Raw genomic sequence first — 54,965 nt, 5'->3', positions numbered from 1 at the left:
CGACGACTTCCGCGTGGCCCGCCTGCACGCCGAATACGCCGCGCGGGTGCCCGGCGTGCGCGTGCTCGAACCCGTCGGCACGGCTGCCGCCGCTCGACAGGCGATCGCGCAGTACCGCCCGGGCCTCGTGCTGCTCGACGCCTATCTGCCCGACGAAAGCGGGATCGACCTCCTGCGCGACATCGACGCGGATGTCTTCCTCTTGAGCGCCGCCTCGGACGCCGACACCGTGCGCACGGCCCTGCGCCGAGGGGCGCTCTGCTACCTGATCAAACCGTTCGCGGCCGAGGCGCTGACCGACCGCATCGCGGCGTTCCAGCGATTCACCAACGTCGTGCCCGCCGACCCCGCACGAACCCTCGACCAGGAAGCCATCGAACGGGGCCTGCGCATCGTGCACTCGGGGGACAGCCCCGGTGGGTCGCGCTCGCGGTCGGCGACCGAGCAGGCCGTGCTCGACGCCGTCGAACGCGCCGATGGCGAGCTCTCGGCCGTCGACGTCGCCGAGCGCGTGGGTGTGTCGCGCGCGACCGCGCAGCGCTACCTCTCGGGACTCGCGGCCGACGGGTCGATCCGCGTGCAACTCAACTACGGCAGCACGGGGCGCCCCGAGCACCGATACCTGCCGCGCAGCTAGCTCCGATCCGGGCGTGGCGGGTTTCCGCAAGGCGCGCAGACCCGCACGTTCCCGGGGCGCAATCCGCACGCCTGCGCCGAATCGTTGCCGCGCACCTGAGCGCGCCTCAAGACTGGGGCATCGGCCGTTCACCTCCCGGCCACCCGAATCAGGAGCCTCCCATGAGTCCACGTTTTGCGATGCCGCACGCCCTCAGGGCCCGGCCTTTCGCCGCAGTACTGGCGGCCGCCCTCGCGCTCGGGGTCATGCCCCTCGCCGCTCAGGCCGCTCAAGCCGCGCCGACGACAGGCGCTGCCGCCTCCGTCCGCGCCGCCATCACCGACCCGCAAACGGTGGTGAGCCTCACGTTCGACGACACCAATGCCGACCAGATGGCGGCCGTGCCCATCCTCGACGCCGCGGGCATCAAGGCCACCTTCTACGCCATCACCGGCTACATCGGCGCCCCCGGATATATGACTCTTCCTCAGCTGCAGGGCCTCGGCGCGAGCGGCCACGAGATCGGCGGCCACTCGGTCACCCACCCCGACTTCACCACCATCACGGCGGCCGAGGCCACCCGCGAGGCGTGCAATAGCCGAGCGACCCTCGCCGATTGGGGCTTCGCCAACGTGCGCAGCTTCGCCTACCCCTTCGCGGCCGTCGACGCCGCCGCCGAGAAGGCCGTCTCCGATTGCGGCTACAACTCCGCCCGCGGCCTCGGCGACATCGAGTCCCGCTTCGGCTGCGCCGGCTGCGGCTTCTCCGAGGCGCTGCCGCCCGCCGACCCCTTCTACACTCGCGCCCTCGACCAGTTCGACGCATCCTGGACCCTCACCGACCTGCAGAACGCCGTGCTCAACGCCGAGAACAACGGCGGCGGATGGGTGCAGCTCACGTTCCATCACGTGTGCGACAACGCGTGCGACTCGCTCGCGATCTCGCCCGCCCTGCTGCAGCAGTTCACGGATTGGCTGACCCCCCGAGCGGCCACCGAGAACACCGTCGTCAAGACCGTGGGCGACGCCATCGGCGGCGCCGTCAAACCGGTCGTCAGTCAGCCGCTCCCGCCCGCACCGGGCGCCGGGGTCAACGGCATCGTCAATCCGAGCCTCGAGGATGTCGCGACATCCGGTATCCCGTCCTGCTGGTCGACGGCCGGCTTCGGCACCAACACCCGCACCTTCAGCACCGTCACCCCCGGGCGCACCGGAGTGGTCGCCGAGAAGCTCGTGGTGACGGGCCACACCGACGGCGACGGCCAACTACTGTCCACCTTCGATCAGGGCGCCTGCGCCCCCACCGTGACGGCCGGGCACACCTACTCGTTACGGGCCTGGTATCAGTCGACCGTGCCGACGCAGGTCAACGTCTACCTGCGCAACACGGCCGGCCTCTGGTCGTACTACACGTCGAGCGCATACTTCGCGGCCGCATCCACCTGGACACAGGCCGAATGGACGACGCCCGCCCTGCCCGCCGGGACCACGGGCTTGAGCTTCGGCCTCAACGTGTTCCAGAACGGTGAGATCATGACCGACGACTACGCCCTCTACGACACCGTGGGTGCGCCCGCCGTGCCCGGAACGCTCGTCGCCGGCACCCCCACCATCACGGGCACGGCCAAGGTCGGCGAAACGCTGACGGCCAGCCCGGGCACGTGGACCCCGGCATCCACCACGTTCACCTATCAGTGGCTGCGCGGGGCGACCGATATCGCCGGCGCGACGGCCGCGACCTACACGGCGACGGCCGCCGACCGGGGCGCACAGCTCTCGGTGCGGGTGACAGGTTCGGCGCCCGCTTGGACGCCGCCGACGGCGACCGCAACCTCGGCCGCGACGACGGCCGTGCTCGCCGGAAACGTGACGACGAATCGTCTCGCCGGGGCCGACCGTTTCGGCACCGCGATCGCCGTGGCGCAGACATTCGCCCCCGGTGTCGCCCGCCTCTACATCGCCAACGGCTATGGGTTCCCGGATGCCCTGAGCGCCGCCCCGGCCGCCGCCCACTTCTCGTCGCCGTTGCTCCTGACGGCGCCCGAAGCGCTCCCGGCCGCCGTGAAAGCCGAGATCAAGCGGCTGAAACCCACGAAAATCGTCATCGCGGGTGGCGTCAACGCCGTCAGCAACAGCGTGCTCGCCGAGCTGAAGACGCTCGCGCCGACCGTTCGACTCTCGGGCGACGACCGCTTCGGCACCTCTCGGGCCATCGCCTCCGACGCCTTCGGCGCCAACGCGCCGACGGCCTACGTGGCCACGGGTTACGACTTCCCGGACGCCCTCACGGCATCGGCAGCCGCGGCGAAAGCCCAGGCGCCCGTCGTGCTCGTCCCCGGAACGAACGCGACCCTCGACGCGGCGACGCTCGCCTCGCTGAAGACGCTCAAGACGACCGCGGTGAAGATCGCGGGCGGCCCCAACGCCGTCAGCGTCGGCATCGAGAACGGCCTGAAGGCGGGCTTCGGGTCCACAGCGGTGAAGCGCCTCTCGGGTGCTGACCGTTACGCCACCGCCGAGGCCATCAACCTCGACGCGTTCGGCTCGAGCGCCACCGTCTACCTCGCCTCGGGGGTCGGGTTCCCCGACGCCCTCGTAGGTGCGGCACTAGCGGGCACGAAGGGCTCACCGGTCTACCTGACCGGCCCCGGATGCGTGGTGCCCAGCGTGTTGCAGGCCATCGACCGGCTCGGCACCACCGTGGTGACCCTCCTCGGTGGCCCGAACGTGCTCTCGGCCGACGTCGCCGCGCTGAAGGCCTGCGGCTGACCCGTCCGCCGCTCCAACCTCCGGCCGGCGCCACCCGAAGGTGCCCGGCCGGACCCTCGAAGAAGCGCCCCTCCCCTCGACTGTGCGGGGGAGGGGCGCTTCGCCGTGCGTGGAGCGTCGAGCGTGACCGCTGCGCGCGGCCCGCGCTTCGCCGTGCTCGGGCGAATGCCTACCAGCGCGGGTGGATGCTCGCGCGGAAGTGGCGGTCGTAGATGTCGTGCACGACGCGGTCGAAGTCGGCGCCGAGCGCGGGCACGGATGCGGCCTGCGCGTTGGAGGTCGCCTGCGATACGTTGCGCGCGCCCGGGATGACGGTGCTCACGCCCGGCTGCTCGACGATCCACTTGAGCGCCGCCTGCGGAACCGACACGCCCTCGGGAACCGCGCGCGCGAACTCCTGCGCGGCAGCCACGCCCTCTTCGAAGTCGACGCCGCTGAAGGTCTCGCCCTGGTCGAAGGCCTCGCCGTGCCGGTTGAACGTGCGGTGATCGGACTCTGCGAACGTGGTCTCGGCCGTGTACTTGCCCGAGAGCAGTCCGCTCGCGAGCGGCACCCGCACGATGATGCCGACGCCCGCCTCGGCGGCCGCGGGGAGCACGGCGTCGAGCGGCTTCAGGCGGAAGGCGTTGAAGATGATCTGCACGGTGGCGATGCCGGGACGCTCGATGGCCGCGAGGGCCTGGTCGGCCTCTTCGACGCTCACACCGTAGGCCGCGATCGACTGGTCCTCGACGAGCGCGTCGAGCGCGTCGTAGACGGCGTTGTTGTGGAACACGGCCGTCGGCGGGCAGTGCAGCTGCACGAGGTCGAGCGTGTCGACGCCGAGGTTCTTGCGCGAGCGGTCGACCCAGGAGCGGAAGTTGGCGGCCGTGTAATTCTCGGGCGTCTGGTCGACGCGGCGGCCCATCTTGGTGGCGACCGTGAGGTCGAGGTCGGGGTTCGCGGCGCGGAACCGGCCGATCAGGCTTTCGCTGCGGCCGTCGCCATAGACGTCGGCCGTGTCGAAGAAGGTGACACCGTTTTCGACCGAGGCGTCGAGCACGGCCAGGGCGTCGTCTTCCGAGACGTCACCCCAGTCCGCGCCGAGCTGCCAGGTGCCGAGACCGATGACCGAGACGTTGCGGCCCGTGCGGCCGAGGATGCGTGATTCCATGCCTCGACCCTAGCCGCGACATCCGACGCCCCCGAGGGGTTGATAAAAGTTCGAGAGAAGCTATTCGGCCGGGATGGCGAGCTCGGCGTCGAGCTTGTCGAACGACAGGCGCCAGCCCTGCTCGGTCTGGTGGCGGCCCTCGAGGTCGAAGGGAGTCTCGTGCAGCGTGAGGCGGCCGTGCCCGTCGCGCTCCTCGAAGCGGATGTCGAGCTGCACGTCGCTGAGTTCTGCGCCGCCGCCCGTCTGCGCGTCGAGCCTGACGGCCAGGTGCGTGGGGGCGTCGAAGGCCGTGATGACGCCGTCGATGGGCAGCAGTTCGTGCGTCTCGGGGTCTTGCATGGCGAGCTTCCAGACGCCGCCCTCGCGCGCGTCGATCTCGACGGTCTCGCGCGGCGTCGTGAAGGTCTCGGGGCCGAACCAGGTCGCGAGCAGGTCGGATTCGGTGAAGTACGCGAACACGCGTTCGACGGGCGCCGCGAACGTGCGACTCAGGTAGACATCGGTCTCGGGCAGGCCTTCGGGACGGTAGTGGTGCAGCTCGTCGTTCACGGGGATCCTTTCGAGCGGAGGCGATATCCGCGGTGCCGGTCGGTCTCAGGGCAGTGTATTCGGGGCCGTGGGTGGCGTGCGACGGGTTGCGTTCGACGAGGGGTGTGCGCAGAGGGGTGTGCGCAGAAGGGCGGCTCGCGACATCCGCGAACCGCCCCTCGTGCTGTGCCGGGCTGTGCCGTGCCGGGCTGTGCCGTGCCGTGCCTTTAGTGGGCGAGCACGCCCGAGAGTTCGTTCGAGGCCTCGGGCAGGGTGGCCGAGGTGAGGATTTCTCCCGACTCGATGTCGACGGCGTGGATCTTCTTCGACTCGGGCTCGGTCACGTAGGCCACGTGGTCGCGCACGAAGATCGTGGGCCGGGGCTGCTGCCAGTCGAGGGGTTCGCTCCACTCGGCGATGACGGGGATGCTGTTCTCCACCGTTCCCGCCTCGGGGTCGATCACGTGGATGGCTCCGTCGGTGCCGAGCACGAGGCCCTCACCGTGCGGTCCGCGCGCGAGCGAGCGGAACGAGTAGCTCGTGCCCAGGTCGACGAGCTTCAGCTCCTGGGTGCGGGTGTCGATGAGCGAGATGCGCTCGGGGCGCTCGAGTTCGGCATCCTTGTCGGTCTTGTAGTCGCCGAGGGTGATGGGCGACTCGTCGCTGCCGGCCTGGTTGCCGATGCGGCCGTAGGCGTCGGGGCTCGGGACCTTGGTGATCTCGCCGTCCTGGTAGATGAGCACGCCGGACTCGCAGCCGATGACGACGGCTTCGTCCTCGGCCGTCGCTTCGCCGTGCACGCCCAGGCAGTCCTCGTTGCGCGCGATCTCCGTGCGGTTCTCGTCGAGCACGATGATGCCGGGGCGGGATTCCTCGGTGCCGAGGGTGACGACGAGTTCGCCGTTCGCGAGCTCGACCGCGACGCCGTGGTGGGCATCCGCTGTCTTGTAGGTTTCTTCGGGTTCGAGGGCTGTGGCGCCGTCGTCGCTCGCGTGCTCGATGTCGTGCGTGTCGAAGATCTCGACCTCGCCCGTGCCGTCGGTGAAGAGCACGGTGCGGCCGTCGTGGCGCACCACGTGGCCGGGCTTCTCGCCGCCGAACGTCTGGTCGGTCAGCTCGCCCGCCTGGGCATCCAGCAGCGTGAAGCCCGAGCTCGTCGAGACGAAGAGGTGGCGGTCGTCGCCGGCGGGGTTCAGGCGGTTGAAGCCGTCGAGGGGGATGTCTCTCGTGACCTCGAGCGTCTCGGGGTCGAGCAGGTAGATGCCGCCGTCGTACGTGACGGCGATGGCGCCCGAGCCTCGGGAGTGGGAATCGGAGTGGCTGTCATCGGAGGAGGCGCTGGGCGTCGAGGTGCTCGAGGCTCCCGATGCGCAGCCCGTGAGCGCGAGACCGCCGGCGAGGAGGGCCGCGAGGGCCGTGGTGGTGCGAGTCTTTTTCTGCATGTTTTCACGTTTCTAAACGAGGGTGAGTGCTGTGGGATGGATCAGGGGGAGAGTCCGCGGGCGAGCGTCTCGACATTGGCATCCATCATGTCGATATAGCTCGGGGCACCTCCCTTCGCCGAGGTCAGCGACTCGGAGTAGAGCGAGAGCACGGCCACGTCGAGCCCGGCCTCGTCGGCCAGCACCTGCCCGAGCGTGTCGGGTTGCGACGAGTCGACGAAGATCGCCGGCACACCCGACGAGCGGATGGCCGAGGCCAGCGAGTCGAGATCGGAGGCGCTCGGCGAGGCCAGCGTGGTGCCCAACGGCACGATGGCGCCGATGACCTCGAAGCCGTACCGCTCGGCGAAGTAGCCGAACACGTGGTGGTTGGTGACGAGTGCTCGGTTCTCGGCGGGGATGTCGTCGACGGCGCCTTGGATGCGGGATTCCAGGGCCGCGAGCTCGTCACGGTAGGGGTCGGCGTTGGCCTCGACAGCCGCCGCGTTGATTCCGGGGACGTCCGCGATGAGGCGGGCCGTGATCACGTCGACGGCCGTGCGCATGCGGGCCGGGTCGGTCCAGAAGTGCGGATCGAGCTGGCCGGCGCTGTCGTTGTGCTCAGAGCCGGTTTCGGCGTGCTCATCGTGCTCGGCGTCCTCGTCGGCGGCGGCGTCCTCGCCCGCATGATCGGACTCGAACGTGAGGGGATCGACCTCTTCGCCGACGGCCAGGGTGGCCACGCCATCCGTCGCCGCCGCGTCGACCGTGCGCAGCACGCCCTCCTCGAGACCCAGCCCGTTGTAGACGACGAGGTCGGCGTCTTGCAGGGCGGCGGCCTGTTGAGCCGAGATGCCGAACGAGTGCGGGTCGGCGTTGGCGCCCATGAGCACCGTCACCTCCACCTCGTCGCCCGCGATGTTCTGCACGACGTCGCCCAGGATGTTGGTGGTGACGACGACCGTGCCGGCGTGATCCCCGGCGGGGCTGCAGCCCGTGAGCACACCCGCGGCGGTCAGGGCCGTGGCGACGAGGGCGACGACCTGGGAGCGGCGGCGTCCCCGAGCGGCGAGCACCGGCATCCGGATGCCGCCGGCGGCACGATGGGCGGCGGGAAAGAACGTCGCGCCCGTCATCGCCCGACCTCGACCAGGTGGCTGGGCGTGATCGTCGTGTCGAAGCTGCGCGTGAGGCGCAGACCGTCGGCGTAGTCGATCTCGTGGATCTGGCGGGTGCCGGCGTCGTTGACGTAGGCGCGCGCGGTGTCGATCTGGATGCTGGGGGTGCCGCTCGCCGCATCCGCCCCCGCATCCGCCCCCGTGCTTGCGCCGCCCTCGAGCAGCGGCACGCTCGTCAACAACGAGCCGTCCTCGGTGGAGTAGGAGTTGAGCGTGCCGTCGGCCAGCAGCGCGAGCACGGTGGAGCCGTCGCCCGGCGACGTGACGGCGCTGACGGGGGCCGAGGTCGTGGCGACCGACCAGGCGCGATCGGAGACGTCGAGCGAGAGCACCGTGTTGTCGGCGGCGCGCGCGGCGAGGTAGTTGGCCCCGGGCCGGTACTCGAAGGAGGTGGCGCGCGAACCGGCGGGCAGGGTGTCGGGGTAGGCGATCTTCTCGCTCGCGAAACTGCCTGACGTGTCGGTGACGAGCAGGGCTCCGCCGTCGCAACCGATGACAATCCCCGTGCGGGCCGTGGCGGTGCCGGACGGAGCCGTGCAGGTGTCGGCGAGCGTGCCGAGGTCGGCGGCATCGGGCCCGTGCACCTGGACCGTGCCGGCGGGGGAGTCGGACGCGTCCCCGGCGACCGTGACGAGGTTCTCGCCGAAGGGTACGACCAGGGCGGCGCCGGCCGCGGCCGCGGTGAGGTCGGCGCTCGCCGCGACCGATCCATCGTCGAGCTTGGCCCGGTCCAGGACGCTGTTCGCGGTTGCGCCGGCGCCGCTGATCGCGACGAACGTGCGCGAGGATGCGACGCTCGCTCCCGCGGCCCCGCCGATGACGCCGACCGCGTCGGGCGCCGTGCGGTAGTAGTGCTTGTGGTCGCCGTGGTCGACGGTCCAGGTGCCGCCGTCGAAGACCGACAGGGCGCCCGTCGACGCGGTCGAGGCGTAGGCGTAGCGTCCGTCGGTGCGCAGAGCATCGATCGTGGGCGCTTTTCTGTCGCCGTCACTCAAGGTGCTCGTGTCGCCCGACAGCAGGTCGAGCAGATGCACCTCGCCGGTCGCGGCGTCGGCGAAGATCAACCCGTTCTGCGGTTCGGCCGATTCCTCGGCACCCTCGACGTAGCCGTGAGGCTGGGCGGCGTCGGATGCGGCATCCGTGCCCTTTTTGTCGGTGCTGCTCGGACCGCCGCCTGGTGCGCACCCCACGAGGGCGAGGGCGGCGGCGAGGCCGAACGTCGTCGCGCCGATGGCGGCGCGCTGCTGACGGGATGTCATGTAGAGCTCACTTTCAATGCGGGTGTTGCGGGTGTTGCGGGTGTCGTCGTGTCGGTGTGGTCGCTGTCGCTTTTCATGTCCCGCCGCGCGTGCCCGGTCTCGCGGCGGACGACGGCGCGGACCCCGACCGAGACGAAGAACACGAGCACCGACGTCCCCGCGATGGTCGCCCCCGCAGCGGTCGACGCGTGCCAGGAGACGAGCAGCCCGGCGAACACCGAGAACGCCCCGAGTGCCGCGCCGCCCGCCATGATCGCCGGGATGCTGCGGGCCCAGACGGCCGCGGCGGCGGGTGGTGCAATGAGCAGACCGAACACGAGCAGCGTGCCGACGACGTGGAACGAGGCCACGAGCGCCAGGGTCACGAGGCTCAGCAGCACGGCCTGCGCGAGGCGGGGGCGCAGTCCGAGGGTGCGGGCGACGCGCTCGTCGAACGCCAGCGCCACGAACGCGCGGTTGAACACGACGCTGACGATCCCGGCGACGATGAGGGCGGCCGCGAGCACGGCGAGGTCCTGCGGGCGCACCGCGAGGACATCCCCGAAGAGGAAACCGGTCAGGTCGACGGCATAGGACTGCGATTTCGACACGATGACGACGCCGAGGGACAGCATGCCCACGAAGAGCAGGCCGATGGCGGTGTCGTGCGAGAGCTTCGAGCGGCGCGTGATGGCGGTGACACCCAGCGACATGGCGATGGCGCTCGCGGCCGCGCCGATCAGCACGTTGCCGCCGAGCAGCGAGGCGATCGCGATGCCGGGCAACATGCCGTGTGACATGGCGTCGCCGAGGAAGGCCATGCCGCGCACGACGACCCAGGTGCCGACGATGGCGCACAACGCCGAGGCCAGGATGCCGCCCCACAGCGCGCGCTGCACGAAGGCCACCTCGAAGGGCTCCACGATCCAATCCATGCTCGCTACTATAGGTAATGAGAACCGTTATCGTTAAACCGAGGGAACCCATGGATGCCGCCATCACAGCCGCCAACGTCAGCCTGCGCTACGACCGGCACACCGTCTTCGAGGGCTTCGACGCCCGCATCGCGCACGGACGGATAACCGCGCTGACCGGCCCGAACGGATCGGGCAAATCGTCGCTTCTGGGGCTCGTCGCCGGCGTGATCTCGCCGACCTCCGGAACCGTCCGGCGCAACCTGCCCGGGCGCGTCGCCTTCGTTGCGCAGCGCAGTGCCGTTGCCGACACACTTCCCCTCACGGTGCGCCAAACCGTCGCCATGGGCCGCTGGTCAGATCTCGGGATGCTGCGCCGCCCCACCTCGGCCGACCGCACGATCGTCGACCACACGCTCGACCTGCTCGGCATCCGTCACCTCTCGCGGGCACCCCTCGGCGACGTCTCGGGCGGACAGCGCCAGCGCGCCCTCGTCGCCCAGGGTCTCGCCGCGCGCACGCAACTCCTCCTGCTCGACGAACCCACGACGGGCATCGACGACGCGGGCCGCGACCTCGTCTTCGCGGCCCTCGGCGACGCCCGCGATCGCGGCGTCACGGTCGTGCTCGCCACCCACGACACCGACGCGGCCGCCATGGCCGACGACACGCTCGCGCTCGGCGCTCCCGCAGCCTGAGCCGGATCACCCTTGCCCGGTCGGCGGCGCCGGCTTATGCCGAGCGTTTAGTGGCTGACACAGGTTAGCGGCGGATGGGCGCAGCCCGGCCGTTCGTCGCCCGCAGCAGGTCCGCGGGCGACAGCTCGATGTCGAAGCCGCGGCGACCGCCCGAGACGAAGATCGTGGCGTGGGCGAGGGCGGAATCGTCGAGCACGGTGGGGAGGGGCATTCGCTGGCCGATGGGGCTGATGCCGCCGACGACATAGCCGCTCTTCTTCTCGGCGAGGGCCGGATCGGCCATGGTCGCCTTCTTGCCGCCGAGAGCCGCCGCGACCGCCTTCAGGTCGAGCAGGCCGTCGACGGGCACGATGCCGACGCCGAGCCCGTGGTCGGTCTGCACCATCAAGGTCTTGAAGACGCGAGCCGGTTCGACGCCCAGAGCGCGCGCCGCCTCGGCGCCGAAATCGGTCGCGCCGTCGTCGTGCGCATAGGCGTGCGGCGTGAAGGTGATTTTCGCGCGCGTCAACGCCACCGTCGCCGGCGTGCTGGGCCCGGTGTCCGCGGTCTTCTTGGCCATGCGATCGTCCTTTCCTGAGCAGGAGTGTCGCGGCTAGCGATAGTGGTGTTCGCCGCGCGCGGCCTTCTCGACGACATCGGCGATGCGCGCCGCCCGCACCGACGGCGTCTTGATGTTGCCGATGCGGAAATAGATGCGGAACGTGTCGACCTTGTTGAGCCGCGCGATGAAGCGGGCCGCGTCGGGGTTGGCGTCGAGGGCCGCCTGCAGATCGGCGGGGGCTTCTGCGCCTTTCTGGCGGTAGGCGGCATCCCACCGCCCGTCGGCTTTCGCGCGATCGACCTCGGCGAGACCTGAGGGGCGCATACGACCCTCATCGATGAGGCGTGCCACATGCTCGCGGTTGACCTGCGACCACGGGCTGTTCTTGCGGCGCGGGGTGAACGCTTGCAGGGTGTAATCCTCGTCGAAACGCCCGGCCTGCCCGTCGATCCAGCCATAGCAGAGCGCCACGTCGAGCGCCTCCGACCACGTGAAACCGGGCGCCGCCGAGTTCTTCTTGCGCAGCTTCAGGCGCACGCCGCCGTCGTCGGGTGTGCCCTCGAGATAGGCCTGCCACCCGTCGAGGGTCACATCGAGAATCGGCTTGTCGGCAAAGCTCACCATGCCCCGAGTATAGGAAGGACGGCCGACACCCGGGGCGGAGGTGGCAAACTGATCTGATGGACACCGTCGCGCTCGAAAAAGTCATCGCCGAAACCGAGTTCTCGGGTGTGGTGAAGATCGTGGATGCGAGCGGCACGCTGTTCGAGTCGGCCACGGGCCTGGCGTCGCGGCGCTGGAACGTGCCCATCGCCCTCGATACGCGGTTCGACACGGCATCCATCACCAAGCTGTTCACGGCCGTCGCGGTGCTGCAACTGGTCGAGACGGGCGAGCTCGACCTCGAGGCATCCATTCACGACTATGTCGACCTCGACGACACCACCATTTCGCCCAAGGTCACGCTGCTGCACCTGCTCACTCACACGTCGGGGGTGGCCGACGATGTCGACGAAGAGGCGGGCGAGAGCTACGACGAGCTGTGGAGCCGCGTGCCCGTCTACACCCTCACCGAGACCATCGACCTGCTCGCCACGTTCGCCCAGAAACCGGCCGTCACCGAGCCCGGAGTCGAGCCCTATTACAGCGACAGCGGCTACGTTCTGGCCGGTCTCGCGCTCGAATCGGTCACCGAACGCCGCTATCGGGATGTCGTCACCTCGGCCATCTTCGACGTCGCCGACATGCCGGGCACGGGTTTCTGGGACCGCCGCAGCGACGCCTCCGCCATCGCCGAGGGCTGGAACAAGTCCGACGACGGCACGTGGACCGAGAGCGTTTTCGCGGCCCCGCCCATCGGCAACCCGGCCTCTGGCGCCCAGGCCACGGCCGACGACCTGCTCGCCTTCCTGAGGTCGCTGCGCTCCGGCGGCCTGCTGACGGCCGAGATGACCGAAGAATTCCTCACCCCGCAGGTCGAGTTCGACGAAGACCTCTTCTACGGTTTCGGCCTCGAATTCGACCTCGACGACAACGGCGAGGTGCGCTCCTACTACGCGGATGGCGTGGGCGCCGGCTCGAGCGGCATCGTGCGGCACTACCCGGCGGCCGGTGTCGACGTGGTCGTGCTCTCGAACAGCGAAGACGGCGCGTGGGATGTCGTGCGCGAGATCGACGGCAACTTCTAACGCCGGTTATTGCCGTCGGCAGGCCCCGCTCGAGGTGCCTGCGCGCGCTCCCGTTCTAGGCCGCGGCCGGAACGATGCTCGTGCTGCCGTCGAGACACCAGTCGAGCACGGACGGCCATCTCCCGTAACCGGCGCCCGGCTCGAGGTGTCCGCCGTTCGGGATGACGGTGACCGGGATGTCGAGGGGTTCGCCGAAGGATGCCGTGACGCCCTTCGGTGAATAGGGGTCGTTATCCGAGCCGACGAGGAGCGTGGGCGTCGACGGGGTGGCGAGTGGAAGCGTGGCGAAGGCGGTGAGGGCATCGATCCCGGCCAAGACATCCTGTTCGGGCGGCGCGACGAGCAGCACGCGTTCGACGGAGTCTTCGGTGGGCCGCGCGGCGAGCCAGACGATGCACGCGAGGCTGTGGCACACGACGATCACGCGGCGTCGGCCGTCGTCGGATGCTTCGGCGAGGGCTCGGGCAACCGCGTCGGCCCAGGCATCCACCTGCGGGGCGTCGGCATCGGGCAGCTGCGGATAGACCACACGCTCGCCGCGCTCGCCCAGCTCGGCGGCCAGGTGATGCTGCCAATGCCCGGCGGGCCGGAAGTTGTCATACCCGTGCAAAACGAGAAACGCTCGAGATTCGGATGCGTCGCGAGAGGCCATGCTCGATCCAACCGCATGCGCCGCCCCACCGGCAATTCGATGACCCGCCGTGACGCCCGCCGCTCGGGATCGGCCCGGCACTCACGGGTCGATCCTTCGCGGGAGGCGTCATGCGTTGGGGGTCAGCGATGCTCGCGATTCGAAAACGAGAGGAACGCCGCGATGCTGCACAGTATCGACGCCACGGAGAATGCGATGGAAATGAGGTCCTGACCGAAGCTTGCGCCCACCACTGCAACGACGCCGAGAAGCAGCGCCACGAACGCCGTAAACCCCCCTCGTGCACCTCTGGCTGTGACAATCACCGCGGCCACTGCAACCACGGCGGCAAGGACCCCGCTCATCGAGGAATACAAAAGAAGCCGCCGGGCATCGGTTTGACCCCGGGCCACAGCGATTGGACCGCGTTCAGCGCCCAGGACTGTCCGAGCAGTACGCCACGGTTGTTGTAGTTGCACCCGTCGAGAAAGGCGTAGCCGAAGGCCATCAGTGCGGCAACAAGGCCTGAAACAGAAGCAGCGCCCGCGGCGCCGCCGATGCCGAGTGCTGCGGTGACGAGGCCAACCGTGGCCGTTCCGGCCCCGATGAGTTTCAGAGCCTTGTCGACAGCCCGATTGCTTGCGAAGACGTTCCAGCCCCACCAAAAGCGCGGGTCGGCCACCACGGGAAACGCTGCATCGTCGGTGAACTCAACAACTTGTACGAGAGTCGAGCCATCGATCTCATAGTGTGTCGGAACGCTCGATCCGGACGCGTCTTTTGCCCAGGGTGGAGCGATGAGCACGGACGCGCCTGTCGAATCGCCAACAATGGCTCCGCCATTGTTGGCCAGCGAGAGCGACTGCCCATCAGGAAGATCAAGGGGGTAAGCGTATCGACGGGGCGCTTGACTGCTGCGCAGGACTGTATTGATTTGCAAGCCGCCGTCTGCGCCCATGATGGGCACTGTGGTCGATTCATTCCCATTGTCATAAGACACAATCCCCGCCTTTTCCAGGTGGGCGCCCTCAGCTTCGCTGGCGAACGGGAGACCGATTGACAACTGGTTCTCGCCTACGCCCATCCCCAGTCCGTCAGTGGCTTCCCGCGGGATGGCCATGTGCGTCCCCGCGGGCGAGCCGGTAAGGATCTCGGCATGGTTACCGGATGACGTAGTGGGGGACGCTGAGCTGACGGTGCTTGGCGTTGCTCGAGAGAGCGCGTCGAGAATCTCCGAGCTTTGGTCTGCGTGCGCGGCCGTCGCAGGCGCGATCACCAGAAGTGCGCCCAAAGCGGATGCAAGGGCGGTTCGAGCTGATCCGGTTTTCTTCTTCATGACAGTTCATCCCTTCAATGTTTCAGTGTTTCACAAACGTTAACCTCCTCGAAAGGGCGGTCGTTCGACCCGTCGAACAACAGCCAGCTTTTTTCGGATCTTCGACGGTGAAAAGCGCGTGGGACCCCTAGGATCGACTCAGCGCGGAGGGGGCTTCCGCCGGAAGCGGAGAACCGTGGGGATGTCGAAGCCGACGCATACGGAGATGGCACGGGCTGTCTCTTCTGCGGTCGACCTATCGAGGCGCCTGAGACGCCGACGGCCGCTCAGGACGCTCGCGAGCGGCGCGCTGGCCGTGGTGGTGCTCGTCGTCACGACGGCCTGCTTCCCGCCGTTCCCTGGCATCCGCGCGCACGAGCCTGTCGAACCGACCGCGACCCCGCAACCCAGCGGCCCGGCTCGCCCGGCTGTCGCCGAGAAGACCTTTCAGCCTCCGGCTATCCCTGAGGGCACGGAGCTGGGCATCGCCGATCTGGTCGACCGCGACGGCGCCGCGCTGATGCACGCGTCGATCGTGGCGGGCACGGGAACATCCATGCGCGTCGTGACGAGCGACGGTCGTGCGTTGCCCGGCGGAGATGTCGAGCTCGTCGTGACGCCGTTCGACCTCAGGTTCGGCGAAACGTGCGCCGACTCGTATGTGGGTGCGGCCGTGCGTGACGTCCATCCCGAGGTCTCGAGCACCTACCCCCTCGGCAGCCGCGCGTCGACGTTCACGGTCGACCCGTCGTTCGTCAGAGGCATCGCGTTGACGCGGCCCATGCAGGGATGGACACCGAACGAATGCCAGCGCCCGCTCCTCGCGATCGGAACGATCACGTGGACGCTGCCGCCGCTCCGACCCGATATCGCGGCCATCGACGCGGGCCCGGCCATCGGAGCCGCTGGCGAGACCGGCCTGCGCGACGGCATCCTGTCGACCTACACGGTGCGCGGCGGCGACAACCTGCGGCAGATCGCCGGCCGATTCGGCCTCACGGTGCAAGACCTGTTGTTCCTCAACCCGCTGCGCGAGTCGGCCGCCGGCACCTATACGGCCGAGAAGTGGGAGACGTTCAACCTCGAGAACACGCCGCAGGGTCGCGCCCGCACGTTCCCGCAGGACGGTTTCTGATGAACCGCCCCCGACGGAGCCGTGCAGCGGTCATTCTGGCCGGCGCTGTCGCCCTCTCCGCCCTCCTCTCCGGATGCTCGCTGTCTTGGCTTTCCGAAACTCCCGGAGCGGATGCTTCGATGCCCACCGTCGATGTGCAGCAGGCGTTCCGACACGACCTCGACCTCCGCCCGCTGCATCCGCCCCTCGATGTCAACACTCTGCTCGGCTCGGCCGATGTCGCCGCCGCGGACGGTTCGGTATCAGCGCATATCGACATCGTCTACGGCACCCAGGACACCGTCGCCTTGGACATCACCGCGATCCAGAACACACAGGGCGAGGGTATCTTCCCGCGGCTGGTCGCCGACGCGTCGGTGGAGCCGGGTGCGTGCAACGAGCTCCTGGGCGGCAACTTTGGGCCGGGCGCGCTCGGCGCCGAAGGTGAGGAGGCTGTCGGCGACGAGACGGCCGCGCGCGTGTCGATCATGAGGTGGGACCGCCAGTTCACGGCCGACCCGCGCTGGCTGCAATCAGTCGTCCTCATTCGTCAAGACTTCGACGACCCGGATGGCTGCATAGAGCGCGTGCTCGCGATCGCCCCCGTCACGTGGGCCTATCACTCCAACCGTCCCCCGGCCGTGGTCACCGATCCCACGGGGCCCACCGCCGGAGCGGAAGGAGTCGCGACGAAGGAGGACGGGGTCCCCGTGCGATACACGGTCGAGCGCGATGACACATTCCGCGCCGTGGCCGACCGCTTCGGAATCACCGTGCCGGACCTGCTCGCACTCAACCCGCGCCGCGACGGCGCCCCGTTCATCCTGTCGGGTGAAACTCTCAACCTCGTCGACACCCCCGCCGCACGCGCGGTCTACTACACCCAGCCCCGCCGCTTCTGACCAGAGGAGAATCATGTCGTTCCAGGCTTACCTCGATGCCATCGAGACGAAGACCGGCCTCACGCCGCGCCAGCTCGTCACTATCGCGCTGAGGAGGGGTTATGACGATCCGGCCGTGAAGGCGGGCGAGATCCTCGCCTGGCTGAAGGATGACTACGACCTGGGTCGTGGACACGGCATGGCCCTCGTGCACGTGATCAAGAAGGGTGCCGCTATCGACCCGAAGCATGTCGGGTCGGGCGGCACTCACAGCGACGAGTCCGAGACGCTCTGGCTCGACGGCCAGGCGTCCAAGCCAGCGACCCGGGAGTAGCGTGTGGTCGCCCATCGATCCAGGGTGCACGATCGTGCGCTTTTGGTACAGTGCACGCACGTGCACCACTGGCGGGCGGAGAGAGCATGTTTCAGACACCTCGCGAGGCGGGCATGATCCTGCGTAACATGCGCGAAGATGCGGGGCTATCGCAAGCCGCGCTGGCTGCGCTTGCCGGCGTTTCAAGACGATGGCTGCTGGACTTCGAAAACGGCAAGCCTTCTGTCGATATGTCCAAAGTGATGGACACGTTCGCGGCGCTCGGCGCAGGATTCGACGTTGTCGAGAAGTCTCCCCGCCGACGTCAGAATGAATCATGACATCCGGGCGTCACACATTTATTCGTGGCACTCACTTTGTTGTGGCTGAGACTTTCTGGCTCGGCAGTCCCTTGCCAATCCGAAACCGTAACTTCGGCCGCATCTTTTGGTGACCCGTCATTGGTGCTTTCTGCCGTCCGCCGTGACGAGCGAACTGGCGCGATAGGTCGATCCCAGTTAAGTCTCAGGCGCTAGTTCGATGTGTCGAACAGGCACGTTCTTGGCGCCCCCATACTGGCAGCGAGGCCGCAAGTCGGCGGCTCACGGGGCGAGAGTCCACGAGCGCAGCGCGGGGGAAAGATACAAAGTGCCAGCTACTTCCATGATCAATTCTCCCTCCCTGCCGGGCGATCCAACGTTCTGGGCATCGGCAACGGGTGCGGCTGCCGCCGTGGTCGCTGCCGTCCTCGGCGGGTTCAACGCTCACCGATCCCGAGTGTGGATTGGCCGCGAGCAGTGGTGGGCGCGATTCACCTGGGCGTGTGAGAAGGCCGTCAGCACTGTCGCCCAGGAATCCGAGGTGGGGCTCTCCACGCTCCGAGCTCCGATCACCGTTCCGTGGGCCCTGACCGAGGACGACGAACTGGTGATCGCCGTCTCGACGCTGATCGGCGAGACGTCCTCGCAGCATCCTCGGCTGTCAGACGCACGGCCACTGAAACGAACGACGAACGCGAGGCGACGATAATGACCGTATACAGCGAACTATCCCAAGAATTGGCTAGGGAGATCTTCGAGATCGCATCGGCCCGATTGAGACGGCGGGGACACGCGGTAGAACAAGATCCCTTGACCGGTCGATATTCAGTTGTCTACGCGGCGCCGTCGGCACGCGCTCGACGGCTACAAGCCCGTCTGAATCGGGTCCTCGAACGAGACGCCAGACGTCGTCTTTAAGGGGCGGCGCACGAAAGTTCACCGCGACTTGGTGTCCGTTCAGGCACCTCGCCGCCCGCGACGCCAGACAACCCGCGCCACTCAGAGCGATGCGGCTGGGCTGCGCCGCCGCCGCTAATCGGCGACGCGGGCCGCGATATCGGTGCGGTACTGGCCGCCCTCGAGCGTGATGCGGCCGAGAGCGTCGTAGGCGCGGGTGCGCGCCTCGGTGAACGTGGTACCGAGCGCGACGACGCTCAGGACGCGGCCCCCCGAAGCCAAGAGCGTGTCGTCCGAAGCATCCGGAGCATCCGGAGCATCCGCGGTGCGGGTGGCGGCGTGCGCAATATGCACGTGCTCGAGCGCGGATGCCTCGGCGAGACCCGTGAGCGGGCGGCCCGTGATCGGGGTGTCGGGGTAGTTCTCGCTGGCCAGCACGACCGTCACGGCCGAGGTCTCGGAGAACGCCGGCGCGGGCACGGTGCCGAGCGTTCCGGTGGCGGCGGCGAAGAGCAGCTGCGACAGCGGCGAAGCCAGGCGGGGCAACACGACCTGCGTCTCGGGGTCGCCGAAACGCGCGTTGAACTCGATCACGCGGATGCCGTTATCCGAGGCACCCTCGCGCTTCGAGGTGAGAATGAGCCCCGCATAGAGCAGACCGATGAACGGCGTGCGCTCGGACGCGAGCTGCGCGATCACCGGGCGGGCGATCGTCTCGACGACCTCGCGCGTGAACGCCTCCTCGCTGCCGAACGTGTCGTCAAGCCACGGCAGCGGCGAGTACGCGCCCATGCCACCCGTGTTGGGCCCGGCATCCCCGTCGCCCAGGCGCTTGTAGTCCTGCGCCGGCGACAGCGGAACGACCGTGTGCCCGTCGCTCACCAGGAACAGCGACACCTCCTGGCCGTCGAGGAACTCCTCGACCAAAACGCTGCCGTGCTGCAACCAGTGGGCGGCGTGGGCGATAGCCGCCTCGCGATCCTCCGAGACCAAGACACCCTTGCCAGCGGCCAGACCGTCCGCCTTCACCACATACGGCGCGCCGAACTCGTCGATCGCGGCCGTGGCCTCGGCCAGCGTGCCCGCGCGAACCGCGCGACCCGTCGGCACGTTCGCGGCCTCCATGATGCGCTTCGCGAATGTCTTCGACCCCTCGAGCGCCGCGGCAGCCTTGCCGGGCCCGAAAACGGGGATGCCCTGCTCGCGCAACTCGTCGGCGACACCCGCCACCAGGGGAGCTTCGGGGCCCACGACGACGAGGTCGGCACCCCACGCGATGGCGTGATTGGTGACCGCGACGGGGTCGTTGGCGTCGAGCTCGACCACGGGCACATCCAGCGCGATACCCGCGTTGCCGGGGGCCGCCTGGATGTCGTGGCCGGCCTCTTCGCCGAGCAGGGACAGGACGATGGCGTGCTCACGGGCACCGGAGCCCAGTACGAGGATTTTCACGGGTACTAGCCTATTGGGCATGGCACGCGCGCGTATCCCCGATGATTTTGGTGAGGCATCCGTCTATCGAGCCCTGCAGGCCGAGCCGAAGCCCGCGCGCGACGACACCGCCACGGCCGTGCGCTACACGCTGCAGCTGCTCGCCGAACGCGCCGAAGGCAACACGCTCGAGGTGCGCGTGCCACCGTTCGGTGCCGTGCAGTGCATCGAAGGCCCCCGCCACACGCGCGGAACCCCGCCCAACGTCGTCGAGATGGATGCCGCCACCTGGCTTGCCCTCGCCACGGGCCGAGAAGCGTGGGCGGATGCGGTGGCCGCCGGCCGCGTGCACGCCTCCGGTTCGCGAGCCGACCTCACGGGCGAGTTGCCCATCCTCCGTCGACCGCAGTGAGAATGTCGGCGAACGCAACCCGCTATACGTGAGGCGGGCGATGACGGATGGTTGAAGAGCACCATTCCGACACGTAAGGAGCTCGACATGGACCACCACAACGACGCACACGAAGCGCACCCCGACGAGACCGTCGAATCGCTCAACGAACCCGACCAGTCATCGTCGGGCGTCTCGGACGACAAGGTCGACGAGGCCACCGAAGCCGCCGAGCACGCGGCCGACGAGCAGCCGCTGGCCGCCCAGGAGAGCAGCGACACGCTCGACAAGTAACTCCCCTCAGTAAGGACCGCATGATCGGCTACTACGTCCACCATCACGGGTCCGGGCACCTGAGCCGCGCCAGCGCGCTCGCCCGGGTGCTCGGCGACGAACTCACCGGGCTCTCGTCGCTCGCACGACCCGCCGCGTGGACGGGCGACTGGCTTCAGTTGCCCGCCGACACCGGTCCCGACACCGACAAACCTGTCGATCCGACCGCGCGCGGGGCCCTGCACTGGGTCCCGCGGCGGGCGGCCGGGGTTCGAGCGCGGGCGGCGGCCCTGTCCGCCTGGTTCGAGCAGGCCCGTCCGCGCGCGCTCGTGACCGATGTGTCGGTCGAGGTCGCGCTCCTGGCGCGGCTCCACGGCATCCCCGTCGTGGTCGTTGCCCAACCCGGGCGGCGGGATGACGAGGCACACCGTCTGGCTTATCGCATCGCCGATCGCGTGATCGGGTTCTGGCCGGCGGACTTCGATGTCTTGCAGACGGCGGAGCCGCTCGGGGAGCGCCTCGCGACCGTCGGCGCGCTCAGCCGGTTCGATGTCGCTGGACGACAAGGCGACACCGACTCAGACACCAGCACTGACACCACCACCGACGGCGGGCGCGGAAGACAGATTGCGGGTGTAGAAAATGCGCGGCGCCCTCGGAGCTCGGCCAGCGATACGTCGTCGGCCGGCAGCTCGCTGGCTCCGGTTCCGGCTCCGGCTCCGGCTCCGGGAGAGATTCTCGTTTTCTCGGGGACGGGCGGGACCGGCCCCGGGGCCCTGGCTGCCGTCGTGCGGGCGGCGCGCGCTGCGCTGCCCGATCGTCGCTTCACCGAATTGGTGGATGCCTCGGCGGCGCAGGTCGAGGCCGCGCTGGCTCGAGCATCCCTCGTCTTTTCGCATTGCGGGCAGAATGCCGTCGCCGAGATCGCCTCGGCTCGGGTGCCCGCGGTGCTCGTGGCAGAAGAGCGCCCGTTCGCCGAGCAGGAATCCATGGCGGCGGCGCTCGCAGCCTCCGACCTGCCCGTCGAGGTCATGACTCCCGAGAGTGCCGAGATCGCCGATTGGACCGCACTCGCCGCTCGACTCGAGGCAGCCGACGGCGACGGGTGGGCGGCCTGGGTCGACGGCGCCGCGGCCGAGCGTGCGGCACAGGTCATCCGCGACGTCGCCGAGGATCGCTCATGACTGATCCGACGGAGGCCGCGCCGCAGCAACCGCAGCGCGACTCGCAATCGCACGTGAAGCCCGCCGTCGAAGTGAGCCGGCGGCACACGCCGCGCATCGTCACGGGCCTGACTCTCATCACGATCGTGCACGGGCGCGAGCAGCACCTGGCGCGCCAGCTCGCGGCCATCGACAGCGCGGGGGCTGTCCCCGAGCTGCACATTATCGTCGCCATGGACGACCCGGCCGTAGCCCAGCGCTACGCCGACCGACCGCGCACCCTCGTCATCGAGTGCCCCTCGACGGGTGCTCACCTGCCGCTGGCGGCGGCCCGCAACGCCGGCGCCGCGGCCGCTCGCGAACGGGGTGCCGAGGTGCTCGTGTTCCTCGACGTCGACTGCCTGCCCGCATCCGGTCTCTTCGCGCGCTATGACGAGGCCGTGCGCGCACATCCGGACGACCTGGTCTGTGGCGCGGTCGGTTACCTGCCAGAGGGCACCGACTACGACCGCCCCGGCCTGTTCGCCGACGCGGCCCGTTTCCACGGCTTCCGCCCGCGCCTGGATGTCGGCCAGACCAGCCCCGGCGACCACCTCGCCTTCTGGTCCCTCTCCTTCGCCACCACCCCCGACACGTGGCGAAGGATCGGCGGATTCTTCGAGGGCTACACGGGGTATGGCGGCGAGGACACCGATTTCGCGGTGACCGCTCGTGAGGCCGGGGTGCCCCTGCGCTGGGTGGGGGGCGCCGAGGCGTTCCACCAGTACCACCCGACGACGAACCCGCCGGTGCAGCACGTCGACGACATCGTGCGCAATGGCTCGCTCTTCGCCGAGCGCTGGGGATTCTGGCCCATGCAGGGCTGGCTCGACCAGTTCGTCGAGCGCGGGCTCGTGCGCCTCGACCCGGCTACGGGCGACTACGAGCGGATGCTGCGCCCCTGACTCTCCGCGATGGCACGGGCATCTGCGCCCGCAGCCTTTGACGAGCCGACAGGCCGGGGCACATATCATGGAAGGCCAGTCGGGGGACGAGATCGGACCAGCATGGAGACAGGACGAGCGCCCCAGCAGCAGCGAGGCCGCGAACGACGGCGCGCGCTGCTCGAGGGTGCCTCACGCGTCTTCGACCGCGTCGGCTTCGCGCAGGCGAGCCTGAGCGACATCGCGCGCGAATCGAACGCGACCATGGGGTCGCTCTACTTCTACTTCCCCTCGAAGGAGCAGCTGGCGCTCGCGATCATCACCGAACAGAACGCGCGCACGTTCAGTTCGCTCGAGCAGGCGGGCCGTGGCCACGACACCGTGCAGACCCTTCTGCACGGATCGAAAGCCATAGCCGATCAGCTGCTCACCGACGCGGTCGTGCGGGCCGGCATCCGGCTCTCGATGGAGCAGGGAACGCTGTCGGCGCCCACGAACGGCTTCTACGCCGACTGGATCGGCGGCATCACCGACCTGGTGGAGCTGGCCGCCGGGCGCGGCATCCTGCGCCGGGATTTCGAGGCCGCGCAGCTGAGCCGCATGATCGTGGCCACCTTCACGGGAACCCACGTCGTCTCGAACGTCTTGACGGGCCGGGCGGATGTCTACGCCGCCCTGGACGTCATGTGGGGGGTCGTCTTGCGGGGACTCGTCGAAGCGGACCGCGTGGATTCCTACCTCGCGGAGGCGGCCGAACTCTTCGCCACGGAGCCCCCCGAGCGTTCCTGAGCCTCCGGCCGTGTTTCGGGCGTGTCACGCCGAGTTGTACCCCCGGTGAACACTTCTCGCAAGGCCTTCTCCGAGAAGCGCTTCTCGGCGATGATCGGCTAGTGGGCCGAGTCCCGCTCCGGCGTTGTCGCCGTCCCACCCCCGCGAGAAACGGAGACCCGCCCGCAGATGAGAATCGCCGTGTTGTGCCACATGCATCACCCGATCGCCGAGCCTTTTCAGGGCGGAACCGAGACCCATACGGCGATCTTGGCGGATGAGCTTGTGGCGCGCGGTCACGACGTGACGCTCTTTGCGAAGGAAGGCTCTGAGACGACGGCCGCGGTGTATCCGCTCGTGCCCGCGGACTTCGAGTTCGTGTTCGCGGCGTCGCCGCTCGTGCGGGTGCAGCAGAAGGGCTTCCTGGCCGAGGCCGTGCACCACAGCATCCAGATCATCAGTGAGGGCGATTTCGATATCGTCATCAACAACTCGCTCAGTGTGTTGCCCTATACGCATATGCGACACCTGCCGATGTTGACGATTCTTCACACGCCGCCGACGCTCGCGGACGTCAACGCCATCGTCACGAGCCCGGGGTGGACGCCCTCGCCGCAACACCTCTTCGTCACGGTGTCCGAGTCGAATGCCGCACCCTGGCGCTTGATCCTGCCCGAGGTGCACGTCGTGCACAACGGCGTGCTGCCCCGCCCGGCCTCCGCCGAGGGGGTCACCCCGGCCGATGCCGACGCCGCCGACCTCGCCGCGACGCTGAGCGAAGCCGTAGCCGGGTTCGCCGACAGCGGGGCCCGTGCTTACGCCGACCCCGTCACCCCGACCCCCTACGCCGCCTGGGCTGCACGTATTACGCCCGAAAAGGGTTTGCACGTGGCCATCGAGGCCGCCGCGCGCGCGGGGATCGAGCTGCGCATCGCCGGGCCGATCGCCGACCCGCGCTACTTCGAGGAAGACATCGAACCCCTGCTCGGCCGGGGAGCGACCTATGTCGGTCACCTCGACTCCGACGAGCTCGACCGCTTCCTCGCCGCCGCCTCGGTCTTCGTGGCGTCACCACTCTGGGCCGAACCCTTCGGACTCTCGGTGGTCGAGGCGCTGCGACTCGGCACCCCGGTCGCGGCCCTGCCGAACGGCGCCCTCCCGGAGCTCATCTCGACCGCCAACGGCGCACTGGCTCGCGACGACAGCGCCGCCTCGCTCGGCCGTGCCATCCGCACGGCCCGCCGCCGCGACCGCACCCGGGTGGAGGCATCCGCAGCGCCCTACACCGTCACGCGAATGGTCGACGGGTACGAACGCTTACTCGATCGAATCCTCGCCGGCAACATCGAAACCGCCGACGTGCGCGCAACCGCCTGAGCGCCCTCGCCTAGAGGCGGCGCGCGACCTCGTACAGCGTGGGCGCGACGTCTTCGACATCGGCCACGAGGAACTCGACGTTGCCCGCGCCGTCGCTGACGATGACATCCCAGACGCCCGGATGCGAGATGAGCGTCGCCGTGAGGCTGCCGCGCGTGAAGACGCGCACATCGCGCAGCTGGATCTCGGAGTGGTCGACCCACCCGTCGAGAACGTCCTCGCCCGGGAACGTCGGCAGGCCGTAGGGGTCGACGTCGTTCACGAGTTCTCCTCGGGTTGGGTGATCAGACGGGGACGGAAGCGACGAGGGGCGCCCACCGCATCCGGTGAGCGCCCCTCGCGCTGAGGTCGTGCCGAGTTTATGCCCGCTGGCGGCGTCGACGCGCGATCACGGTCGAGCCGGCGCCGAGCATCAGGAGCAGAGCGGCCGCGCCCAGGGCGAGCGCGCCGTTCTCGGCGCCCGAGTTCGCGAGCGAGCCCGCGTTGGAGCCGGATCCCGCGCTGGCGGAGCCGGTGCCGGTGCCCGAGCCGGAACCCGCTTCGTCACCCGTGCCGGGGGCCGGAGTGGCGGGGTCGGTCGGGTCGGCCGGGTCGGTCGGGACCGGCGTCGGCTCGGGTGCCACGACGGCGGCCGTCGACAGGGCCCAGTTCTGCACGAAGAAGTCGGCGGGGTCGATCGTGCCGCGCGCGCCGGCCCAGTCGATCAGCAGCTGACGGATCTCTTGCAGTTCGTCGTAGACGATGGGGGCGTCGGCCACGGCCGGGAACCCGCCACCGCCCGACTGGCGGTAGTTGTTCACGGCGAGCACGAACTGGTCGTCGTCGGCGATGGCGCTGCCGTCGGCGTAGGACAGGCCCTGGATGCGCGATCCGACCGGCTGCGAGATGTTGATCTCGTAGTCGACACCCGACAGGGCGTCGTAGTTGTAGTCGGGGATGCCCGTGGGGCGGTCGGCCGTCACGGCGTTGGTGCCCGTGGCCGGGTCGAACGTCGCGCCGGGGGCGACCTGGTTGAAGTACCGCGCCGAGAATTCGAGATACTCGCGCAGCTGAGCGCCCGTGATCTGCACGCCGCGCAGGGTGTTCTCATAGATGTAGAGGCCGGCGATATCGCGAATCGTGACCTCGCCCTCGGGGAACATGGCGGTGCGCGAGAACGGCGAGGCCTGCGAGATGACTGGGATGTCGGCCAGCGGGCCGCCGTCGAGGGCCGTCTCGACCGTGTCGGCCTGCACGTAGTTGATGAAGTCGATGATCGCCGTGTCCTCGTAACGCGAGGTCTCGGCGGGCAGCGCCTCGGTCGAGCGGGCGACGGGCGTGTTCACGTAGTCGATGGTCTGCTGGTGCTCGTCCTGCAGCGCCGCCACGACCTTCTGGCTCTCGGTGGGGGTGTCCTTGCCGTAGTGCGGTTTGACGGTGGGTTTGGCCGCATCCGACCAGTCCACGTCGAAGTTGCCCGAGGCGTCTTCGACCAGGTTGAGCGTGGTTTCGGTCACGCCGCGCGCCCAATAGTTCGGCTGCGTGATGAGAACCTTCTCGCCGGCCACGTTGGTGAGCACGGTCTCGGGCTTGTCCTGGTGGCTGTGGCCGGCGACGAGCACGTCGATGCCGGGCACCTGCGTGGCGATGTTGTTGGCCACGTCTTCGTTCAGGTCGGCGGGCACGTAGTCGGCGTCGGCGACGGTGCCCTGGCCGGTGTGGGCGAGCACGACGACGACGTCGGCCTGCGCCTCGATCTCGGGCACCCACTTCTTGGCGGTCTCGACCATGTCATCGAATTCGAGGATGCCTTCGACATTTGCTTTGTCCCAGATGCGGATGCCGGGCGTGACCACGCCGAGCACGCCCACGGTGACCTGCTTGCCGTCGATGGTGCGCTCGATGAGCTCGTAGGGCTTGTGGTACGGAGCATCCGTCTTCGCGTCGATCACGTTGGCGCCGAGGAGCGGTGCCTGCAGGTCGTTCTCATAGGCGCTCAGCATGTCGAGGCCGTAGTTGTACTCGTGGTTTCCCACGACCTGGGCGTCGTAGCCGATGGCGTTGAAAGCCTGGGCCATGGGGTGCTCGATGGTGTTGTCGAGAACGCTGGCTGCGCCATCCCCCATGCCGTAGTAGTAGGTGAGGGGCGTGCCCTGCATGGCGTCGCCGTTGTCGAAGACCATGACGGATTCGGCACCCTTGGCGGCGCGCACCTCGTCGACGACCGTTCCCACACGCGTGAGGCCGAGGATGTCGGCGTCCTTCGTGTATTCGGCGTTGGCGAAGTAGTCCCAGTTGAACACGTGTCCGTGGGTGTCGGTGGTGGCGAGCAGTGTGAGCTCGACGGTGTCACCGGCTGCGGCGGGTGCGGCGGTGGCGGGTGCTGCGGCGACGATGCCGAGCCCCGTCAACGCCACGATGCCGACGATGCGATGTAAGCGCATAGTTGTCCTGTCTCAAGAAAAGTGGTGGATGTGAGAGAACCTATCCACCCCTTGTGAACGGGACGTTACGACACCCTTTCGGGGGGTAAACGTTATCGAAGGGTGATGTTTGAGGCGCAGTCGCTAATCGGTGCCGCGGATGCCGCGCACGAAGCTCTGCGAACGCTCGCGCAACACGTCGATGCGGTGCTGTTTCGCGGCCTCGACGTCGAAGCCCACGTAGGCGACCGTCGGGCGGCGGCGCACGTCGACCGAGCATTCGAAGTCGGCGCACACGAGCGTGCCGACGGTGTCGCCGCGTCGCCCGGCTGCTCCGCCGCGCTTGACGCTGAAGAACGCCACGTCGTTGGGCAATTCCACGTCTTCGCACCAGGCGCACTGCGGTCGGGTGCGCGGTTGCACGTCACCCTTCCGCAGCAGGATGCCGGTTGCCACACCGTCGAGGTGCAGCACCACGTAACCCTGGGCCGGGGCCTTGGGATCACGCCATCCGAGATAGTCGATGGCCTCCCAGTCGATGCTGTCGAGGTGGGCGGGCAGGTTGAGCTCCTTGCGCTCGCGCTGCGACGCGTTGATGAAGGATGCTCGGATGTCTTTTTCCGTCAGGGGAAGCATGGGTGATCGCCTTGTCTGGGTCGCACGAGCGTCGATGCGCTCGTGTCTTACTCGTTCTCGTACTCTGCTGATTCGCGGATGCCGGGTGCACGCATCGGGCCCACTCCTGTCGAGCGGGCGCGGGCAACCGCGGCGGGGTGGCGCCGAGTGGCGCCGGAAACACCGGGAAAGGCGGCTACCTGATGCCGGCGAACGATACGCCGGCAACCCCCAGACGCCCCGCGGGCAGGTTCGAAACGGTCAGACTCACGTCGGCGAGTATACGCCGGTGGATGGTCAGGAGCGAGCGGCGGCGAGCCCCCAGGCGGAGGTGTCGAGCGCATCGATGGCCGCGATGGTGGCGGCTATGGCGGGCACCCGATGCGACGCCTCGGCCGACACCAGGTGCACGGTACGCGAGTCGGGGGTCGCCGGATGCCGCGCCACCACGTTCGCGGGCAGCGGCACGCTCGCGAGCGCCAGCGACGGCAGTAGCGCCACCCCGAGCCCCGCCTCCACCATGGCGAGCACGGCCGAGACGTTGTCGGTCTCGTAGTCGATGCTCGGCGTGAAACCGTGTGCCGCGCACAGATGCAACAGGTGGCCCCGGCAGCGCGGGCAGCCCGCGATCCAGGCGGCGCTCGCGAGGGAGTCAAGGGCGAGGGGCGATGCGACGGGGGAGAGACGCGCGGCCGTCACATCCTGGGCGTCGGCCCCCATTTCGGCGCCCACTGCGACTCCTGGCGGCGGGCCCGAGTCGCCTAGCGTGCCGCGCGGCGCGTCGGCATCGCGCCGCAGAATCAGGATCATGTCCTCGCGCCACAGCGGTGTCGCGGTCAGCCCGGCGGCGCTCGCCCCATGCGGGTCGTCGGGGTCACCCGGATAGCTGAACGTGAGCGCGATATCGGCCGTGTGATCGCGCACCGCCTGGACGGCTTCGGGCGGTTCGGCCTCAATGTAGCGGAAGCGCAGCCCCGGATAGTCGGCGCTCATACGTTCGATCAGCCGCGGCACGATGGTCGACGACGCCGACGGAAAAGCGGCAATGCGCACCCACCCTGTTCGTAGCCCGGCGAGCTCGGCCAGCTCCTCGGCCGCCGAGTCGATCGAGCGCAGTACCGTCGCCGCGTGTCGGGCGAGGATGTCGCCGGCTTCGGTGAGCAACGCGCCGCGGGGAACACGCGTGAGCACCGGCATCCCCAACCGCTGTTCGAGGCGCCGAACCGTCTGGCTGACGGCGGGCTGGCTGTAGCCGAGTAACGCGGCCGCGGCCGTGATCGACCCAGTGTCGGCGATGGCCCGCACCACGCGCAGGGTCTGCGAGTCGAGGTCGGCGGCCAAGGGTGTGCGGGGCTCGGTCATGGGCACAGCATAACCCCGGGTTATGTCGTCGATAGAGAGCCTGTCATTGTCGAATGGATGCTGCACGGGCACCCTGGAGGCATGACCACGCTCGCGCACCCCCGCCGCACCTTCGACGAAGCGCGCGCCCAGTTCGTGGGCGGTCGCCGCTATCTTGGGGCCTGCTCGGTGGGCCTCGCCAGCGCGGACACGCTCGCGGCCATGCGCGCCGACCAGCAGAACTGGGCCGAGGGCACGTGCTCGCCCGCCGCCTTCGACGCCGGCATCGCCCGCACGCGCGACGCTTACGGCCGCCTCGTCACTGTCGCGCCCGACCGTATCGCGATCGGCTCGCACGTCTCCGCCATGGTCAGCGTTCTCGCCGCCGGGGTGCCCGACGGGGCCGAGGTGCTGTGCGTCGCCGGCGACTTCAGCTCGATGGTGTTCCCGTTCATGGTGCTCGAGCGCCGCGGCGTTCGTGTGCGACACGTCCCCGTCGAGGCGCTCGCCGACGCCATCACGGCCGACACTTACCTCGTCGCGTTCTCGCTCGTGCAATCGGCGTCGGGGCGGGTGGCGGATGTCGCGGCAATCGTCGAGGCTGCGGCATCCACCGGCACCTTCACGCTGTGTGACACGACACAAGCCGCCGGCGCTATGCCCGTGGATGCCTCACTGTTCGACGCCACCGTGTGCCACGCCTACAAGTGGTTGTGTGCCCCGCGCGGCGCCGCGTTCCTCACCCTCGGCGCCGACTATCAGCGCACGCTCATCCCCATCCAGGCCAATTGGTATGCCGGCGACGACGTCTGGGCCTCGTGCTACGGCCCCGAGATGCGGCTCGCCACCGACGCACGCGCGTTCGACGTGTCGCCCGCCTGGCCCGTCTGGGTGGGCGCCGAACCGGCCATCGACCTCTTCGCCTCGCTCGACCTCGCCGAGGTGCACGCCCACAACACGGCCCTTGGTGACGCGCTCTGCGACGGCCTCGGCCTCCCTCGCGCGGGCCAGGCCATCGTCACGTGGCCGGATGCCTCGGCCCACGACCTCGCGGCCCTCACCGCACACGGCATCACCGCCTCGGGTCGAGCCGGCCGAGCCCGCGTCGCCTTCCACCTCTGGAACGACGAACGCGACGTCGTCGACGTCGCCGACGTCCTCGCGGCCCTCGGCCACCGCTAGCAGCATCGAGGGGCCGGGGCGAACGTGTCGTCCCGGCCCTCGGTGGTGCGGCGGGTTAGCCGCGGTCGGCGCTGCGCTTGGCGGCGCGTCGGCGCAGGAGGACGAGCACGAGACCCGCCACCACCAGCAAGGCGGCGATGCCGCCGACAAGCCCGAGCGTCGAGCCGTCGGCGCCCGTCTGCGAAAGCGAACCGCGGCGGATGGCATCCGGGTCACCCGCGGGAGCGGCCGAGGAGGTCGCGCCCGGCACGATCGGCACGGCCGTGGCCGAGGGCGTCGGCGTGACGGGCGGCACCGGGGGAGTGGTCGGCTCGACGGGCGGTTCGGTCGGCTCGACCGGCGCAGCAGCCAGGCCCGACACGCGCACATAGTCGAACGTGGTCGTGAAGCCTGAGCCCGCCATCGAGACGAGGCCGATGCGCGGCGTCACGCCGAGGGGCGTCGTCCAGGTGCCCGATTCATCCCAGGTCTCGCCGTCGAGGCTCGTGTACCCCGTGTAGAGGTTCTCGGTTTCGCTGTGCTGGCGCACGATGCGCAGGTAGGTCTCGTCGCCGACGGGGCCGCCGACGCCGTTGCCGTACACCGGATATCCTGCGGGAACGGGACTCTGACGCTTGGCGAACTCGGTCTGGCGGGTCTCCCAGATCGACGAGACCGCGTGTTTGATGAAGTTGCCGTCGTCGGTGTAGAGCACGATGCCGCCCTGCACGTAGTTCTGGCAGCAGCCCTCGGCGGGCACGTTCACCGACACGCGCGTCTCGACCACATAGTCGCCCTCGGGCGCGGCCTCGGTGACGAGTCCGGCGGCGTTGGCCTCTGGGCCGAGGTCGCCCGCCTGCGTGTCGAAGCTGAACGAGCCGTCGGCGACACCGAAGCTCGAGGCGTCCGGTTGGCGGATCCACGTCCACTGGCTGCCCAGGGCGTCGCCGTCGAAGTCATCCGACAGCGCCGCGATCGTCTCGCCGGGTTTCGGCTGCACGACGGGGGCGGATGCGGGAGCCGCGGCTTGCCCGGCAACCGTCACGGGTGCGGGCTGCGGGGTGTCGCTCGGCCCGGCGCCGCCGCGCACGGTGGGCCAGCCATCCACCCAGTCGATGCGGTCCATGAGGACGGGTCGCTTCGTGTAGGTCTCGCCCTCGACCATGTAGGGGTCGTTGCGGTCGACGGCGTGGTAGACGATCCAGGAGGTGCCCGCGAGGTCGGTCGCCATGGTGTTGTGGCCTGTGCCGATCCAGCGGTTGCCGTTCTGGTGCAGCAGCGGGGTGCCGCCCACGCGGCCGGCGAGGAGGGACGTGCCCGTCTTGTCGACGAAGGGCCCCGTGGGGCTGGTCGAGCGGCCGACGAAGACGCCGTAGCCCGTGAGTGGCCCGGCGCAGCAGTTGGTGGCCGAGCCGAGCAGATAGTAGTAGCCGTCGTGTTCGACGACGTTGGTGCCTTCGTAGCGGTTCGAGATCGAGATCTGCACCTGGGTGGCGGGGTCGGTCGTGAGGCCGTCGGCGCTCAGCTCGCGCACCGAGAGGCCACCGAAGTAGCTGCCGTAGTAGATGTAGTTCTGGCCGTCGGCCGTGATGACCTCGGGGTCGAAGGTCCAGCGGCGGTCGTTGGGGTTGCCGCCGGGAGGGGCTGCGGGGGCGACGACGGGTCCGCCCGAGTCGGTCCAGGGCCCGGCGGGGCTGTCAGAGGTGGCGACGCCGATGGCCGCGCCCCCGTCATCCGGAACGCCGTCGCCGTTGGTGTCGGGGCCGACCGTCTTGGTGGCCGTGTAGTAGAGGTTGTATTTGCCGTTCAGGAAGACGACGTCCGGCGCCCACATATCACCGTCGTTGATCCAGGCGGGCTTCTCGGGCAGCGCCTCGGTCACGAACGTCCACGTCACGAGGTCGGTCGACCGATAAGTCGGGATGCTGTAGAAACGCAGGCTGCCGTCGGCGTTCTTCTCCTCGGAGTCGAGGGCGTCGCGCGTGCAGAAGAGGTACCAGGCGGCGTCGGCCGGGTCGGCCGAGCGGATCACGTCGGGGTCGGCGCACTGTTCGGCGGGCCGGCCGTCGGCGAGCGTCAGCGTCAGCGGGTTCGTGAACGTGTCGGCGGCGACGGCGGCGCGGGCGCCCGAGGCTACGGTGGCGGATGCCGGGTTGCCGGCCGTCGCTGCGGTCGCTGTCGTCGTCGCGCCGGATGCGCCGGTCGATACCGCTTGGGTGACTCCTGCGCCCGCGGCTGCGGCTGGCGCCACCCCGAGCAGCAGGGCCGCGGCGGTGAAGCCGGCGGCGAGCGAGAGTTTTCTCATGTTTCCTCCACGTTGAGGGTTGGTCGAGCGGGGTGTCTGAGGGTGAGGTGTGGGGTCACGGCAGGTCGACGACGGGCGTCGAGCCCTCCCAGGAGAGGGGCAGCACGTTCATGCCGCGGTAGACGATGGCCGGGTCCCACGAGTGGAAGAAGATGCGATCTTCACCGTCGGGGCCTGCGACGACATCCTGGCCGCCGGGGCCGACATAGGCGTCGCCGGTGATCTCGGTCGTGAGCAGCGGGCCGTCGGCCTTCGTGTAGGGGCCGGCCAGCGCCGTGGCGGTGGCATAACCCGTGGCATAGGCCTCGCCGCCATAGTCGTTCGCCGAGTAGAAGAGCACGTAGGCGTCGTCGTGTTTCACGATCACGGGCGCTTCGATCAGCGACCCCTCCCACGCCTCGGTCTGCTGCAACAGGCGCGTGGGCTCACCGGCGAGCGTGACGCCATCCGCGCCGAGGGGTGACAGCTGCAACCAGGTGTCGAGCCCGCAGCAGTTGCCGTCGTTCTTCCACACGAGGTAACGCGAGCCGTCGGTGTCGGTGAAGCTCGACGCGTCGATCGCGCCGCCCTCGTCGAGCGGGCAGATGAGCGGGGTGTCGCTCGTGCCCACGAACGGGCCGGTCGGCGCATCGGCCGTGGCCGCGCCGATGCACTGCTGGCCCGACTCGGCATCCTGCGCCGTGAAGTAGAGCGCGAAACGCCCGTCGGCCAGCTCGGTCACATCGGGGGCCCACGTGCGGCCCTCGTCGGCCCAGGCGGGCAGATCGGGGAAGGCATCCTCGCCGGCCGGCTGCCACGTCTCGAGGTCGGTCGAGGTGGCGTATTGCAGGTTCGCCGCCGGGTTGTTGGTCGCGTAGGCGTAATACGTGTCGCCGACGCGCAACACGTCGGGGTCGGGGAAGTCCTGGTCGACCGCGAAGGCAGGCGTTGCGGATGCCGGAGCCTCGGTGTCGGCGCCACCCGCGTCGCCCGAGCCGCTGCCCGAGCACGCGGTCAGGGCGAGAACCCCCGCGGCGAGGACGGCCAGGGCCCCCGGCATCCGCACCCGCATCAGCCCTTCACACCCGAGGATGCGACGCTGTCGACGATCTGGCGCTGCGCGAGCGCGAACAAGATCAGCACGGGCACCGACGCGATCACGGCACCGGCCATGACGATCGAGAAGTGCGTCGAGTAGGCGCCCTGCAGCTGCGACAGACCGGGCTGCAGAGTGAGGTTCTCGGGGCTGAGGAGCACGTAGATCGGCCAGAGGAAGTCGTTCCAGTTGGCCAGGAAGCTCAGCACCGCGAGGGTGGCGAGCGCCGGGCGCGACAGGGGCACGATGATCTGCAGGAAGATGCGCAGGTCGCCGGCGCCGTCGATGCGGGCCGCCTCCTCGATCTCCATGGGCAGCCCGATGAAGAACTGCCGCAGGAAGAACACGCCGAAGGCGCTCGCGGCACCTGGGATCGAGATGGCCCAGATGGTGTCGAGCCATCCGAGGTTCTGCACGATCAGGTAGTTGGGGATGAGGAAGATGACCGGCGGCACGAGCAGCGTCGCGATGATGAGGCCGAAGACGATTTTTTTGCCGCGGAACTCGAGCCGGGCCAGTGCATAGGCGGCTGCCGACGCGGTCACGAGGATGAGGATGGTTTGCAGCGTGGCCGCGAGGAAGCTGTTCAACAGCCAGCGGAAGATGGGCTGCTGCCCCGACGACAGCGTGGCGTAGGCCTCGGTCGAGAACGGGTTCGGGATGAAGCCGTAGGGGTTGGTGATGACATCGCCGTCGGTCTTGAACGACGTGATGAGCACCCAGAGGAGCGGCAGCACGATGATGAGCGACACGACCACGAGCAGCACATAGAGGATGGCCTGGCGCACCGTGCGGGGACGGAAGCGGCGTTTCGGGGCCACGGTCGCCGAGGCGTTCGCTCGACCGCGCCCGTTGCCCGAACCGCTGCTCGCGCCGCCGTTACCGTTGGCGCTGCCGGCACCCTCGACGCCGTCGTCGCCGCCGCGGGGGCGGGTGGGGGTTGAGGTAGACATCTTTGTCCTTACTCCGCGCGTTCGCGCTGTAGACGGAAGTTGATGACGCTGATGATGGCGAGCACGGCGAACAGGATGTAGCTCATGGCCGAGGCCGCGCCCATATTGCTCTGCGCGAGACCCTGGTCGGAGATGTACATGATGACCGTGCGCGTGGCGTTGCCCGGCCCACCCTTGGTGAGGATGAACGACTGGCCGAACATGTTCGCCGACGCGAGGATGGTGGTGGTCGTCACGAACAGCATCACGGGTCGCAGCCCGGGCAGGGTCACGCTGAAGAACTTGCGAATCGCGCCGGCGCCGTCGAGCGAGGCCGCCTCATAGAGGTCGGCGCTGATGCCCTTGAGGCCCGCGAGCAGGATGACGGCGTTGAAGCCCAGCGTCCACCACACGGTCACGCCCACGAGCGAGACCCAGGCCCACGGAACGTCGACCGTCCACGGCAGGTCGGAGGGGAGACCGACGAGCCCGAGCAGGTAGTTCAGGATGCCGGACTGCGTGTCGAGCACATAGCGCCACACGACGCCGATGACGGCGACGCCGAGCACGTAGGGCGCGAAGAAGATGGCACGGAACGCCGTGCCGCCCTTGATCTTGTTGTTGAGCAAGACGGCGAGCAGCAGGGGCACGACGAGCATGACGGGCACGCTCAGCAGCGTGAAGATGCCGGTGGCACCCATGCTCTGCCAGAAGTCGCCGAAGGTGATCGACCCGGGGGTGAAGAGGTCGATGTAGTTCTGCAACCCGATGAAGGCCTGCTCGGCCTTGTAGGGGCTCCAGTCGGTGACGCTGATCACGAGGCCGAAGATGGCCGGCGCGATCACGAAGATGCCGAACAGGATCAGGAAGGGCGCGAGGAACAGGTAGGCGGTGCCGGTGCGGCGGGGTGCCCCCGACTTGCCGACGCGTGAACGTCGGCGAGCCGGGGGCACCGCCACAGCGGGCGCGGCCGGGTTGGGACCGGCCATCGTGCTGGAATTAGTCACCGTACTTGGTCTTGTTCTGCTTGAGGACCTCGTCGGCCTTGGCGGCCGCGTCGTCCAGGGCCTGCTTCGGGTCCTTCTTGCCGGTGACCGCTTCGTTGAGCGCCGTCGTGATGAACGCGTTCGCGGCGGTGATGCCGGGGGCGCTCGTCTCGTAGTGCGCGTAGGGGAGCTGGTCGAGGAACGGCTTCAGGTTGGGGTACTTCTCGACGAGGGCCGGGTCGTTGCGCACCTCGTTGGCGGCGGGGAGCTCACCGGTCTCGGCCCACCCGGCCGAGTTGGCGTTCATCCACTTGACGAACGTGGCGGCCGCGGCCGTCTTGTTCTTGTCCTGGCCCTTGTTGTTCAGGAACATCCAGTGCGTCGAGCTCGACCAGACGGCCTTCTCGGTGCCGATCTGCGGAACGGGTGCAACCGTCCAGTCGATCGAGTTGAAGCCCTCGTTGGTGGTCTGCCAGACACCGTTCCAGTTGTAGGCGGTCTTGCCGGCCAGGAGGCCCTTGATGTTGCCGTCCTGGGCGACGTTGGCGGGGCTGTAGCCGTCCTTGATGAGGTCGGTCATGTGCGTGAGCGCCTGGACACCCGCGTCGGAGTTGAACGTAGCCTTCGAGACATCCTCGTTGTAGAGGTCGCCACCGAACTGCCAGAGCAGCGACTGGAACTCGAACGTGCCCGTGAAGACGTAGCCGTCGACCCATTCGCCCTGCACGCCGGCCGCCTTGAGGGCTTCGAGCGCCTTCATGTAGGCGTCCTTGTCGGAGGGGACGGTGGCCGGGTCGATGCCCGCGGCCTTCAGCACATCGTTGTTGACGTAGAGGCCGAGGGGCGTGACGCTCCACGGGATGCCGTACTGGTTGCCCGAGTATGCGCCCGCGTCCATGAGGCCTTCGGGGAAGTCGTCGGCCGAGTAGCCGAGCGCCTTGACGATGTCGTCGGCCTTCAGCAGTAGACCCTGCGCCGCATAGGTCGCCACGTCGTCGCCGTGGGCCACCGCGACATCCGGACCCTTGCCGGCCTTGACCGCGAGGGGGAGCTTCTTGTTGACGTCGGCCCATTCCATGGGCACGTTCTTGACCTCGATGTTGTCGTGCTCGCTGTTGAACTTCTCGATGAGCTTCGGCACGAGAACGGGGGCTGCGCCACCGGTCCAGCCGTTCCAGAAGCTGATCGAGACTTTGGGGCCGTCGTAGTCCTCGCCAGAGACGGAGGCGCCTCCGCCGGTGCTGCCCGATGACCCGCAGGCCGTCAGGGCCAGGCCGACGCCGAGCGCCAGTGTCGCCGCAAGTGCTCTGCGGGCGGTTCCCTTCTTCATGAGTACTCTCCTTTGAGTTTTACGCCCGATGGGCGGTGCACAGGGTGGCGCCCCTCAAGAATGATCGGGCGTCGAAGGTGAATTTACAGCGCTAGAAGTCGGCCGTCAAGATCTAGACAATTCTCCAGCGCGGTAATCTGGCGGCACGGGATGCTCCGGGTCTAGAGTTCGGGGCGAGCGACGCGGGTGCAGTCATCCGCCGTCGTGGCACCGACACCACACGCGAGACACCACACGCGACATCGGAGGAACCATGGCGGGAGTTCGTTTACAGGACGTGGCCGAGCACGCCGGGGTGTCGATGAAGACCGTCTCGAATGTCGTGCACGCCCACCCCAACGTGTCGGCGCCCATGCGCGAGCGCGTCCAACGCGCCATCGACGAGCTCGGCTACCGGCCCAATGCCATCGGGCGCCGCCTGGCCACGGGCCGCACGGGCCTCATTGCGCTGGCCTTCGCGGATGTGCGGCTGCCCTACTTCTCCGAGCTCGCCAACGTCGTCTCGAAGGCGGCCGCGGCGACGGGCTCGGGCTACCGCGTGCTGCTCGAAGAGACCGAGGGCACCATCGAGGGTGAGCGCGCGGTGTTGTCCGCGAGCGAGGCCGGCCTCGTCGACGGCATGCTGTTGCAGCCCTCGCAGATGTCCTCGCGCGAGATCGCCGAGCGGCACGGCGACCTGCCCATGGTGTTGCTGGGCGAGGGGCCCGCGCCGCTCAGCGTCGACCGCGTCATGATCGACAACGTCGCGGCGGCGACCGTGGCGACCGAGCATCTCGCCGATCTCGGGCGCACGCGCATCGCCTTCGTGGGGCACGAGAACGAGGGGCTGTCGTGGACGTCGAGGCAGCGCATCGTCGGCTATCAGCAGGGGCTCGAGAGCCGCGGTCTGCCTGTCGAACACGATCTGTTGATCCCCACGGGGGCCATCGCATCGGATGAGGCGGCCCGGGCGGTCGGAGAGGCGATCGATCGCGGCATCCGCTTCGATGCGCTCATGTGTCGCGACGATCTCGCGGCCATCGGTGCCCTGCGGGCCCTGCACGAGCGGGGCATTTCGATCCCGGATGACGTCGCCGTGATCGGCTGGGACAACATCGCGTTCGACGCCACGACGTTCCCGAGCCTGTCGTCGGTGTCGCCGAATACGCACGAACTGGCCCGCGTAGCGCTCGAGATGTTGGCCGAACGCATCGAGGGTTACGACGGCATCGGCCGGCACCGCCTGGTCGATTTCGAGCTGGCTCTGCGCGAGAGCGCGCCGGGTTCGTTGCAGGCCTCCGGGGCTGCCTCGGACGACGCCTCTGGCGCCGATGCCGCCGTCGATGCGGGGGCATCTGGATCGCTTTCGCACTCTCTCTCGGCCTGACCCGCACGACTCGCGGCGACACGCCGGTGTCGGGATTGCAGAGTTTACAGCGCAGTAAATTGCGTGCATGATGTGTGCATGAGCAGTAGCCCCGCGCGCCTCGATGACGAGGCCCTTCGAGCCAGCCGCCAAGACGGCACCTACCCCCGACCGCAACTGGTGCGCCCCGACTGGGCCGATCTCACCGGCACGTGGTCGTTCGCCTTCGACGATGCCGACGAGGGTCTGGCCGAGCGGTGGTTCGCGTCGCCCGACTTCGACCGCAGCATCCAGGTGCCGTTCCCGTTCGAATCCGAGGCCTCCGGCATTCATGACACGGGTTTCCACCCCGTGGTCTGGTACTCCCGCGAGCTGACCGCCGACGATCTGGCGGCCGCCGGCTTCGGCGCCGACCGCCGACTGCACGTGCACTTCGGCGCCGTCGACTACCGCGCGCAGGTGTGGCTCGACGGTGTGCACCTCGGGGCGCACGAGGGTGGGCACACGCCCTTCTCGTTCGACGTGACCGACGTCGTCGGTGCCGGTGTGGGTGCCGGTGCCGGTGCCGGTGCAGGTGCGGGTGCGGATGCGGATACGGGTGCCGAGCGCGCCACGCACACGCTCGTGGTGCGGGCCGAGGACGACCCCTTCGACGTGTCGCAGCCACGCGGCAAGCAGGACTGGCGGCTCGAGCCGCACTCGATCTGGTATCACCGCACGTCGGGCATCTGGCAGCCCGTCTGGCTCGAGTCGACGTCGGATGCCTTCGTCACCCTCGTGCATGCGACCCCCGATGTTCCGGGTGGCACCATCTCGCTGCGGCTCGATCTGAACCGTCGACCCGCGGCCGACGCAGATGTGCGCCTCGACGTGGTCGTTTCGTTCGAGGGTGAGCAGCTCGCCGCCCAGACCGTGCGCGCGCTCGACGTCACGACGGCCCTCGTGGTGGCGCTGCCCGCGCAGACGAACGGGCAGGCCTATGAAGAATTGCTGTGGTCGCCCGAGCATCCGCGCCTGCTCGATGTGCGCGTCACGGTGCGCGCCGACGATGCCGTGGTCGACGAGGTGTACTCCTACCTCGGCCTGCGCTCGGCCGCCGTCGCGGGCGGGCACTTCCTGCTCAATGACCGCCCCTACTACGTGCGCAGCGTGCTGAACCAGGGCTACTGGCCCGAGTCGCACCTCGCCGCCCCGAGCCCCGCGGCCCTCAAACGCGAGGCCGAACTCATCAAAGAGCTCGGTTTCAATGCCACGCGCGTGCACCAGAAGTTCGAAGACCCGCGCTTCCTCTACTGGGCCGACGTGCTCGGGTTACTGGTCTGGGCCGAGACGCCCGGCACGTTCGAGTTCAGCCCGCGCGCCGTCGCCCGCATGAGTGCCGAGTGGACCGCGGTCATCGAGCGCGACCTGTCCCACCCGTGCATCGTCACGTGGGTTCCCCTCAACGAGAGCTGGGGTGTGCAGCACATCGCGCACGACGAGCGCATGCAGGCCTACGCCCGCTCGCTCGTGTCGTTGACGCGGACGCTCGACCCCTCTCGGCCCGTCGTGTCGAACGACGGCTGGGAGCACGTGGACTCCGACATCCTCAGCATCCACGACTACGAATGGTCGGGCGAGGTGCTGCGTGCCCGCTACCTCGATCAGGATGCCTGCAACGCGGTGCTCGGCGGCTTCGGCCCGGCCGGCCGCCGCATGCTGCTCGATGGGCAAGAGGTGGGCGACCGGCCCGTCATGGTCACCGAATTCGGCGGCATCTCGTATGCCTCGAAGGCCGTGCCCGATGACGCCTGGGGCTATTCGAGGGCGACCAGCTCGGAGGACTTCGTTGACCGCCTCGAGGCCGTCGTGGGCGCCGTCGCCGCCAGCTCGTTCGTGGCCGGATTCTGCTACACGCAGCTCGTCGACACGCTGCAGGAGACCAACGGCCTGCTGGCCGACGACCGCACGCCGAAAGCATCGATGGAGACGCTGCGCGCCATCATCACGCGCACCGGTTCGGCAGCGCGCTAGTCAACGGGACGCTCGTCGGGGTGGCGTCGTTCCGCGCCACCCGATCGTCTGCGCGCGGACCGGTGCTGCGTCGATGTATGCCGAGACGACCGACTTCATATCGGCTGTCTCAGCGCTCAGCGCTTATCGGCCGAGGCGACTCGGCGGCCCGCGCGCGACAGGCGGTAACCGGGCTCGCGTACGCGACGCGTCCAGGCGTAGGTGTTCTCGGCGGGGGCCGAGAGCACGGCGTCATAGCGGGTGTCGCTGTCGACGGGGGCTGCCGGGTCGTGGCGCAGTTCGACGTGGCCGACGAGACGCCAACGTCCGCGCGGGCTCGCGTGCAGCAGTCGCAGACTGAGCGGCGTGCTCGTGAGGGTGTGCGCGAGGGCGTCGAGGTCACCGGGGAGCTGTGGTTCGGCATCCGCGATGAGCATGAGCAGCACCGGGCCGTTTGCGCCGCGGTAGGGCATGATCGTCGACAAACGCGCGCCCGCGATGCTGCGGCGCAGGGTGAGCCCGAACCGCCCGGGCACGCCGAGACCCGAAGCCGACGTGAGGATGTCGACGAGCCCGCCGCTCGGGGTCGGCACGCGGATCGCCAGCCCTTGGATGTCGGGCAGAGCCGCGGGAAGCCCGGCACCCCGCGAGATGCGGCCGGTGATGGGGACGGGCTGGGACGCCTCGAGCTCATCGAGCCAGGTCAGCCCCGAGGGGGTCCGGCCGGCGCGCGGGGTCAGGGTTCCGGTCACGTTCACGCCGTGCGGATGCATGGGCCGCGAGCCGCGCACACTGCGCAGAACCGCGATTCCGGCCTCGAGAATGCGGCCGACGACGGTGGAGACGAGAGCTGCCATGCGACAACGCTAGGCGGCGACATCCGGAGCCGGCTAGACCCTTGCGCACTGAGGGACTGGTGCGCCGATTCAGGCGAGTTCGGTGACGAAGCCGATCTTGTTCCCGTCGAGGTCGGTGAGCTCAAAGAATTCGACCACGCCCTCGAAGCGCTGCAGAGGGCTGACCTCGAGGCCCCGCGCGGCGAAGGTCTCGCGCTGTTCCGTTGCATTTTCTACGCTGAGGTTGACCGAGATTCCCTCGCTGCCGGCGAGTTCGGGTGCATGCGCCAGCTGCAGCCAGAAAGGCCCGAGGTCGAATTCGGCCAGGTCGTCCATCGGGCGCTGGTCGGGCTCGCCCAGATCGAAGGCGGCCTGATACCACCGGATGGCGGCGTCGAGATCGCGAACGGGAAGACCGACGGTAATCGCACGAGGCTTCATGGCTTGAATGTAATGCGGCCTGCGTTTGTGAACAAACGCTTGACCCCTGCTCGGGGGCCGGGATATGGTCAGTGAAGTTTCTTACTGAAACGATTCACAGGTTTGCACAACGCGGTGCGAAGGTGCGCGCGTTCTGTCCGGAAGGCCACGATGACTCCGTCTCGCGCACCCCACCTCACCCGCCGCCAATTGATCGGCTATACGGCCGCCGCGTCGATGGGGGCCGCGCTCGCCGCGACCGCCGCGCGCGGTGCCGCCGGCCAGGCCTTCGGAGCCCCCGTGGTCTCGGCGGCCGCCGCGCCGAACGCCGCCTCCTTTGCCACGCCGCCCGCCAGCGTCGCGCCGAAGTTCCGCTGGTGGTGGCCCAACGGCGAGGTCGAGATCGACGAGATCGTGCGCGAGGTGAACCAGGTCGCCGACGCGGGTTTCGGTGGGCTCGAGATCGCCGATGTGCACCACAGCGTGCCCAAGAACCTGCTCGACGTGAAGAATTTCGGATGGGGGAGCCCCCGCTGGCTGGCCGCCGTCGAGGCTGCGCTGGTGGCGGCCGAGAAGCGCGGCATCACGCTCGACGTGACGCTCGGGCCGTCGTGGCCCGCGGCCCTGCCGAACATCACGCCGCAGTCCGTCGAGGCCCTCACCGAGGTGGCGCACGGGCTGGCGGAGGTGCCGGCGGGCGGACGCTTCAACGCCGCACTGCCCGAGCCCGTGGTGGCGCCATCCGCCGGTGTGACCGAGAAGATTCTTCTGAAGGTGCACGCCGCAAAGATTCTCACCAAGCCGACGCGTGGGCAGATCGTTCTGCAGCGATCTTCGCTCGTCGACCTCACGAACAAGGTCTCGAACGGGTCGCTCGACTGGACGGCGCCGTTGGGGGCATCCGGCGAACTGTGGGTTTTGCTCGCCTATTGGCGGCGCGGCTCGGGCCAGGAAGCCGAGGGTGGCCCGCACACATCGCCGACCGCCTATGTCGTCGACCACTTCAGCCAGTCCGGCGCCCAGGCGGTGATCGACTACTGGGAGGCCAACATCGTCACCCCGCGCGTAAAGGATCTGCTCACGCGTGCCGGCGGCAGCTTCTTCGAGGACTCGCTCGAGATCGAGACGCATTCGACCATCTGGACGCGCAACCTCGTCGAGGAGTTCCAGAAGCGCATGGGCTACGACCTGCTGCCCTACCTGCCCGTCATCATCGAGCAGAAAGAGAAGTACCTCTACGACTTCGACGATGTGAAGAACATGCGGGTTCGGGATGACTACAACCAGGTCCTGAGCGACCTCTACACCGAGAATCACCTCGTCCCGCTGCGCGACTGGGCGCACCGACTGGGCCTCACCTACCGCGTGCAGGCCTACGGTCTCGAGCAGGACTCGATTCAGCAGGCCGGCATCGTCGACATCCCCGAAACCGAGTCGCTGGGCGCAAAGAACCTCGACGACTACCGCGTGCTGGCGTCGGGGCGCGACCTCGCGGGCCACACCATCCTGTCGTGCGAGGCGGCCGCGTTCCTGGGCAAGGCCTACAACACCACGTGGACCCAGGTGCTCAACACGCTCAACGAGACCTTCGCGGGCGGCGTCAACCAGACCGTGCTGCACGGCTTCCCCTACGCCACCGCGCCAGGGCTCGGTTGGCCCGGGTTCGCAGCCTTCAGCCCGTACTACAACAACGCCGTCGGCTATTCGGAGGCGTGGGGTCCGCGCACGCCGAACTGGACCCACGCTCGGGATATCTCAGCCTTCGTCGCGCGCACGCAGCAGGTGCTGCAGACGGGACGCCCGCGCTACGACATCCTGTTCCTGCGTCAGAAGGGGTGGGCGCAGACCGGTATCGGCGCACCCTGGGCGACGGCATCGGGCATCCCCATCGGCTGGACGCACGGGTTCCTGGCCAACTCGTCGCTCGATGCGCCGGGTGCCGTCATGAAGAACGGCCGGTTCGCGCCCGAGGGTGGAAACTATCGCGTCGTCATCCTCGACATCGACCGGTTCCGCGGCAACGAGGCGACCATGTCGGTGGCCGCGGCCACCAAGCTGCTGGCCCACGCGAAAGCCGGCCTGCCGGTCATCTTCTTCGGCGACTGGACGAATCCCGAGGCGACCGGGCTGCGCGATGCATCCGCAAACCAGCAGGTGGCCTCGATTCTCGCGCAGGTGAAGGCGCTGCCCACCTCGACGACCGCGCTCGGCAACGACGACATCCCGATCGCTTTGGCGGCGCTCGGCATTGGGCGGGATGTCGAACACTCCTCGTCCATGCTCAAACACATCCGTCGCGTGGACGGCAAGGTCGACTATTACTTCCTCACCAATACGCGTCATAATCCGCCGAAGGACAAGCTCGTCCTCATCGATCAGGATGTGTGGCTGACGGCCGAGTCGGGTGACAGCATCCCCTACGAGCTGGATGCCTGGACGGGTCGCATCACGCCCGTGGCGCACTACCGGCGCGAGGGTTCGCGCGTGCGTGTTCGGGTGCGCCTGGCCCCCGCGCAGTCGACCATCATCGTGCTGGCCGGACGCTCGTTCGCGGGGGTGACGGCGCCTCTCGTGCACGTCGTCGAGACCACCGCGACGGGTGCGCGCTTCGCCGTGGGCGCGGGTGCGGGTTCAGGTGCCGCCGAACTCGTCGCCGAGGCGACCGGAACCTATCAGGCGACGCTGTCCGACGGACGCACCAAGACCGTGACCGTGAAGGAGCTGCCCGCGGCCATCGACCTGCCGTCGTGGCAGCTCGAACTCGACGATTGGCAGCCCGTCGACCCGGCGCGCATCGAGACGAAACACGTCATGCACACGATCGCGCTCGACAGCCTGCAACCCTGGAACAAGATCCCGGGGGTCGTGGATGCTTCGGGCATCGGTGTCTACAAAACGACCCTCACGCTCGACCCCGCGTCGTGGAAGATCGGCCGCGTCGGCATCCACCTCGACCTGGGCCAGGTCATCGACACCTTCAAGGTGTGGGTGAACAGCGAACTCGTCGCTGAGCGAGACATCCTCGACACTCGCCTCGACATCAGCGCCTATGCCAGGCCGGGCCGCAATACCGTGCGCGTCGAGGTGGCCTCGACCCTGATCAACCGGCTGCGCGTCGTGAACCCGACGGTGTATTCATCGGTGGGCTCGCAGGCGTACGGGCTGCTCGGTCCGGTGCAGGTGCGCCCCTACGGCATTGCGCGGGTCATCTGATGCCCGGCCGTGAAGTGGGGATGCAGAGAAGCGTGATGAGCGTGAGTGACGCGAAAAGCGCGCGTGGCGCGATGCGAAGGGGAGAGATGCTGAAGATGTCCGGCCGGCGGAACGAGGAGTCGGCTCCGAAAGGCGGCAAGCGGCGCGCGAGTGTCGTGCGCGTCTTCGGCGCCGTGAGTGTCTTCTCGCTCGCCACGGTGGGGCTCGGAGCGAGCGCCGCAGCGGCTGCGCCCGCCGATGCATCCATCTCGGGCGTGGTCACCGAACTCGACCGCCCCGTCTCTGAGGTCGTGGTTTCGGCCTACCGCTGGGATTCGGCGGCCGACGCCTACGTCTTCGAGCAGGAGACCGACACAGCCGGCGACGGTTCGTGGACGCTCGAGTTCCTTCCGGATGGCGAATACACCCTCGACTACGGCACCGAATTCTCGTCGGCGCGCTTCGCACTGGGCGAATCCCTGGCGGGCGACGACGACTACAGCGACGACGAGCCGCAGTTCGCGGTGACGGGGGCCGCGACATCCGCGACGCCCTTCGCCGACGTCGACCTGCGCCTGCTGGGCGGTGCCCTCGAACTGACCGTCACGGCTGCCGACGGCACACCGCTCATCGACCTCGACGATGCGGCCGCCGAGCTGCGCGGCAAGACACTCGACGGCGCGACCGTCTCTACCACCAAGACCTTCGCCGACGAAGAGGGGCTCGTGACGATTCCTCGCGTGCCCGTGGGCAACTATGTCGCCTACGTCGGCTCGGCGGGCAGTACGCCCGCGCCCGTCGCTCTCGGTGCATCCATCGAGGCGGGGGAGACCGTCGACTACGGCGCGCACGCCATCCCCGCGGTCGCGGACGGGGCGGTCGCGGCCACCGGAACCCTCGCAATGAGCGAGGCCCCGCGCGTCGGCTCGGCAGTCGATGTGACGCTGCCGACCTTCGATCCGGCCGGAGATCCCGTCGAATACCGCTGGTACGCCGACGGCACCCTGATCGAGGATGCGACGGGCGCCACCTTCACGCCCACCGACGACGAACTCGGCACCACCCTCACGGTCTGGGTGTTCGCGCACGCGGCCGGCAAGGACCCGTACCTCGAGAGCGCACGCGCGTCGGCGGTCGTCGTCGCGGCTGACGACCCGTCGGCTACCCCGACCCCGACCCCGACCCCGGCTCCGACGGCCGCGCCGACACCGGGCGTCCCGTCCGACAACGCCGGCTCCGCATCGCCGGCTCCGGGTGCGACCCCGGGCGGCGGTGGTCCCGGCGACCTCGCTCAGAGCGGTGTCGCCCCCACGCTGGGCGTCCTCCTGGCCGCGGCCCTCGTCGCCGCCGGCCTCGTCCTTGCGCGCCGCTACCGCGCTCGCGCCGCCGGCGCTGATGCTGGAGTCGATGCTTCTAGCGAGGAGTAAGCAGCTTCCCTGACAGGGCGCCCGACCTCTAACCGGTTGGGCGCCCTTCGTCATTCAGCAGTGACACATTCGTGTTACGATACGAAACGTGCCGTATCTTTCTGATCAACCGCTCGAAGTCTCCGCATCGTCGACGCCTACCTCGACGACATCCACGGGAGGCCGCCCCCGCGACGCCGTGCGCGAGGCGCAGATCCTCGCGACTGTGCTCGACATGCTCGCCGATACGGGCTACGACAGCATCACGTTCGAGGAGGTCGCGCGTCGCGCCAAGGCATCCAAGGCCACCCTTTACCGTCGCTGGCCCACCAAGCGCGACATGGTCGTCGCCGCGGTCAAAGCCGGGCCGTCGTCAGGCCACACGCAGGACGCCATCGATACGGGCTCGCTGCGCGGCGACCTTCTCGCGCTGTGCCACCGCCTCAACAACACCCTGCGCGCCAGCGACGGTTCGATGAGCCTCATGTTGCTGCAGGCCGGCCTCGAGGATGCCGAACTCTGCGAGTATCTCGAGGTCGCCACGGGCCCGACCGGCGCGCGGTTGCCCGCCCCCGTGCTCGAGGCCGCGATCGCCCGCGGCGAGCTCCCGGCCGGCGCGAAGCCCTTCCCCTACGAAGAGGTGACGGGTTCGGTTCTCCTCCTCCGGCGCCTGAACGGCCTCACGGTCGACGACGCCTACCTCGACACGCTCATCGACAGCATCCTCATCCCCGCCCTCGCCGCCAGTGCGACAGCCCCCTCCGAACCGCCGCGCGGCATCTTCTCCGGCGCGCCCGCCTCCGACTGACCCCTCCCGAAAGGCATCATGAACGACATCTCCAGCCCGGCCCCGCTCGCCATCGACGGCTTCCGCACCGAACGCATCGCCGCCGCGCCGGGTGTCTCGCTCAACGTCGCGGTCGGGGGCTCGGGCGCCCCCATCGTCCTCCTCCACGGCTTTCCGCAAACCCACCTCATGTGGCGGGATGTCGCGCGCGACCTTGCGGCGACCAACACCGTCATCGTCCCCGACCTCCGGGGTTACGGCGCGAGCGACAAGCCCGAAGAGACCTCGCCCGACGTCTACTCGAAGCGCACCATGGGTGCCGACATCGTCGCCATCGCCCGCGAACTCGGCCACGAGAAGTTTTCGCTCATCGGCCACGACCGCGGCGCACTCGTCGCGGTTCGAGCGAGCCTCGACCACCCCGAAGTCGTCACCCACCTCGGCATTCTCGATGTGCTCCCCACCCTCGACATGTGGGATGTCTTGCACGGCGTCGACGCGAAAGTGGCGTGGCACCTCTACCTGATGGCCCAGCCGGCCGGCCTCCCCGAGCGCATGATCGCGGCCACCGGCGAAGAGTTCTTCGCATCATTCCTCGACGCATGGGACACCGACGGCACGACGTTCCCGCCGCACATCCGCCAGCACTACGTCGATGCATCGGTCGCGGCCATCCCCTCGATCGTCGCCGATTACCGCGCCTCGGCCGGCATCGACCTGGACCTCGACCGAGCCGACCGCGCCGCGGGTGCACAACTCGCCATGCCCGTCGGCATCCTCTCTCAGGACTGGGGTTCACAGCTGGGCTTCGACGCATCGTCGCTCTGGGCCGCCTGGGCCCCCGACCTCACCTACGAGCCCAGCCAGGCCGGCCACTACATGGCCGAGCGCGCCCCCGTCGACGTCGCCGCCTTCATCCGCGGCCTCGTCGCCCGCTAGCCCGCGGCCCGGCTGTCCGCGAGCCCCGCGGCCGAAACGGGCCTCGCCGGAGGTGGAGTTCGAGCGCGCATAACCTCTAGGCAACGAAATATGCGCCGGCATACCGCTTCGGGATGCGGTGTGGCACGGTCGAGTCATGAGCTCGCCACGGTGCCACCCACGCTCGGTCTCGTCAGCCGCGGCGTCGCTCACCCTCGTCGGTTTCACGCTCACACTTACCGGATGTGCCGGGTGGGGTGGCGGCGTCGCGTGCACCGCCATCGGCTACACCCAGTCGCTGACCGTCGTCACGGTGGGGCAGGTGGCGGAGGTGGCATCCATCGAGTTCTGCGACGTTGAGGGCCGCTGTTCGCTCACCGCCGAGCAACGCGCCGAGGACGACACCGTCGGCTCGGTCTACGACGTCGTGCCCGTGAACGGCTCGACGTGGCAGGTCACGCTATTCGCGGGACAGGTGCCCGAAGCTACCGTGACTGCCTACCGGGAGGATGGCTCGACCGCCGGCGCAATCACGACGCCTCTCGCGTGGACGTGGCTTCCGGACGACCAGGTTTGCGGTGGCCCAACGGCTGCCTTCCCGGTCTTCCTGCCCGTCGGCTAGGCGCTGCTATTCGGCCAGCGTGAGCGGCAGCTGCTCCGAGAACACGCGCGTGGTGGGCGGCGCCGCGAGCAGTTCGCGGATGCGTCCGCCCCCGCCCTCGGGAGTCGCGCGCCACTCGACGTACCGCGTGTGGTCGATGGTGCTCGCCCACTTCTCGACGACGATCATGTTGGCAGGGTCGTCGTCCGAAACGAGCACCTCGAGGCCCTCGTTACCGGGCCAGGCGCGGGTCGCCGCCAGCGTCTCGCTGAGGATCTCGGACGCATCGGCGAGCTTCGCCGGGTCGAGCTGGATCTCGAAATGCACGATCGTAGTCATGCTCAACCCAACGTGTCAGGGCTGGCCGTATTCCGTGGGCGAGCCCGCAGTCACCAGCCGATGAGCTGCGACCAGACGGGCGCGGATGACACGGCGATCCAGGCGGCGGCCGAGATCGTGATGCTCACCGCGGCGGTGGCGACGACGAGCAGGACGACCGCGGATGTCCCGGCGCGCACGGCCTCGGTCGACGTGTTGTCGTCGATGTCTTCCTCGTTCTCGGCCAGCAACAGCCCGAGAGCATCCTCGTCGGTAGTCATGTTCCCGCCCCTCGTCACTCGTCGGTTTCGACCCTAGCAAGGGGACGGCGCGTCGAGGGCGTCGAGTTCATCGAGGGCTTTCCTGGCCCGGTCCAACCTGTCGGCGGGGGTGTCGTCCCACCAATACGGCCCGCGCTCGCCGAGCCCGTGTTTGGCGAGGCCGACACGCCTGCGTGCCGCCGCAACGGCATCGTCGTCGGCATCCTTCTTCGCCGTGCGCACGCCCGAGCGCCCGCGGCCCAAATGTGATTTCAGCGCAGCGACGACGTCCTCGGGCAGGCTCGGGTCGGTGCGTCGCCAGCGCCGCCCGTTGACGACGAGCCAGCGCTCGTCGTCGGTCGCCTCGCTATCGGGCGCACCGGATTTGGGCGCGCCGGATTGCGCGGAGGCGGTTTCGTCACCGGGGGACATGGGCCGCCCGCCCTCAGACGAGTTCCACCTTGATCCATCCGGGTTCGCGACGGTCGAATGCCTCGTAGGCGGCGATCGCGTCGCCGATGTGCTCGTGCTCGGTGATCAGCGCGGTCGGGTCGAACTGGCCAGACGCGACGAGGTCGATGAGGGGAGGTGTCACCGAATGGTGGTCGCAGTTGCCCGCTCGAATCGTGAGGTTCTTGTTCATGGCTTCGCCGATCGGGTACTGCTCGACCGTCGGTGAATACACGCCGATGATGCCGATGCGGCCGTATTTGGCCACGACCTCGACCGCCCAGCGCGCCGCCTGGGAGGGGCCGTCGCCCGGCTTCCACTGGGTGGCGTCGGGGTCGGCATCCGGCGCGATCTGCGCGACCTCGGCGTCGAATTTCGCGGCGTCCTCGTCGGAGACCGCGGCCGGCCCGCGCTTCGGGCGCTCGGCATCCACACCCACGGCATCGATCACGCAGTCGGCTCCGATGCCGTTCGTGAGATCCATGATGGTCTGCACGGGGTCTTCGCGGTTGTAGTCGACGATCTCGCAGTTCTGGGCCAGGGCGGCGGCGAGACGCGTCTCCTCGCCGTCGACGATGATGACCCGTCCGGCGCCCTGCTTGAATGCGGATGCCGCGGCGAACTGCCCGACGATGCCGGCACCGAAGACGACCACCACGTCGCCACGGGTCACGCCCGCGAGCTCGGCGCCGAACCATCCGGTCGGGAAGATGTCGGAGAGCAGGATCGCCTGTTCGTCGGAGACGTTGTCGGGCAGCGGGTGCATGCTGTTCTGGGCCCACGGGATGCGCGCGTACTCCGCCTGCAGGCCGTCGATGGGGCCGGTCGTCTCGGGGCCGCCGAAGAAGCTCGTGCCGGCCTGCGGGCCGTTCGGGTTGGCCACATCGCACTGGCTGGTCTTGCCCATGCGGCAGTAGCGGCAGGCGCCACACGACATGGTCGAATTCACGACGACGCGGTCGCCGGGGCTGAAACCGCGCACGGCGTCGCCCACTTCGACGACCACGCCGACGGCCTCGTGGCCGAGGATCGTTCCCTCTCGCATGGGCGCCATGGTGCCGCGCACGAAGTGCAGATCGGTGCCGCAGATGGCGCTGCGCGTGATGTGGATGATCGCGTCGTGCGGGTCCTGAATGGTGGGCTGCGCCACCTCGTCGAGTCGGATGTCGCCGATACCGTGCCAGACAACTGCCTTCATGATGAACCCTCGTTTCCCGCTGCGCGTGTCATGTCTCGTGTCTTGTGTCGTACTTTCGTCGAGACACCAGTCAAACCGCCGCTTCGACCCCGCAACAGGGCATGGCCACCCGCCGGACGCGCGGTTATCGTGTGCCCGCCGGCATTGTGCCCACGCCGCCCGCCTGCGACGATGAACCCCGATGACTGATACCGAGCGTTACCTCCAGGCCTATGACGAACAGCTCCGAACGGATGCCGAGACCCCGAGCGCGGTGAGCGTCACCCACCTCGGCCCGCTCCGGCTCGTCACCTTCGCCGGTGGCCGAGGTTTCATCACCTACCAAGACCTCGGCGATGCGGATTCCGGAGCCATCTCCGCGCTCGTGGAAGATGCGCTGGCGCACTACGTCGTGCAGCCCGAGATCACGCGTGTCGAGTGGAAGACCCGTGGGCACGACCGGGCGCCCGGCCTCCACGAGGCCCTGCGGTCGAACGGTTTCGAGCCCGACGAGGTCGAATCGATCATGATCGGTCCGCTCGAAGCCCTGGCCGGCGACATCCCGACACCCCCGGGTGTGACCCTTCGCGTCGTCACCGACGAGGCGGATGTCCGCGCGATGAGCGCCATGATCGACGAGGCATTCGGTGAAGACGTCGACCCCGGCATCGCCGATGCGTTGCTCGCCCGCCTCGCCCGCAACGACGGTATGCAGCTCTGGGTGGCCGAGACCGACGGCCGCATGGTGTCGGGCGGCCGCCTCGAACCGGTGCCCGGCACGGACTTCGTCGGCATCTGGGGCGGCGCCACCCTCGAGGCTTATCGCGGCCGCGGCATCTATCGCGCGCTGACGGCCGCCCGCGCGCGAGCCGCCCTGGCCCTCGGCAAGACCCTCGTCCACAGCGACTCGACCGAGTACTCGCGCCCGATCCTCGAGCGCTCAGGCCTCGTCAAGGTCTCGACCACGACCCCCTACCGCTGGGTGCGCTGACTCGTCGCGCAGAGGCCGCTCCCAGTCCATCGCGCTGGAGTAGACCCCGAGAATGCGCACCTGAAAAACCGTCAGGTCGTATGCCACAGTGATGCGGCGCTCGAAGCCGGTCACCCGCACACCCGGCGCGATGTCGTCTCGGGCCTTGCCGAGATCGGGGAAGTCGGCGAGGAGTTCGCAGTGCTCCAAGATGCGATCAACATAGCGCGATGCCCGATCAACCGAGCTTTGCTCGGTTATGTAGAGCTGGAGGTCTAGAAGCGCTCGTTCCGCCTGCGGGGCGAAGACGAGCGCCCGTCTCATGCGGTGTCGCCGCGGAGCTGAGCGAGTCGAGCGCGAACGTCGTCGATGGTTCTCGCGGCACCGGGATCGTTTTCGAGCGTCTGGGCGGCAGCCGCCACGTCCTCGCGCAACCAGCGTTCGATGGCGGCGTCTCGTGCGAGAAGGCTGCGGATGCCGTCGCGAATTACTTCGCTCTCGCTGGCATACCCGCCCGTTTCGACCCGCTCGCGAACGGCGTCAGCCATATCTTTCGGCAGCGTGATGCTCATTTGACGAGTCGTGCGCATGATCGACCTCCGATGAATAGGATTCAATCCTACTCCGCGATCTCGCTCCCCGACAGGGTCAGACGGAGTCTGACCGCTCAGCCGCGGCGGCCGAAGAGGGAGCGCCGGGACGAGGGGCGCGTGTAGAAGGGCTGGAGGCTCGTGAGCAGGTGTTTCTCGCGCGGGCCGGCGAATGCGACATCCACGGGGTGCACCTGGGAGTAGTAGACGAGGGCGCTGCCCAGGTCGTCGCTCACGGCCTCGCGCGTGTCGCGTGACCCGACGAGTACGAGCAGGTAGGCCTGGTCGTTGTTCTCGGGCGTGACCTTCCAGCCGAGGAACGCACGCTCGACCTGGGGATGCCGCGCGAAGAGCTCGGCAAGGGTCTGCTCCATGCCATCCGGAACCTGCGCGGGCGCGCCGACGAGAACCTCGGTGTCTTTCGCGAGCACGTTCGGGGTCATGGGGGCGATGCCGTCGAGCAGCTGCGCGATCTCGCCCGGCAGGAACTCTTTGCCCTGCGGCGAATGCGGGTTCAGCCCCAGCCGTGCGCCGCGCGTCATGTCCCAGAACGCGCGGCACGGCAGTGCGAGGTAGCGGGTCTCGTAACCCGGGATAGCGGCCTGGGTCTCGGCGAGCCGCGCCTCCGACGTGTAGAACGGCTGCACCGAGCTGCCGTCGGCCGACGTGAGGGGAGCGAACGTGGCCATCTGCCCCTCGCCGTCTGCGGCCGGTTCGGCCCACCCCGGCACCAGCACGGTGCTGTCGAGCAGTGCCGCCAGGAAATCCGGGATGCCTTGCCCCGTATCGGCCGCGCGGATGAGAAGGGCTTCGAGCGTCGTCTGTTCGCTGTTTTCCACGCCGCGAGCCTACCTCCCGGTCACGATCTCCGCGTCATCTTCTCGGCGTTACCGCCCCGAAGTAGCGGTCCCCGCGCTATCGCCCTGTGCCGCGTCGGCGGGAGCGGGGTCGCCCGCGGGTCGCTTCGTCACGAGGATCTCGGCGATCCGGCGGCGGTCCATCGCTGTGACCTTCAGTGAAGCATCCTCTAGCTCGATGACGTCGCCGACGGCCGCGAGCCGCCCGAGCCGGTGGACCACATACCCGGCGATGGTGTCCCAGGTGCCGCGAGGGATGCTCACTCCCGCGGCCTCCTCGAAGTCCTGGATGTTGAGACGGCCGTCGACGACACCGCCCTCGTCGGCGAGTTCGCGGGGTGCGGCATCCGTGTCGTATTCGTCGAAGATCTCGCCCACGACCTCTTCGACCAGGTCTTCGAGCGTGACGATGCCGTCGGTGCCGCCGTATTCGTCGACGACCACCGCGATCTGCTGGTTCTGGGCGCGCATGCCGGTGAGCGTGGGCAGCACACGCGCGGTCGACGGCAGATAAGGGATGTCGCGGCTCACGTCTCCGAGCGGCCGCGAGCTGTCGGTGGCGGCGGCGTCATACAGGTCGCGCACGTGCACGAACCCGGTGATGTCGTCGATCGACTGGTCGACCACGGGGTAGCGCGAGAACGGCAGGCCCTGCACGCGGTCGACGGCCTCCGCGATGGTTCCCGCGCCGTCGAGCGCCACGACCTCGGGCCGCGGACGCATGACCTCGCTGATCTGGCGGTCGCGGAGCGAAAGCACGTCGTCGAGGATGCGGCGCTCGTCCTCGGGCAGGCCCTCGTGGCTCGACACGATGTCGCGCAGCTCTTCGTCCGAGAGTTCGTCGCTCGACTTGTTCGGGTCTCCGCCCAGCAGCCGCACGACGGCGTTGGTCGACAGCGAGAGCAGCCAGATGACGGGCCGCATGAGATGCGCGAAACCGTTGAGGACGGGCGCGACGGCGTACGCGAACTGCGCGTTTCGTTGGATGGCGAGCCGCTTGGGCGCGAGTTCGCCCAGCACGAGCGACAGGTAGGCGATGATGAGCGTCAGCGTGATGGTCGCGATGGTGCCGGCGAGTTGCTCGCTGAGACCCCAGGCCACGAAGAGCGGCACGACGGATGGCGCGATCGACGACGCTCCGTAGGCCGCCGACGCGAAGCCGGCCACCGTGACGCCGATCTGCACGGCCGAGAGGAAGCGGTTCGGGTTGCGGGCCAGGCTCGCGACCTTCTCGCCGCGTTTGCCGCGCTGGGCGATGGCGTTGACCTGGCTCTCGCGCAACGTGACGAGGGCCATCTCGGTGGCCGCGAACACGCCTCCGATGAGCACGAACACGAAGACGAGGACGATGTTGAGCAGAAGGTCGCCGTTCATCGGGCCACCCCCTGCGAGGTGCGGTGTGCGCTCGGGGTCACCCGGGCGCTGGGTCTATGGCAGTCGGTCGATGGTTCGACGGTGCGTGTCATGGACGCAGCCTATTGAGCTTTTCTCAGAAAACGCCCGGGGTGGCGGGGTCGGTGCCGTCTGGGGCGGATGCGTCGGTGCGTGTGCGCGGCGCGTGGAAAGCGACCATGTCATGTGTTGGCAGGGAGAAGGTGACGCGATCTCCGGCGTCGACGTCGAGGGATGCCCACAATCGCAGTGGTACGTCGGCGAACACCAGCGCCGTCCGCACTCGCACCGTGTCTCCGTGCGGTTCGACGTCGAGGATGGTGTCGACGATCTCGCCGCGACGATCGAGGCCGGTCGGAATCCCGTCGACCGGTCGCGCTGCAGAGTCCAGCTGCGCGTCGTCGCCCACCCGTGATCGCATCGGCAGCGTTTCCGGACGGGTGAGTCCGACCAAGGCAGGCGGGAGGACGGCTACCCAGCGCGCGGCCGCCCGCTCCGTTGCGTCGGCAGTTTCGCGAGGCGAGTCCGGCACAACAGCCGGCTCGGTGCGTTCACGCGGAGGCAGCGGGATGCGGAGCCCGTCGTCCGTGTGCAGGACATCGCCGCGTCGCTCACCCTCGAAGAAGTTGAGGCCCGCGAGCTGCGCCATGAACGGCGTGCGCGGTCGTTCGATGAGGTCACGGGGTGAGCCCTGCTCGACGATGCGGCCGCCGTTCATGACGAGCGCGCGGTCGGCGAGTGTGAGCGCATCGACCACATCGTGCGTC

Annotated in this window: 56 protein-coding genes (2 of these 56 running past the window's edge); 24 read left to right on the top strand and 32 right to left on the bottom strand. The window is 68.8% G+C overall.

The window, feature by feature from the left end; genetic code table 11:
* Together ACZ6IE_RS12650 and ACZ6IE_RS12645 are read left to right on the top strand one after the other, a co-directional pair.
* A protein-coding gene (locus tag ACZ6IE_RS12650; RefSeq protein WP_464608240.1) for a response regulator crosses the window boundary here: on the top strand, positions 1-637 show its 3' portion. The gene continues 41 nt to the left of window position 1, outside the view; the window shows 637 of its 678 coding nt (coding positions 42-678); its start codon lies beyond the left edge, outside the window; it ends in the stop codon at positions 635-637.
* Between the two features lie 161 nt (positions 638-798).
* Entirely contained in the window at positions 799-3,384 is a 2,586-nt protein-coding gene (locus ACZ6IE_RS12645) for a cell wall-binding repeat-containing protein (RefSeq protein WP_464608239.1), read from the top strand.
* A gap of 169 nt (positions 3,385-3,553) precedes the next feature.
* On the opposite strand, the gene ACZ6IE_RS12640 is transcribed toward ACZ6IE_RS12645, so the two are convergent.
* From ACZ6IE_RS12640 to aztB, 6 genes are all read right to left on the bottom strand, one after another.
* Positions 3,554-4,537, bottom strand: coding sequence for an aldo/keto reductase (locus tag ACZ6IE_RS12640; protein WP_464608238.1), 984 nt, complete (start codon positions 4,535-4,537; stop codon positions 3,554-3,556).
* A gap of 60 nt (positions 4,538-4,597) precedes the next feature.
* Positions 4,598-5,086 (bottom strand): SRPBCC family protein, encoded by a 489-nt coding sequence (locus ACZ6IE_RS12635; RefSeq protein ID WP_464608237.1) that lies wholly within the window; start codon positions 5,084-5,086, stop codon positions 4,598-4,600.
* 206 nt (positions 5,087-5,292) lie between these two features.
* Positions 5,293-6,507, bottom strand: a complete 1,215-nt coding sequence (gene aztD, locus ACZ6IE_RS12630; protein ID WP_464608236.1) for a zinc metallochaperone AztD — start codon at positions 6,505-6,507, stop codon at positions 5,293-5,295.
* Between the two features lie 41 nt (positions 6,508-6,548).
* Positions 6,549-7,622 (bottom strand): zinc ABC transporter substrate-binding protein AztC, encoded by a 1,074-nt coding sequence (gene aztC / locus ACZ6IE_RS12625; protein WP_464608235.1) that lies wholly within the window; start codon positions 7,620-7,622, stop codon positions 6,549-6,551.
* Positions 7,619-8,923, bottom strand: coding sequence for a hypothetical protein (locus ACZ6IE_RS12620; RefSeq protein WP_464608234.1), 1,305 nt, complete (start codon positions 8,921-8,923; stop codon positions 7,619-7,621). Before ACZ6IE_RS12620 ends, aztC begins: the two co-directional genes overlap by 4 nt.
* Entirely contained in the window at positions 8,920-9,837 is a 918-nt protein-coding gene (aztB, locus tag ACZ6IE_RS12615) for a zinc ABC transporter permease AztB (RefSeq protein ID WP_464608233.1), read from the bottom strand. The genes ACZ6IE_RS12620 and aztB overlap by 4 nt, the downstream gene beginning before the upstream one ends.
* 50 nt (positions 9,838-9,887) lie before the next feature.
* Here aztB and aztA point away from each other — a divergent pair, with 50 nt between their 5' ends.
* Positions 9,888-10,514, top strand: a complete 627-nt coding sequence (aztA, locus tag ACZ6IE_RS12610; RefSeq protein ID WP_464608232.1) for a zinc ABC transporter ATP-binding protein AztA — start codon at positions 9,888-9,890, stop codon at positions 10,512-10,514.
* Between the two features lie 64 nt (positions 10,515-10,578).
* Here aztA and ybaK read toward each other — a convergent pair whose 3' ends face one another.
* Positions 10,579-11,073: a Cys-tRNA(Pro) deacylase gene (gene ybaK / locus ACZ6IE_RS12605; RefSeq protein ID WP_464608231.1), complete on the bottom strand. Its 495-nt coding sequence runs from the start codon at positions 11,071-11,073 to the stop codon at positions 10,579-10,581.
* Between the two features lie 33 nt (positions 11,074-11,106).
* Positions 11,107-11,679, bottom strand: a complete 573-nt coding sequence (locus ACZ6IE_RS12600; protein ID WP_464608230.1) for a YdeI/OmpD-associated family protein — start codon at positions 11,677-11,679, stop codon at positions 11,107-11,109.
* Positions 11,680-11,735: 56 nt separating this feature from the next.
* Between ACZ6IE_RS12600 and ACZ6IE_RS12595 the strand changes: the two genes are divergently transcribed.
* Positions 11,736-12,743 (top strand): serine hydrolase domain-containing protein, encoded by a 1,008-nt coding sequence (locus tag ACZ6IE_RS12595; RefSeq protein WP_464608229.1) that lies wholly within the window; start codon positions 11,736-11,738, stop codon positions 12,741-12,743.
* Positions 12,744-12,798: 55 nt separating this feature from the next.
* Here the strand turns inward: ACZ6IE_RS12595 and ACZ6IE_RS12590 are convergent, their stop codons facing one another.
* The 3 genes from ACZ6IE_RS12590 to ACZ6IE_RS12580 form a co-directional block, all read right to left on the bottom strand.
* The gene (locus ACZ6IE_RS12590; protein ID WP_464608228.1) at positions 12,799-13,395 is read right to left on the bottom strand and encodes an RBBP9/YdeN family alpha/beta hydrolase; all 597 of its coding nucleotides are present in this window, start codon (positions 13,393-13,395) and stop codon (positions 12,799-12,801) included.
* 122 nt (positions 13,396-13,517) lie between these two features.
* The gene (locus ACZ6IE_RS12585) at positions 13,518-13,739 is read right to left on the bottom strand and encodes a hypothetical protein (RefSeq protein WP_464608227.1); all 222 of its coding nucleotides are present in this window, start codon (positions 13,737-13,739) and stop codon (positions 13,518-13,520) included.
* The gene (locus ACZ6IE_RS12580; RefSeq protein ID WP_464608226.1) at positions 13,736-14,710 is read right to left on the bottom strand and encodes a hypothetical protein; all 975 of its coding nucleotides are present in this window, start codon (positions 14,708-14,710) and stop codon (positions 13,736-13,738) included. Before ACZ6IE_RS12580 ends, ACZ6IE_RS12585 begins: the two co-directional genes overlap by 4 nt.
* Positions 14,711-14,915: 205 nt before the next feature.
* Between ACZ6IE_RS12580 and ACZ6IE_RS12575 the strand changes: the two genes are divergently transcribed.
* From ACZ6IE_RS12575 to ACZ6IE_RS12555, 5 genes are all read left to right on the top strand, one after another.
* On the top strand, positions 14,916-15,824 hold the full coding sequence (locus ACZ6IE_RS12575; RefSeq protein ID WP_464608225.1) for a LysM peptidoglycan-binding domain-containing protein: 909 nt from the start codon (positions 14,916-14,918) through the stop codon (positions 15,822-15,824).
* A gap of 119 nt (positions 15,825-15,943) precedes the next feature.
* Positions 15,944-16,705: a LysM peptidoglycan-binding domain-containing protein gene (locus tag ACZ6IE_RS12570; protein ID WP_464608224.1), complete on the top strand. Its 762-nt coding sequence runs from the start codon at positions 15,944-15,946 to the stop codon at positions 16,703-16,705.
* 13 nt (positions 16,706-16,718) lie between these two features.
* The gene (locus ACZ6IE_RS12565; protein ID WP_464608223.1) at positions 16,719-17,018 is read left to right on the top strand and encodes a DUF4287 domain-containing protein; all 300 of its coding nucleotides are present in this window, start codon (positions 16,719-16,721) and stop codon (positions 17,016-17,018) included.
* A gap of 86 nt (positions 17,019-17,104) precedes the next feature.
* Positions 17,105-17,338 carry a helix-turn-helix domain-containing protein gene (locus tag ACZ6IE_RS12560; RefSeq protein WP_464608222.1) on the top strand — a complete coding sequence of 78 codons (234 nt, stop codon included), beginning with the start codon at positions 17,105-17,107 and terminating at the stop codon, positions 17,336-17,338.
* A 322-nt stretch (positions 17,339-17,660) separates the two neighbouring features.
* Entirely contained in the window at positions 17,661-18,026 is a 366-nt protein-coding gene (locus ACZ6IE_RS12555) for a hypothetical protein (protein ID WP_464608221.1), read from the top strand.
* A 323-nt stretch (positions 18,027-18,349) separates the two neighbouring features.
* Here the strand turns inward: ACZ6IE_RS12555 and purD are convergent, their stop codons facing one another.
* Positions 18,350-19,666 (bottom strand): phosphoribosylamine--glycine ligase, encoded by a 1,317-nt coding sequence (gene purD, locus ACZ6IE_RS12550; RefSeq protein WP_464608220.1) that lies wholly within the window; start codon positions 19,664-19,666, stop codon positions 18,350-18,352.
* Positions 19,667-19,685: 19 nt separating this feature from the next.
* Here purD and ACZ6IE_RS12545 point away from each other — a divergent pair, with 19 nt between their 5' ends.
* The 6 genes from ACZ6IE_RS12545 (at position 19,686) to ACZ6IE_RS12520 (ending at position 24,540) form a co-directional block, all read left to right on the top strand.
* Complete coding sequence (locus ACZ6IE_RS12545; protein ID WP_464608219.1) at positions 19,686-20,057, top strand: sterol carrier family protein; 372 nt, start codon at positions 19,686-19,688, stop codon at positions 20,055-20,057.
* An 87-nt stretch (positions 20,058-20,144) separates the two neighbouring features.
* Entirely contained in the window at positions 20,145-20,330 is a 186-nt protein-coding gene (locus ACZ6IE_RS12540) for a hypothetical protein (protein ID WP_464608218.1), read from the top strand.
* Between the two features lie 20 nt (positions 20,331-20,350).
* The gene (locus ACZ6IE_RS12535) at positions 20,351-21,493 is read left to right on the top strand and encodes a hypothetical protein (RefSeq protein ID WP_464608217.1); all 1,143 of its coding nucleotides are present in this window, start codon (positions 20,351-20,353) and stop codon (positions 21,491-21,493) included.
* On the top strand, positions 21,490-22,416 hold the full coding sequence (locus ACZ6IE_RS12530) for a glycosyltransferase (protein WP_464608216.1): 927 nt from the start codon (positions 21,490-21,492) through the stop codon (positions 22,414-22,416). Before ACZ6IE_RS12535 ends, ACZ6IE_RS12530 begins: the two co-directional genes overlap by 4 nt.
* A 102-nt stretch (positions 22,417-22,518) precedes the next feature.
* The gene (locus ACZ6IE_RS12525; protein WP_464608215.1) at positions 22,519-23,184 is read left to right on the top strand and encodes a ScbR family autoregulator-binding transcription factor; all 666 of its coding nucleotides are present in this window, start codon (positions 22,519-22,521) and stop codon (positions 23,182-23,184) included.
* Between the two features lie 192 nt (positions 23,185-23,376).
* The gene (locus tag ACZ6IE_RS12520; protein WP_464608214.1) at positions 23,377-24,540 is read left to right on the top strand and encodes a glycosyltransferase; all 1,164 of its coding nucleotides are present in this window, start codon (positions 23,377-23,379) and stop codon (positions 24,538-24,540) included.
* Positions 24,541-24,550: 10 nt separating this feature from the next.
* Here the strand turns inward: ACZ6IE_RS12520 and ACZ6IE_RS12515 are convergent, their stop codons facing one another.
* The 4 genes from ACZ6IE_RS12515 to ACZ6IE_RS12500 form a co-directional block, all read right to left on the bottom strand.
* Complete coding sequence (locus ACZ6IE_RS12515) at positions 24,551-24,802, bottom strand: hypothetical protein (RefSeq protein ID WP_464608213.1); 252 nt, start codon at positions 24,800-24,802, stop codon at positions 24,551-24,553.
* Positions 24,803-24,899: 97 nt separating this feature from the next.
* A complete protein-coding gene (locus ACZ6IE_RS12510) occupies positions 24,900-26,963 on the bottom strand; it encodes a bifunctional metallophosphatase/5'-nucleotidase (RefSeq protein WP_464608212.1) in 2,064 nt (687 codons plus the stop codon).
* Between the two features lie 123 nt (positions 26,964-27,086).
* Positions 27,087-27,578: an FBP domain-containing protein gene (locus ACZ6IE_RS12505; protein ID WP_464608211.1), complete on the bottom strand. Its 492-nt coding sequence runs from the start codon at positions 27,576-27,578 to the stop codon at positions 27,087-27,089.
* Between the two features lie 276 nt (positions 27,579-27,854).
* On the bottom strand, positions 27,855-28,919 hold the full coding sequence (locus ACZ6IE_RS12500; protein ID WP_464608210.1) for a LysR family transcriptional regulator: 1,065 nt from the start codon (positions 28,917-28,919) through the stop codon (positions 27,855-27,857).
* Between the two features lie 81 nt (positions 28,920-29,000).
* Between ACZ6IE_RS12500 and ACZ6IE_RS12495 the strand changes: the two genes are divergently transcribed.
* Positions 29,001-30,080: an aminotransferase class V-fold PLP-dependent enzyme gene (locus ACZ6IE_RS12495; RefSeq protein ID WP_464608209.1), complete on the top strand. Its 1,080-nt coding sequence runs from the start codon at positions 29,001-29,003 to the stop codon at positions 30,078-30,080.
* A gap of 55 nt (positions 30,081-30,135) precedes the next feature.
* Here ACZ6IE_RS12495 and ACZ6IE_RS12490 read toward each other — a convergent pair whose 3' ends face one another.
* From ACZ6IE_RS12490 to ACZ6IE_RS12470, 5 genes are read right to left on the bottom strand one after another with little or no spacing between them, the layout of a single operon-like run.
* Positions 30,136-32,364: a glycoside hydrolase family 43 protein gene (locus tag ACZ6IE_RS12490; RefSeq protein ID WP_464608208.1), complete on the bottom strand. Its 2,229-nt coding sequence runs from the start codon at positions 32,362-32,364 to the stop codon at positions 30,136-30,138.
* A gap of 55 nt (positions 32,365-32,419) precedes the next feature.
* Positions 32,420-33,403, bottom strand: coding sequence for a glycoside hydrolase family 43 protein (locus tag ACZ6IE_RS12485; protein ID WP_464608207.1), 984 nt, complete (start codon positions 33,401-33,403; stop codon positions 32,420-32,422).
* An 11-nt stretch (positions 33,404-33,414) separates the two neighbouring features.
* On the bottom strand, positions 33,415-34,392 hold the full coding sequence (locus ACZ6IE_RS12480) for a carbohydrate ABC transporter permease (RefSeq protein ID WP_464608206.1): 978 nt from the start codon (positions 34,390-34,392) through the stop codon (positions 33,415-33,417).
* An 8-nt stretch (positions 34,393-34,400) separates the two neighbouring features.
* Entirely contained in the window at positions 34,401-35,360 is a 960-nt protein-coding gene (locus ACZ6IE_RS12475) for a carbohydrate ABC transporter permease (protein WP_079728595.1), read from the bottom strand.
* A gap of 10 nt (positions 35,361-35,370) precedes the next feature.
* Positions 35,371-36,687, bottom strand: a complete 1,317-nt coding sequence (locus tag ACZ6IE_RS12470; protein ID WP_077054951.1) for an ABC transporter substrate-binding protein — start codon at positions 36,685-36,687, stop codon at positions 35,371-35,373.
* Positions 36,688-36,940: 253 nt separating this feature from the next.
* On the opposite strand from ACZ6IE_RS12470, the gene ACZ6IE_RS12465 reads away from it, so the two are divergent.
* Entirely contained in the window at positions 36,941-38,053 is a 1,113-nt protein-coding gene (locus tag ACZ6IE_RS12465; protein ID WP_464608205.1) for a LacI family DNA-binding transcriptional regulator, read from the top strand.
* A 78-nt stretch (positions 38,054-38,131) separates the two neighbouring features.
* Entirely contained in the window at positions 38,132-40,045 is a 1,914-nt protein-coding gene (locus tag ACZ6IE_RS12460) for a glycoside hydrolase family 2 protein (protein ID WP_464608204.1), read from the top strand.
* Positions 40,046-40,161: 116 nt separating this feature from the next.
* Here ACZ6IE_RS12460 and ACZ6IE_RS12455 read toward each other — a convergent pair whose 3' ends face one another.
* Together ACZ6IE_RS12455 and ACZ6IE_RS12450 are read right to left on the bottom strand one after the other, a co-directional pair.
* Positions 40,162-40,881 (bottom strand): hypothetical protein, encoded by a 720-nt coding sequence (locus tag ACZ6IE_RS12455; RefSeq protein WP_464608203.1) that lies wholly within the window; start codon positions 40,879-40,881, stop codon positions 40,162-40,164.
* Between the two features lie 69 nt (positions 40,882-40,950).
* Complete coding sequence (locus ACZ6IE_RS12450) at positions 40,951-41,301, bottom strand: VOC family protein (RefSeq protein ID WP_464608202.1); 351 nt, start codon at positions 41,299-41,301, stop codon at positions 40,951-40,953.
* Between the two features lie 150 nt (positions 41,302-41,451).
* Between ACZ6IE_RS12450 and ACZ6IE_RS12445 the strand changes: the two genes are divergently transcribed.
* The 5 genes from ACZ6IE_RS12445 to ACZ6IE_RS12425 all read left to right on the top strand — a co-directional run bounded on the left by ACZ6IE_RS12445 (position 41,452) and on the right by ACZ6IE_RS12425 (position 48,205).
* Entirely contained in the window at positions 41,452-44,493 is a 3,042-nt protein-coding gene (locus tag ACZ6IE_RS12445) for a glycosyl hydrolase (RefSeq protein ID WP_464608201.1), read from the top strand.
* An 86-nt stretch (positions 44,494-44,579) separates the two neighbouring features.
* Positions 44,580-45,899 carry a hypothetical protein gene (locus ACZ6IE_RS12440; protein WP_464608200.1) on the top strand — a complete coding sequence of 440 codons (1,320 nt, stop codon included), beginning with the start codon at positions 44,580-44,582 and terminating at the stop codon, positions 45,897-45,899.
* Between the two features lie 88 nt (positions 45,900-45,987).
* Complete coding sequence (locus ACZ6IE_RS12435) at positions 45,988-46,686, top strand: TetR/AcrR family transcriptional regulator (protein WP_464608199.1); 699 nt, start codon at positions 45,988-45,990, stop codon at positions 46,684-46,686.
* Positions 46,687-46,704: 18 nt separating this feature from the next.
* Positions 46,705-47,604 (top strand): alpha/beta fold hydrolase, encoded by a 900-nt coding sequence (locus ACZ6IE_RS12430; protein ID WP_464608198.1) that lies wholly within the window; start codon positions 46,705-46,707, stop codon positions 47,602-47,604.
* A 136-nt stretch (positions 47,605-47,740) separates the two neighbouring features.
* A complete protein-coding gene (locus ACZ6IE_RS12425) occupies positions 47,741-48,205 on the top strand; it encodes a hypothetical protein (protein ID WP_464608197.1) in 465 nt (154 codons plus the stop codon).
* Between the two features lie 6 nt (positions 48,206-48,211).
* On the opposite strand, the gene ACZ6IE_RS12420 is transcribed toward ACZ6IE_RS12425, so the two are convergent.
* From ACZ6IE_RS12420 to ACZ6IE_RS12405, 4 genes are read right to left on the bottom strand one after another with little or no spacing between them, the layout of a single operon-like run.
* Positions 48,212-48,523 carry a putative quinol monooxygenase gene (locus tag ACZ6IE_RS12420; protein WP_464608196.1) on the bottom strand — a complete coding sequence of 104 codons (312 nt, stop codon included), beginning with the start codon at positions 48,521-48,523 and terminating at the stop codon, positions 48,212-48,214.
* A 50-nt stretch (positions 48,524-48,573) separates the two neighbouring features.
* Complete coding sequence (locus tag ACZ6IE_RS12415) at positions 48,574-48,783, bottom strand: hypothetical protein (RefSeq protein WP_464608195.1); 210 nt, start codon at positions 48,781-48,783, stop codon at positions 48,574-48,576.
* 33 nt (positions 48,784-48,816) lie between these two features.
* Positions 48,817-49,194, bottom strand: a complete 378-nt coding sequence (locus ACZ6IE_RS12410) for a biopolymer transporter Tol (protein WP_464608194.1) — start codon at positions 49,192-49,194, stop codon at positions 48,817-48,819.
* Between the two features lie 13 nt (positions 49,195-49,207).
* Entirely contained in the window at positions 49,208-50,410 is a 1,203-nt protein-coding gene (locus ACZ6IE_RS12405) for an alcohol dehydrogenase catalytic domain-containing protein (protein WP_464608193.1), read from the bottom strand.
* Between the two features lie 181 nt (positions 50,411-50,591).
* Between ACZ6IE_RS12405 and ACZ6IE_RS12400 the strand changes: the two genes are divergently transcribed.
* Complete coding sequence (locus tag ACZ6IE_RS12400; protein ID WP_464608192.1) at positions 50,592-51,380, top strand: GNAT family N-acetyltransferase; 789 nt, start codon at positions 50,592-50,594, stop codon at positions 51,378-51,380.
* Here the strand turns inward: ACZ6IE_RS12400 and ACZ6IE_RS12395 are convergent.
* The 5 genes from ACZ6IE_RS12395 to ACZ6IE_RS12375 all read right to left on the bottom strand — a co-directional run.
* Positions 51,330-51,683, bottom strand: coding sequence for a type II toxin-antitoxin system RelE/ParE family toxin (locus ACZ6IE_RS12395; protein ID WP_464608191.1), 354 nt, complete (start codon positions 51,681-51,683; stop codon positions 51,330-51,332). The genes ACZ6IE_RS12400 and ACZ6IE_RS12395 overlap by 51 nt on opposite strands.
* Complete coding sequence (locus ACZ6IE_RS12390) at positions 51,680-51,931, bottom strand: ribbon-helix-helix domain-containing protein (RefSeq protein WP_464608190.1); 252 nt, start codon at positions 51,929-51,931, stop codon at positions 51,680-51,682. Before ACZ6IE_RS12390 ends, ACZ6IE_RS12395 begins: the two co-directional genes overlap by 4 nt.
* A gap of 95 nt (positions 51,932-52,026) precedes the next feature.
* Positions 52,027-52,788: an enhanced serine sensitivity protein SseB C-terminal domain-containing protein gene (locus tag ACZ6IE_RS12385; protein ID WP_464608189.1), complete on the bottom strand. Its 762-nt coding sequence runs from the start codon at positions 52,786-52,788 to the stop codon at positions 52,027-52,029.
* Positions 52,789-52,836: 48 nt separating this feature from the next.
* Positions 52,837-54,180, bottom strand: coding sequence for a hemolysin family protein (locus tag ACZ6IE_RS12380; protein ID WP_464608188.1), 1,344 nt, complete (start codon positions 54,178-54,180; stop codon positions 52,837-52,839).
* A gap of 115 nt (positions 54,181-54,295) precedes the next feature.
* On the bottom strand, positions 54,296-54,965 hold the 3' portion of the coding sequence (locus ACZ6IE_RS12375; RefSeq protein ID WP_464608637.1) for a sulfate/molybdate ABC transporter ATP-binding protein. It continues 581 nt past the right edge of the window; only the last 670 of its 1,251 coding nucleotides appear in the window; its start codon lies off the right edge, out of view; its stop codon occupies positions 54,296-54,298.

This window comes from Okibacterium sp. AC114, from assembly GCF_979253355.1.
This window is presented reverse-complemented; position numbering and strand designations above follow the sequence as displayed.

Coding starts and splice junctions, on each gene's coding strand:
- ACZ6IE_RS12645 (WP_464608239.1), top strand. CDS start 799: ATGAGTCCACGTTTTGCGATGCCGCACGCCCTCAGGGCCCGGCCTTTC.
- ACZ6IE_RS12640 (WP_464608238.1), bottom strand. CDS start 4,537: ATGGAATCACGCATCCTCGGCCGCACGGGCCGCAACGTCTCGGTCATC.
- aztD (WP_464608236.1), bottom strand. CDS start 6,507: ATGCAGAAAAAGACTCGCACCACCACGGCCCTCGCGGCCCTCCTCGCC.
- aztC (WP_464608235.1), bottom strand. CDS start 7,622: ATGACGGGCGCGACGTTCTTTCCCGCCGCCCATCGTGCCGCCGGCGGC.
- ACZ6IE_RS12620 (WP_464608234.1), bottom strand. CDS start 8,923: ATGACATCCCGTCAGCAGCGCGCCGCCATCGGCGCGACGACGTTCGGC.
- aztB (WP_464608233.1), bottom strand. CDS start 9,837: ATGGATTGGATCGTGGAGCCCTTCGAGGTGGCCTTCGTGCAGCGCGCG.
- aztA (WP_464608232.1), top strand. CDS start 9,888: ATGGATGCCGCCATCACAGCCGCCAACGTCAGCCTGCGCTACGACCGG.
- ybaK (WP_464608231.1), bottom strand. CDS start 11,073: ATGGCCAAGAAGACCGCGGACACCGGGCCCAGCACGCCGGCGACGGTG.
- ACZ6IE_RS12600 (WP_464608230.1), bottom strand. CDS start 11,679: ATGGTGAGCTTTGCCGACAAGCCGATTCTCGATGTGACCCTCGACGGG.
- ACZ6IE_RS12595 (WP_464608229.1), top strand. CDS start 11,736: ATGGACACCGTCGCGCTCGAAAAAGTCATCGCCGAAACCGAGTTCTCG.
- ACZ6IE_RS12590 (WP_464608228.1), bottom strand. CDS start 13,395: ATGGCCTCTCGCGACGCATCCGAATCTCGAGCGTTTCTCGTTTTGCAC.
- ACZ6IE_RS12585 (WP_464608227.1), bottom strand. CDS start 13,739: ATGAGCGGGGTCCTTGCCGCCGTGGTTGCAGTGGCCGCGGTGATTGTC.
- ACZ6IE_RS12580 (WP_464608226.1), bottom strand. CDS start 14,710: ATGAAGAAGAAAACCGGATCAGCTCGAACCGCCCTTGCATCCGCTTTG.
- ACZ6IE_RS12575 (WP_464608225.1), top strand. CDS start 14,916: ATGGCACGGGCTGTCTCTTCTGCGGTCGACCTATCGAGGCGCCTGAGA.
- ACZ6IE_RS12570 (WP_464608224.1), top strand. CDS start 15,944: ATGCCCACCGTCGATGTGCAGCAGGCGTTCCGACACGACCTCGACCTC.
- ACZ6IE_RS12565 (WP_464608223.1), top strand. CDS start 16,719: ATGTCGTTCCAGGCTTACCTCGATGCCATCGAGACGAAGACCGGCCTC.
- ACZ6IE_RS12560 (WP_464608222.1), top strand. CDS start 17,105: ATGTTTCAGACACCTCGCGAGGCGGGCATGATCCTGCGTAACATGCGC.
- ACZ6IE_RS12555 (WP_464608221.1), top strand. CDS start 17,661: ATGATCAATTCTCCCTCCCTGCCGGGCGATCCAACGTTCTGGGCATCG.
- ACZ6IE_RS12545 (WP_464608219.1), top strand. CDS start 19,686: ATGGCACGCGCGCGTATCCCCGATGATTTTGGTGAGGCATCCGTCTAT.
- ACZ6IE_RS12540 (WP_464608218.1), top strand. CDS start 20,145: ATGGACCACCACAACGACGCACACGAAGCGCACCCCGACGAGACCGTC.
- ACZ6IE_RS12535 (WP_464608217.1), top strand. CDS start 20,351: ATGATCGGCTACTACGTCCACCATCACGGGTCCGGGCACCTGAGCCGC.
- ACZ6IE_RS12530 (WP_464608216.1), top strand. CDS start 21,490: ATGACTGATCCGACGGAGGCCGCGCCGCAGCAACCGCAGCGCGACTCG.
- ACZ6IE_RS12525 (WP_464608215.1), top strand. CDS start 22,519: ATGGAGACAGGACGAGCGCCCCAGCAGCAGCGAGGCCGCGAACGACGG.
- ACZ6IE_RS12520 (WP_464608214.1), top strand. CDS start 23,377: ATGCATCACCCGATCGCCGAGCCTTTTCAGGGCGGAACCGAGACCCAT.
- ACZ6IE_RS12510 (WP_464608212.1), bottom strand. CDS start 26,963: ATGCGCTTACATCGCATCGTCGGCATCGTGGCGTTGACGGGGCTCGGC.
- ACZ6IE_RS12505 (WP_464608211.1), bottom strand. CDS start 27,578: ATGCTTCCCCTGACGGAAAAAGACATCCGAGCATCCTTCATCAACGCG.
- ACZ6IE_RS12500 (WP_464608210.1), bottom strand. CDS start 28,919: ATGACCGAGCCCCGCACACCCTTGGCCGCCGACCTCGACTCGCAGACC.
- ACZ6IE_RS12495 (WP_464608209.1), top strand. CDS start 29,001: ATGACCACGCTCGCGCACCCCCGCCGCACCTTCGACGAAGCGCGCGCC.
- ACZ6IE_RS12490 (WP_464608208.1), bottom strand. CDS start 32,364: ATGAGAAAACTCTCGCTCGCCGCCGGCTTCACCGCCGCGGCCCTGCTG.
- ACZ6IE_RS12485 (WP_464608207.1), bottom strand. CDS start 33,403: ATGCCGGGGGCCCTGGCCGTCCTCGCCGCGGGGGTTCTCGCCCTGACC.
- ACZ6IE_RS12480 (WP_464608206.1), bottom strand. CDS start 34,392: ATGTCTACCTCAACCCCCACCCGCCCCCGCGGCGGCGACGACGGCGTC.
- ACZ6IE_RS12475 (WP_079728595.1), bottom strand. CDS start 35,360: ATGGCCGGTCCCAACCCGGCCGCGCCCGCTGTGGCGGTGCCCCCGGCT.
- ACZ6IE_RS12470 (WP_077054951.1), bottom strand. CDS start 36,687: ATGAAGAAGGGAACCGCCCGCAGAGCACTTGCGGCGACACTGGCGCTC.
- ACZ6IE_RS12465 (WP_464608205.1), top strand. CDS start 36,941: ATGGCGGGAGTTCGTTTACAGGACGTGGCCGAGCACGCCGGGGTGTCG.
- ACZ6IE_RS12460 (WP_464608204.1), top strand. CDS start 38,132: ATGAGCAGTAGCCCCGCGCGCCTCGATGACGAGGCCCTTCGAGCCAGC.
- ACZ6IE_RS12455 (WP_464608203.1), bottom strand. CDS start 40,881: ATGGCAGCTCTCGTCTCCACCGTCGTCGGCCGCATTCTCGAGGCCGGA.
- ACZ6IE_RS12450 (WP_464608202.1), bottom strand. CDS start 41,301: ATGAAGCCTCGTGCGATTACCGTCGGTCTTCCCGTTCGCGATCTCGAC.
- ACZ6IE_RS12445 (WP_464608201.1), top strand. CDS start 41,452: ATGACTCCGTCTCGCGCACCCCACCTCACCCGCCGCCAATTGATCGGC.
- ACZ6IE_RS12440 (WP_464608200.1), top strand. CDS start 44,580: ATGCTGAAGATGTCCGGCCGGCGGAACGAGGAGTCGGCTCCGAAAGGC.
- ACZ6IE_RS12430 (WP_464608198.1), top strand. CDS start 46,705: ATGAACGACATCTCCAGCCCGGCCCCGCTCGCCATCGACGGCTTCCGC.
- ACZ6IE_RS12425 (WP_464608197.1), top strand. CDS start 47,741: ATGAGCTCGCCACGGTGCCACCCACGCTCGGTCTCGTCAGCCGCGGCG.
- ACZ6IE_RS12420 (WP_464608196.1), bottom strand. CDS start 48,523: ATGACTACGATCGTGCATTTCGAGATCCAGCTCGACCCGGCGAAGCTC.
- ACZ6IE_RS12415 (WP_464608195.1), bottom strand. CDS start 48,783: ATGACTACCGACGAGGATGCTCTCGGGCTGTTGCTGGCCGAGAACGAG.
- ACZ6IE_RS12410 (WP_464608194.1), bottom strand. CDS start 49,194: ATGTCCCCCGGTGACGAAACCGCCTCCGCGCAATCCGGCGCGCCCAAA.
- ACZ6IE_RS12405 (WP_464608193.1), bottom strand. CDS start 50,410: ATGAAGGCAGTTGTCTGGCACGGTATCGGCGACATCCGACTCGACGAG.
- ACZ6IE_RS12400 (WP_464608192.1), top strand. CDS start 50,592: ATGACTGATACCGAGCGTTACCTCCAGGCCTATGACGAACAGCTCCGA.
- ACZ6IE_RS12395 (WP_464608191.1), bottom strand. CDS start 51,683: ATGAGACGGGCGCTCGTCTTCGCCCCGCAGGCGGAACGAGCGCTTCTA.
- ACZ6IE_RS12390 (WP_464608190.1), bottom strand. CDS start 51,931: ATGAGCATCACGCTGCCGAAAGATATGGCTGACGCCGTTCGCGAGCGG.
- ACZ6IE_RS12380 (WP_464608188.1), bottom strand. CDS start 54,180: ATGAACGGCGACCTTCTGCTCAACATCGTCCTCGTCTTCGTGTTCGTG.